The organism is Microcoleus sp. AS-A8 (genome assembly GCA_039962225.1).
Classification (GTDB): domain Bacteria; phylum Cyanobacteriota; class Cyanobacteriia; order Cyanobacteriales; family Coleofasciculaceae; genus Allocoleopsis.
This window is the reverse complement of the sequence record JAMPKV010000041.1, coordinates 1-40,671: the sequence shown is the minus strand read 5'-3', so window position 1 is coordinate 40,671 and position 40,671 is coordinate 1. Positions and strand designations below refer to the sequence as shown.

Genomic DNA, 40,671 nt, shown 5'->3' with positions numbered 1-40,671 from the left:
CTACGTCAACAGATGGCGAACGCTTGATTAAATTGGAGCGCACACGGCAAGAGCACAATTGCCCTGAAGGGTAGGGATGATGGTTGGCGATCGCGCTTAACTAAGTGCCATTCATCCCATAACCGAGCGGTGCTATTCCCAGCAGTTAAGATTTGCCGACCATCCGGGCTAAATAAAGCGCTTCTGAACTCACTCTTATGTCCCCGCAACACAGCCAGGAGATTACCTTTGCTATCCCACAGGCGGGCGTTTTTATCCTCAAAAGTCAGGATCTGCTGACCATCGGGGCTAAATGAAGCACTTCTGACCGCATCCTCATGCCCCCGCAACACAGCCAGAAGATTACCTTTGCTATCCCACAGGCGGGCGATACCATTGAAACTGGCAGTCAGAATTTGCTGACCATCCGGGCTAAATGAAGCACTTCTGACCGCATCTTCATGCCCCCGCAACACAGCCAAGAGATTACCCGATGTATCCCACAGGCGGGCGGTTTTATCATTACTGGCAGTCAGGATTTGCCGACCATCCGGGCTAAATGAAGCACTTCTGACCGCATCTTCATGCCCCCGCAACACAGCCAGGAGATTACCCGATGTATCCCATAACCGAGCGGTGTTAAGCAAACTGGTAGTCAGGATTTGCTGACCATTGGAGCTAAATACTGCACTGATGAACTCACTCTCATCCCCCTCTAACACAGCCAGGAGATTACCTTGGCTATCCCACAGGCGGGCGGTTTTATCATCGCTGGCAGTCAGGATTTGCCGACCATCCGGGCTAAATAAAGCTCTTCTGACCCAACTGTCATGCCCCCGCAAGACAGCCAGGAGATTACCCGATGTATCCCACAGGCGGGCGGTTTTATCATCGCTGGCAGTCAGGATTTGCCGACCATCCGGACTAAATGAAGCACTGTCAACCGAACCCTCGTGCCCCAGAAATACCGCGAGTTGCCCGCCAAATGCCTGTACGGGTTGCTTCGTTCCTGATGCGGCAGGGTTTTCTGTTGTCGGTGACTGGGACGTTGTGGGAGTGCTGGGTTGGGCGTTGATGGGGGTGCTGGTAGCAGTAGCAAATACCACACCCATCAGAAGTGCAAAACAGCGATGAACTTTTCGGCAGTTATCTGGAAACATAACTGTTTTTTGAGAGCGGTTGGTAGAGGGGATTGCCTGAATTCTTCTCTATATGAATTGCTCAAAGCAAAAAGTCATACCCATTTACCCCATCAGACGCAACGGCATCCCTTGGGTTACCGCTTTCTCAATCTTTCCCTGTGCCACCATCCCATCACGAGAAACCACTTTCACCTGCCCTATCCCCTTCATCGCAGTAAATACCGTTCCCGCCTCCACCTTCCTTAAATCAACTCCCCCTAACCACAACTGGGCAGTATCACCTCTCACTCCCGTCACCACCGCCTGTGCTGGCGACTGAGGAGAATTAATAAAAAATGGCGGTTGCTGCTGATACCCACTCCCCACCTTCACCTCATAACGCGGCAATTGCTTAAAGTCTTTAGGAATTTCTGGGAGAATCTTCTGGAAGACCCGCTCAATGTTGCTATCTTCCTGCCACAGATAATGAGTCAGTAAATAACTAAATATTCCTGCCTGAAACCCATTAACATTCACTTCCCGTGCCACTTGGTTCGGTGCCGTCGCCGCTAACACAACACCTTTGGCAACCCCGGCACGGTAGCCTCTCACAAAATCTTCTGACGATATGTTTAACCGAGATAACCACTGTTCTTGGTATGTTTTTTCCTCAAGAGAAACTAACACTTTCTTGCCACCATCACGAGAACGTACCCGTACTTCTCTAGTCGCCCCGCCAGAAAAACAACTATCTAAAACAGCCGTGACATTTTCAGTTTTCAGGGCAGACATTAGCAAAAATAAGGTATGTCCCATAATGTCTTTCACAGTTCCTCCCACCTCCGGATATCCCTCAGGTAACTTACTATCCACCGGCACAAATGTCCCATTCAGTCCTTCTTTCCCTGGCTCAACCACAATCGGGTTAGGGTCAAAAATGCGCGAACCATGTCCGGAATAGTGATAAACCACCACATCTCCCGGTTGGGCTTGTTTGATTAAATGTTCTTCAAACGCCGTTAAAATACCTTGCCTTGTCGCCTGAGCATCAGGCAAAACCAAAATATCTTTCGGATTAAACCCAAAGCGATGAATCAGCAGATTTCGTTGCAAATCTACATCGTTGAGGCATCCTTCCAGGGGTTGTTCGATGTAATTATTGATACCAACGAGTAACGCCAGTTTGCGGGGGGTACCTTGAGCCAGCACTTGACCATAACGTTGGGCAGATTGGAGAAAAGATAGCTGGTTAAACCCAATCGCTGCCAAGGCTGAACCTGTAAATTGCAGGAAATAACGACGAGTCGTGCGGGTCATAGTAGGCTAATTTAAAGATTTACAGGTAGAGCGGGAAAAGCCGTTAAATGACGATTATTACCAGAGTTTTTAGCTTCATTTATTGGTAGCTTTCCTTACTTAGGGCATATAATACCTATCACCTCTAGCTTCAAAATTATGCAAGAAGTCTAATTTTTTTACATTCGGTATTAATACCTTGCTGAGGCAGCCAAATGTGAGATTTGTGTTTCGATTGTTTCAATCGACTCCTATTTACCTGCCTGCGTTCAATCATCAGCCGTTAAGTTCATTCGGCTTAACACCGGGTACAAGTCTGTTCTTGCCCTCGGTTGAGGTGACTCACCAGTAATAACGGCTCTCTTAGCTGGTGATGACTGTCTCATTCAAGGTCTAAAAAATCGAGAGTCTGGAAGGTGGAGTTTCTCGGCGCGTTTTCTAATCCTTTGATTGTCCTACTTGAAGAGATGTTTATCTGGGACACCCAGCCACTCGTGAGCTGCTGCACTCGCAGCTCGCGAGTGTCAAGTCTCAAACTTAAGTTAAGATTACTTCAAATTTAGTCTCAACTTCTCTTTTGGCTTTTTCTAGCCCGTCGAACTGACGTTCGCTTAAGTTGACGAAGATGGATAATATCCTGCCCCTACAAAGTCCTGCATTGCTGTATTCCCTCTGATTGAGAATCACCTTAAAAGCTAAATCCTAAACTACATCGAAATTTCCTTTTTTGACTTTTGATTTTTAATTTTTGAATTTCTTATGACTCCTTCTACTAAAAATTCATCGATAACAGACCGCTACATTCGCGCTGCAAATGTAGCGGATGTTCAAGCAAAGGGTAGTCTGCTGGTGCATTTAGAGAAGCAAGCGATCGCACTTTTTTATTCAGACAATCAGGTGTATGCGCTCGACAACCGCTGTCCTCACATGGGCTTCCCCCTCCACGGCAGTACTTGCAAAGACGGAATCGTCACCTGCCCTTGGCACTACGCCCGATTTGACCTGAATAGTGGCGGAACCTTTGACTCTTGGGCAGACGATGTACGCTCGTTCCCCGTAGAGATTCGGAATGGGGATGTGTGGGTGAATGTAGCCCCCCAGGTTGACCCCTATGCACACCAACGCCAGCGGTTAGTTGATGGTTTAGAACAGGGAATTTCTCTAGTTATCGCCAAGTCGGTGATTGCCCTACTCGATATGGATGCCGAATCTAGCCAACCCTTTCAGACGGGATTGGAGTTTGGCACTCGTTACAACAAGGAAGGATGGAACACAGGTTTAACCATCCACACCTGCATGATGAATCTGCTGCCTTACTTAGAGCCAGAAGACAGAACCCGCGCCCTCTATCAAGGACTTTCGGCTATTGCGCGTGACAGTTCAGATGCGCCACCTCATTTTGTCGTTCACCCATTGCCGAATTCTGCGGTTGACCTGAATACCCTCAAAGGCTGGTTCCGTCAATTTATCGAACTGCGGGATAGTGAAGCGGCGGAGCGATGTTTGGTGACGGCGGTACGGGTAGGAGCCGAGCGCCAGCAGATTGCTGATATGCTTTTTGTTGCTGCCACAGACCACCACTACATTGATGTCGGTCATACAATCGACTTTATCAACAAGGCATTAGAGGCGCTCGATGCCGTGAATTGGCAAGGGGCGGAACAAGTTTTAGCCAGTTTGGTTTCTGGTTTAGCCAATGCGACTCGCATGGAGGAATCCAACTCTTGGCGCTATCCAGTGGATTTGGTGGCTATTCTACACTCAGCGTTTGAGCAGTTGCCGGAGGCTTTAGAGGTGGGACGAACTCGACGCGGCACTTGGTCAGGTCGAGAGCCATTGCTTCCTATCCTATTAGGTGAGGATGCTCAAGCTATAGCGGATGCGCTGTTGGCTGCACTAAGAGACGGTTGTACAGAAGAGGAGTTAGCGGGTACTGTAACCTATGCCGCTGCCCTGCGGGTTGCTCGTTTCCATACTAATAATGACCATAGTGATTGGAATTCGGCACATCACCCCTTCACGTTTGCTAATGCCGTGCATCAGTGCGTGCGGCGAGTGCCTTCACCTGAATTGCTGCGTGCTGTGTTTGATGGGGCAATGAGTGTGTACCTCAATCGGTTTTTAAATGTGCCACCAGCGAGACTGCCAGAGCCAAAAGACCAAGTTGAGAACCCAGATGAACTGCTCAAGCAACTACCCGAATTGCTCGATCGCCAGCAACAGGTGAACCAGGCAGGTCAGTTAGTGGCTCAATATCTATATAGTGGAGGCAAACCAGAGCGATTGATGGCGATGCTGGGTAAGCTGATGCTGCGGGAGAATCGAGATTTCCATGTGATTCAGGAAGTGGAAGCAGCGTTCCGGCAGTACTCGTTGTTGGGACAAACGGCGGCTGGTGTTCACACACTGGTTGCTGCGGCTCGGTATTTAGCGGCTCATGCTCCTACTATGCGGTCTCAAGAGCAAACGTATCAAATGGCTTATCGGTTACATCGAGGCGATCGTTTGTTTGAGGAGTCTTGACTTTCTCTACCTTGCTGTGTCAACTAAGGCAAGGCGGCAGCCCGAAAGTTGACCCATGCTCGGATTTTGATCAAAGCCAACTGCTCTCTCTCTTCAAGGAGGTTGGACAGATCAAGTGATTCATCAAACAATACATGTCAGCCTATCTACCATTGCCCGTGTGCGTCAAACTTTTGTTGAAAAAGGACTCGATGCTGCCCTCCAGCCAAACCCTCCACTCAACTGCGTTTGAGAAAACTGGATGGGGTAGAGTATCAGCTCGCTTAATTGCCTGCTGTTGTAGCCAACCTCCTACAGGGAGAAAGGAATGGACGTTAAGGTTATTGGCGGATGAAATGAATAGGATATCTAGACCTGTTCAACTGATCGAAGCTGACTTGACAGCCCACTAGCCAGAAACAGACACCAGACGATGGTCGAAGAATTTAGTATTTTTCGGCTATGTCCGCTTCAGTCATTGGCACTGACATACCACTGGGTGGGGGCAACGTCTTCCTTAGGAATGGTTGGATCTAGAATGTGGACAATTAGGGGAAAGTCGTAAGCATCGCGGACAAAACCCAGACAGCGTACTACTGGTTCCATAATTGGTGTAGCCAGCACCGCTACCTTAATAAGCGGCTTCTCCCGTTTTGGGATAAGGGCCTCGCAGTGAGCTATGTTAGTCACAGCAATGAGTGTATTGTGCAGCGAATCTCCAGCATCGGCGGCTAGCAGGTCGCAAACCAGCCACTGGCGATCGCCCCTCTGCTGAGAGGCAACCAGACCGACCATATCCCCTTCCCGCTCAACTGCTGTCACGGTATAGTCGCCTCTGCCAATCTTCCAGCGCAAAGCCCGAGAGTTGCGAACAACCTGGCAACCATGCAAGCGCGATGCCTTGTGCCAAAGATCGTCCACTTGCTCATCCCACGCTTTTAGAGGTCTCATTGTATAGCCATCATCCAGTAGCAAAGGCGCGGCGAGTGGCAGTGGCAGACTCCACAGGGGAAATGAGCCGCCGATCAAAAAAGGGAACATGCGGAAGAAGCGCAGCCAACGCGGATCGGGAACCATATATATTAAGCCGCCCCCGCGTGCTTGCAGCACCTTAACGCCGTGCCAATACATCTCTATAATCGGGTGAGCGCCACTGAGAAAACCACGTGCCACCTTGGTTATGATCGGGGCAAATGGTCGAAAAGCCAGCACATCCCGTCCGTTTACGCATACTAGGCAAGGAATAAAAATAAACTGTCCGAGGATCTGCCCGGTATCGGCGTTGGTGGCAAGAGTGATGGACGCTTCACCGTATGGAGTGTCTATGAACTGCTGACGCCAATTTTCCAGAGTCATCTTTCCCCACTTCGTTTCTTCCTCCCAGAATCGCACCAAGGTAAGTAAATCTTCCTCCTGATAGAGGCGGTAAGTCAGCTGTCCAGCCATCGAATGTCTCTCCATCAATCTGAGATGATTAATAATGCCCAACTGCACCAACTGAAAGCCAAAGCAATCAGTCAATCAGTACTGATAAGTTATGAAGTCGTTTTTCCTACCTGTGTTTTAAACTGGGTACGGTATAGTGAAGCAAACGTACCCTGCTGGCGCATCAGCTCTGCAAAGGTTCCTTGCTCGACAATTTCCCCGGCACGCAGCACTACAATCAGGTCAGCTTGGCGCACGGTGGAGAGACGGTGAGCAATGATAAACGTAGTTTTTCCAGCCATTAGTCTCTCTAGCCCCTCCATCAGGAGTGCCTCAGTCTCGGTGTCCATTGCAGAAGTAGGCTCATCCAAAATTAAAATCGAGGCATCGCGTAAAATGGCACGGGCGATGGTGAGGCGCTGTTTCTGCCCTTCTGAGAGAGTGGCTCCCTGTTCCCCGACTACCGTGTCGTATCCCTGCGGCAGCTGGGCGATATAGTCGTGGATGCAAGCCAATTGAGCAGCACATATAATCTCTTCTAGCGTCGCTTCAGGGCGACCATAAGCGATGTTCTCACGCATACTTATGGGAAAGACAAGAGGAGGCTGAAGCACCATCGCGATTTGGCTACGCAGGGATTTAAGTTGAAACTCCCGGATATCAACACCATCAATGGTTACCCGACCCGACTGAGGCTCGTAAAAGCGCGGCAAAAGGCTGACTAAAGTAGATTTACCCGCTCCCGTAGAGCCAACAATCGCTACTTTCTTCCCAGCTGGGACACCTAGGTTAATCTGCGTTAAGACTGGTTGGCTAGGGAGATACTGGAAAGAAACTGCTGTCCAGCTGACATCCCCTTTGGCTCCATTTGGGGGAAAAACCCTCAACCCTTCCTTGATCTCGTGTTCCATCTCTAGGATCTCAAACACTCTGCCGACCCCCACCTTCGCCCCCTGAATCAGTCCCCAAGTTTCGCTAATTTTATTGAGCGACAGGAACAAAAAAGCGAGATAGGAGATAAAGACAATAAGCTCACCCACTGTCAGGCTGCCTTCGAGAACGTGGCTAGCTCCTACCCACATTACCAACGCCCCCCATAAGCCAATCACCACACTACTCACGCCACCGTAAAAGGTCTGGAGAACATAGAACCGCAAATTAGCAGCTAAACTTCCCTGACTAGCAGCCATAAATTTCCTGTACTCTTCCTCCTCTTTAGTAAAGGCTTGGATGACACGCATCGCAGACATGGCTCTCTGCACTAGCGAGTAGACTGCACTCTCCTGTCGGCGGGCATCGGTAGCAGCAGAGGTAATCCGGACATTTAGGGGCGAGAGCAAGATCAATAAAGCCGGACAAACACTTAAAGCCAGGAGGGTAAGGACTGCATCAAGCCGTAGCAGGATGATGAACATTCCCACCACAAGCACTAGCGCCGAGACAATGGGCAGAAAACCACTGGTACTGAGGGTCTGGATAGCATAAGTGTCGGCAGTAATGCGGTAGAGGAGATCCCCAGTTGGCCAGCGACCATGAAAGACAAGGGAGAGGCGCTGTAGGTGGCTGTAGAGATCTCCTCGCAGATCGTTAACTATCTTCTGACCAACCAGGACAGTGGTGTAGCTGTTGAGGAGAGTGAAGCTGGCAGAAAGCAGATAAGTCAACACTATCCCTACACAGGAACACAGGAGGAGAGCTTTTGGTGACATCGAAGCTACAAATTGCCAAGGTAGCGGATTGTTGCTCAGGACGTTGTCGATGATGACCTTAAAAGGCCAGGGTTTCATCAGTTCACAGCCACTGATGAGAAAAACTTGTGTCAGTGCCCAGAGAAATTGCCAACGATAAGGCCAAAGGTAGGCTAGAACCTTGCGTCTAGAAACGACCATGATGGTTTAGGATGCAACCCTCTCACTCATTGAGGGAGCTGGTACTAGCTCTATTTTCTTAGCCACGATCTCTAGTACGTGATACATAGTACGCCCCAAACAGAACTTCTGATAAAAAATAACAGCTGCACTAACTGCACCAAGTATCCCTGTGGCTACGGCTACTTTGGTTAGACCTAGAAGCAGGGACATAATCGTAACCAAAACCCAAAACCATAAGATTGTTGTACCCATCCGCGACATCCTTAGCGTACACCCCACTCTCAAGAGTCTCTTATTCCCTCCGTGGTTTTCGGTGCAAACTTTTATCCTGGCTCTGGGAAAGAATCCTTGATGAACCTTCAGATCCCAGTTACTCCATCCTTGATCGACGGTAATAAAATACTTGCGGGGCAGGAGGAAGTCCATCACTTCCTGAAGCAGGCTCTCTTTCTCCAAACCTACCTCCGTCCAATAGGATAAGAAAAGCGATCGCTCCTTCCAAGAAATCTTAGGTTTTTGCACAAGCTCGTCAAATTTTATCGGCTCCACCTTGGTCAGTCCCTGCCTCCGCCACAAGTAGCGCTCCCAGCTGCGTACAAGAGGACCTAAGTAAATGAGCAAGGCAACTAGAATACGACCCCGCAGCCCCTGAAAACGACTATCTATGGGTGCCCGTAGTGCGCCGGATATACAGTAGCTCCAGGATAAGAGAAACGGTGCTATACCTAACCACGGATTACCACCCGACAACACTAAATAAATTAACAAGAGGGCAGCCCCTACATTCCACTCTAGTGTTAGGGGAAGGTAAGAGAGGAGGGAGGAGGGAGGCTCATACAAGGTTTGAAACAACCCGCGACCAAAACCTCCAGAGTAAATCACTGGTTGGCGGGAGAGGAAGCTAGAGGAAAGGTCGCCATAAATCCTGCCTAGCCACTGGGATTGCCCTAGCAGGTTAAAGCGGTAGGGGTGTTTGAAATATACGAGAGCTTCTGCTTTACCATAGCCACGCTGCTGCTTAAGGTAGTCTTTAACTGTGTTACGCCGAAAGTGCCACACTACTGCTGCGGGACTAAAGCCAATGGTATAACCCTTGTCTTGCAACCGCCAGCAGACATCAACATCGTCACCAGCTGCATGAAAGATTGGGTCAAAGCCCCCTATTTCCTCTAATACCTCACGGCGAAAAGCCATGTTACAACCTGGGATGTGTTCAGCGACTTCATCACTCAAAAGGACGTGAGTTGGCCCACCTGGAGACACCGCAACACAGGAAGGGACAAGAGAGTCCTCTGGCGGAGGGAAGTTGGGTCCACCCACTGCCGAAAGTCCTGAAGACAGAAACTTGGCAACCATATAAATAAGCCAGTCTGGATCAGCGACACAGTCTGAGTCGGTATAGGCAATAATTTCACCCGTTGCCGCAGCAAGACCAACGTTGCGTGCCACGCTGAGTCCTTTATTTTCCTGGCTGATTAGTTTGATATAGTCATAGGATTTAGCAATTTCCAGAGTCTTATCAGTGGAACCATCATTGACTACAATGACTTCGTAGTTCGGATAGTTGAGTTCTTGAAGGGAAGCTAGGCAACTGTCCATAGTGTGATCGGCATTATAGGCGCATATAACCACCGAGACTTTGGGATACTCAGGTAATGCTGGCGGTAGAGGTGTCGTGTAATAGTGCTCAACTGTATGAAACGCAGGCTTCTTGTTCCGTTCGGTATCCACCAGACCAAAAGCCCAGTCCTGGATAGCAAACCCGCCAGTAAACCACTCGTCCGTCCAGGCAAAGACGATCGTCCCCGCTGCTCCCATATCAAAACTTGTTGACAATTTTTGAGCGAGAATTTCGGATTGGGATTGGGTTCCCTCACGGATTGAGTCAGCCCCAAACTCACTGAGAACCAGAGGTTTATTCTCAGCTAGGTTATGAAGTCGGGAGAGGTAGTGGCGGAAATCCTTTTCTCGATGCAAGTAAACGTTAAAGGATAAGAAATCAGTAAAGTCAATATCGAGGTACTCCGTGCAGGGGTAATTGGCATAACTAACAAGCGCCTCTGGATCGCCGTCTTTTACCAGTGCCATTAACTCTTTGAGAAAAGCACGAACTTGCTTGGGACCATGCCACCGCACAATATCCGAAGGAATTTCGTTACCGACCAAATAGCCAAAGACACCCGGATGCTCTCGACAGGCTTTAACCCCATTGGCAATTGCCTGACGAATCTCTGCTCTAGTAGAAGAGGAGTCAAGGAAGGCAATATGCTCAGCCCAGGGTATGCCAATGAGCATTCTGAGACCGAAGGTTGCCGCTAGATCCAACAGCCAATCGGGTGGAACAGTATAGGTACGTAGACAGTTGGCCCCTAATTCTGCCATCAGCGCAAAGTCTTTCTCTACCATTGATTTTTCTGGAAAAGGTGCACCATGAGTACCGGACGAGAAGGTACCGTAAGTCACCCCCTTGAGGAAGAATTTTTCCTCTCCCAAAAAGAAAAATTTTCCCTTCACGGTAACTTTCCCGCGACTGGGCACAGCCGTGGGGCAGAAATCCGAATCTGGCAAAGAGATAGTTTTCACGCTTTTGATGTTTAATTTTTTTTAGAGCGCCTGTGCTTTATCTTTCTCAAGATAGATGACTATATTAAAGTTTTGTAGTATAGTAGGTCACAGAATTTTAATAAAATCAACAATATATTTATCCAAAAAGGGGTAAATATAAGGTCAACAGACAAACCTGTCAAATTGCAACTGTCAAGTTAACGGAGCTGTTGCCATAACTTGTGATACCAAATCTGTTTCCATGTCCCCCTTATCACATGGACAATCAAAGCCCCAGGAAGCAGTTAATTTGGGAGAGAGAAACGAAGCGAGGGGGCGTACATGGGGGATGTGGTATTAGGGTTTGATATTAGTTTTCTATATGACAAACGCGGCTATCCAAGAAACTTGGGTCTGGCAAACAACGAGTTCGTTTAAATAGCATCACTGTCAAACGAACATGGTTTTATTTTGTTACAACAGAGCCGCATATATAACATGGGCAGCTTCCGATGTTTGGCAAAATCAAAAAGCCTAATTTCTGGCTTATAGGATTGGTAGCAGCTGGGTTGTTGGGAACTGCTACTACGGCTTACCTAGTATTCAGAAGTACTGCTCCTAAATCGGATATCACCAACCTGATAGTAGAGGTGACATCTAAAGACATAGCGGTTCAGATTAAAGCGAATGGCGTTGTCCAGGCGGTGCAAAATATCAATCTTAGTCCCAAAGAGGCAGGTCGGATCGCAAAATTGTATGTGGACGAAGGTGATCGGGTAGAGCAGAATCAATTGGTAGCCCGCATGGAGGACGAACAATTTCAAGCCCAGGTGAATCAATACAAGGCAGCACTGGCTAAGTCCCAGGCTGACCTTGCCCAAAAGCGGGCTGGCGCACGACCTGAGGAAATTGCCGAAGCGAAAGCTAAATTAGCTGCCGCTGAGGCCAACGTTGCCGAGATCCAGGAAAAGTTAAATCGTGCTGCGGAAGTACTTAAGCGCAACCAATTTCTGGCACAAGAGGGAGCAATTTCTCAAAACGCACTAGGAGACTATTTAAGTCAAGAACGCTCTGCAAGAGCTAATCTTGACGCAGCAGTAGCTCGCATGAAAGAACAAAGGGAGACCTTAGAAAAGATCCGCAATGGTACACGAAAAGAAGAAATCGCTCAAGCGGAAGCTAATGTTGCCCAAGCCACAGCGCTATTGCAGTACTACGAAAGCCAGTTAAAAAATACCTCAATCCGCGCTCCCTTCGCTGGCACCATTACACGACGATTTGCCCAAGAAGGAGACTTTGTGACGCCAACAACTTCCGCCTCTTCCAGCGATGGTGCGACTTCTGCCTCGATTGTTGAACTTTCCAGGGGTTTGGAAGTAGAGGCAAAAGTGCCAGAAGCCAGCATTGCACGAATTAAACAGGGTCAGAGTGTTGAGATTCGCGCCGATGCCTATTCTGACAACATCTTTAAGGGTCGCGTCCGGTTAATTGCACCCAGAGCTGTACAGGAAAATAATGTCACATCCTTTCGAGTCAAAGTAGCCTTACAAACGGGTCAAGACAAGCTCAAGGCGGCCATGAATGTGAAATTGGCATTCATCGGCGACTCTATCTCCAATGCTTTGGTCGTTCCCCTAGCAGCGATTGTGACTAAAAAAGACGGTCAAACCGGTGTCTTAGTGCCTGATAAAAATAACCAGGCCCAATTCCGCCCTGTCACCGTTGGCCCAACAAGCGGCGATCAAATTCAGATTCTCCAGGGGGTTTCTAAGGGTGAACGCATCCTGCTGAGTCCTCCCGAAGGTCAAGTCATCCCAGGCGTGGATACAGTAGGCTTCTAAGTCGATTGACCTGGCTGGAGAAAGGCGATCGCATTCATTGATGACAAAAAATAAGTAGATCCTGACAAAGGCAAGACGATAGAGATGCACATTACAGAAAGCGTCAAGATGGCAGTCATGACCCTAACTGCCAACAAGCTACGTAGCAGCCTCACCATGTTGGGTATGATTATCGGCAACGCCTCTGTAATCGCGATGATTGGGATTGGGCAAGGAGCGCAGAACTATACGCTAGAGAAGCTGGAGTCTTTTGGGCAAAATCGCCTGGTTGTGTTTGTAAGTAGTGAGGAAATTGAGGGCTTCATTGCTGAAAATCCGACGCTAGTGCTCTCGGATGCTGAAGCGATCGCCACCCAAGCACCGTCAGTAAAGGCAGTGGCTCCCCTGATTGGTTCTAGACTATTGATCTCCTACCGCAGCAGAAGGACGCAGACCAGCGTCACGGGGACAACACCAGGGTCTCTCTATGTACGGAATGCACAAGTTGCCAGGGGACGTTTTTTTGACCAATTTGAACAGCAGCAGAATGCCCAGGTTGTTGCTCTCGGTTCAGACGTTGCAAGCAAGCTGTTTGGCAGTGATAACCCTATCGGCAAAGAGGTGCAGATCAACAATCTTACCTTTGAAGTGATTGGGGTGATGCAAGCCAAAGGTGCCTTTCTAGGGCCAAGTCAAGATGATATTGCTTACGTGCCAATTACAACAATGGCTGAAAAGCTAGCTGGACGCAAATCTCCTTACGGCATTCCCGTCGATTACATTGAGGTCTCGGCACAGGATAAAGAGAGCATTCGAGCAGCCGCATTTCAGATCATTAACTTACTGACACAACGGCATGGCAAGAAAGATTTTAGTGTCGTAGCCAATCAGTCTTTCCAGAATCTCGTCAGCCAAATCACAGGTACTCTAAGTCTGACGTTGGCAGCGATCGCAAGTATTTCCCTGTTAGTAGGGGGCGTTGGCATCATGAACATCATGCTCGTCTCAGTAACTGAGCGTACCCAGGAGATTGGGCTGCGGAAGGCTCTTGGTGCAACCCAACAAGCGATTCTTTCTCAGTTTCTGATCGAGGCGGTGATTCTGTCGGTAGCTGGAGGATTGCTCGGCACCGGCATCGGCATCGGCAGTGGTATGCTCGTGGCTGTGCTAACTCCGGTAAAACCCAGTGTTCCACTTGAAGCGATCGCTCTGGCTGTGGCTGTTTCTGGCAGTATAGGTCTAATTTTTGGTGTGATTCCAGCGCGACAAGCAGCTAGGCTGGACCCAATTGTGGCTTTGAGAAGTTCCTAGTGGGCTGTCTATCTAGCTTTGAGTAGTTGACTTTCTCGAATATATGGTAACGATGAAGGCTATTTTAACTTGTCATTTCTGCCTTGACGGCCCACTGGAAACATAGACAATCAAGAAATCCAGACAAACGAAGCAATTAGGAAAAAGCCCTTCGTTCAATACCTGTACCAGATTATAAAAACACTTAAAAACCCTGCTATTGAAAAGCAGGTTTTTTTTATTTAGCTAACATCCTATCCACAGAGCTAATTGCTCGTAAAAAAGCTATAGAAGCATTAAAATCCGCCTTATATCCTAGCTAGGTAGGGTCAATTTCATTAAGATTAAAAGAGCGAGAAAATTCCTCAGCAAACTTCTCATTAAGCTTCAAGGCTGGCTCCAAACTTTTCAACATTTTTTGCTCATTGTAGATTTTTCTCTGTGTTTCTTGAGAATGCTGCTGGCATTTGGCCAACGAGCGACTTTCTTCATCAGTCATGCCTCTTTCATAGGCATAAGTAATCAAAATATGCCGTAACAAATGTGGGTTAACTGGACTTCCAATGAAACGCCGAAAAGCATTACGCACCCTATGGCAGTAAGTAGCGGTTGTCATTTTTTCGCCCTTTTCTGTGCTGTATAAGCAGTTGTGATTGGGATTGAGAAGAGGTCGCCAATTAGTTATCCACTCTTCTAAATACCAGTACAACGTTTTTCCCGTTGAAAATTTTCGATTGGGAATTTCAGCTTTCCATCCATCTTCGTCGATTGTGTCTTTTTTTCCATCCGGAGGACTGAGCGTCAGCCACCAAGTCGCAAAGTTTTTTTTGTTCTCTGGCAGGTTTTCTAAGTTAACCAAAATTCCATCAATTAACATACCTTTAACTAAGGTTTTCCCCACTTCCATTTGATAGTAAACCTTAGACCGACTAGGCGGCAAAGCTGTTGCCATTGCCAAAGTCAGAGCATTTTGAAAATCATGGAGTCGCGCCATCTGTGAGCGTTTAGCTTTGGACACTTGAGGATTTCCATTTTTATATCTAGTTTTAGTATTTACACCATACTTATATTTCTCTTCAAATTTAATGATTGACAATTCTACAGCCAGCAAAATTTTAGGCCAAGGAACCATTTTGGCACGGCGACGTTTCTTCGCTTCAGTTTTTTGCCCACTCGTTTCGCTGCTTTCTGATTTTTCCGATTCAAGCTTCCGCAATTTGCCGATTATTTCAATATCTTTATAGCCTCCTTTTTTATCAAAATCTTGCGTCTGTTTAAAGTAAATAAATTTAGCTAAGTTAACGACCGATTTGAGGTAGTTAATTTGGGTTTCAAAAGTAACATCCAAGCTGTCCAGATAATTAGTGACAGTCTCTTTCATTTGGCTGATAGCTTTGGTCATATTTTCTTCAGCTATCCCCCTAGCTAGCCATAAAGCATCACCCGGATGTGCTTCATTTTTAAACTGGCTAATAGTAATGGAATTAGGAAGTGGTAAATCAGGAATGATTGATGTTAGGTTGAGTTGTTCTGGCTTGTCTTGATATTCTTCTCGATAGAGACATTCTAAAAATCGCAAAATAGCCCTGATGTCTCTGTCGGTGGTGTCAAGAGCTTGCTTCATTTCTTTTTGAAGGAAATTCACAAACTTTGTTAATTGTTCATCTAACGTAGGATTGAGCAAAAATAAGGGATGTGAAATTTGGGCAATTTCTCTCCAAGAAACTGCGATAAAAATGGAGTAGCTGTGAACGAAGGGTACAACTGAATCAACAAATTTTTGCCGCCAATCTTTCGCCTCTTTGGGAGAAAGGGGTTTCCAGTTATCGCCTTTGACAAAATCCTCTTTTTTGCTACCGAGTTGACGAGAATTACTGGTCTTACTTTTTTGAGCAGGAGTTTGAGGCACTCGCGTGTGACGATAAATTACTTTTTCTTTCTTTGAGGCTATAGGGGTTAAAAACCCTTGTTCCCTTGTCCACGCAACCATCTTTTTTGTAATTGAGCGAGGCAAATATCTTTTACCAGAAGGAAGCTTTAATGAATCGAAATACTTTTCCTGCTGTTCCTCAAGTTTATCTAGCAGCCAAACCGACTTCTTGTCTAAAAATTTCAGAGCTGCTTCAATTTCTTCGGATGAGGCTCTGGAGCTTTCTGGCGAGGGACCCTCGAGAGCTGGCACTCCATACCGCGTCATCGTACTTAAAATGGCTGAGAAATCGTTGGCTTTGACTGTGCCTTGGTATAACTCCAACAACTCCTTAATCGTTTTGGGGTTTTCTGTTCTGCCTTCAACGGGGATCAGTTGAATTTCTTGGTCTTGAGAAGAGACGATTTTTCTAAAGCCTGGGAGTTCTGTTTGTTTCATTTTTTTGTTACCATTAAATATGATGTGGTCAAACTTTTTCTGACCTTGAGTCAGAAATGTTGAGTCGGCAGAAAAGAACTGATTGTTCGTCGATTACATATTGCTCCTTCTCAGAATTTATTAAAGAAAACACATCTTCAACGTATATCCCTGCGTTCGACATGACGAGTGAAGATATAAGCCTTTTCTTTTTTAATTCGCTTCAGTTCATCAGAAATCTAACTAGCTGTAAGGATTTGAGCGATTGGCCTTGACGGGCATCTTTAATAAGAACCCGAAAAAAGCTTATTAAAGAGATTTTTGGGCGTTTATGCACAAAAACCAACTCGTTCCCCCATCAAAGCTTCAGGAGTTGACCCAACCTTTAATAAAATTTGATGGCTGAGGTGGCGCAAGCTGGAGGTTCAACCCTGATTGAAATTTGCTTACATCTCAGTAGTCTTGATATTTTTGGTCGAAAGGAGGAAAATTGAATCAGCGCAATTTCAAACGAAAAGGCTCTCATAAAGGCATTGCTTGTCGCAAAGGAGAACCCATTTTTTGGGATGAATTAAAGGAGAGGATTAACCTATCCCTGACTCCTACAGCAATCGCCAAGTTAACCCAAATCGCAGAGTCGGAAAATCTCACTCGCTCAGAAGCCTTAGAAAGAATTTTGAGAGGAATGTTACAGGTTAATCCACCAAATTGAATGCCTGTTCTTGGTGTTTCTGAATTTTCTTGTCGTGTAATTAGCTCCGCCTTCAGCAAGCTCATAGGTATATTCCAGAGTGGACTCTATCTGGAATATCAGTTTTTGAAGGCTTGATGTTAAAAATGCGAAAATGTTAAGAAGAGTTAAGCCCAGTACCAGCGGATATAGCCATCTCTATCAATCTTCGCTTCAGCTCGGCGTTGACTGGTATGCTGGGCTTGGTAAGGTTGGCCATCTATCCACTCGAAATCCGGGATGAATAACTCAGAGCCAGCTCGGAAGGCCGCTAAATAATCTTTAAATAAACTCTTAATAGGCTCTTGATTTTTGTGCTTCAGGAGCGCTAATATCCAGTACCCGTTCCAACCCATTTTCTTGAGTGTTCTGGCATACTGCCGTTTGGCAACTGTATAAGAGGGTCTGAGTTTCTCAGGAGATATTCGTTTTTTTCTCTTAGGAGATGCAGGTATACCTTCTAGCAGATCGAGGTCATCCCACTCTTTGTTACTCAATAACCTCTTCCTCGCATTCAGGTTATACCGCTGTGTCCTTTTGCTTAGGGGTTCATGGTACAAGTTGAGGGGACCTAGTAATAGAAGAATCTGAAACCCGTCTTTCAACGTTTGCACAAATAGTTCCAGAGGACTTTTGAAGGGGTAGCTGATTCCTTCTGCTGCTGCCCAGGTCTTGATATAGGATTCTCCTTCCAGGAGCAAGCGATAACGAGCTAGATCGATGTCAATGTTTAGTCTGAGGTTCTGTAGACTAGTTTCAGGTAAGTAACGGTTAAGAACACCTCCTTCTGCAAGCGGATCGGGTATGACTCCAAAGAGTCTGTGTGCAAATACCAACCCTCGTGCCTGCCAATAGTACTGATTAGTCTTTATCCAGCACGCTTGATTGAAGTTTTCCGATGCCATTGGCGAAATAGGAATTTCTCCTATGGCTAGAGCCAACGAGAAGAAGTCAGAACTCTTCGGGGCTGAAGGGATGTATACAGCGGCGAAGGGAATTCTGTCTCGAATAATCCCCAATTGCTGATCAATTGCCTTGGCTTTTGCCATCCAGCCATCCAAGGTGATATTAGTAGCTGCGGGATTCAGCACAGGAATATCTGCAAGCTGAATCAGAGGTATTTCTAGTAAACACTTGCTAATTTCTCGCTGGACTATGGCTGGAAATAGCCATAGTCTGATAACTTCTTCTCTCACTGTACAAGCCTGCTTTTTTTCAATCTTGGTCTATGAACCGTAGCGAGCGCATCCTCGCTGCATTCCCTCCAGCTATTGCGAAGGCGTGCCTGTTGACTGGCGAATTCACCAACCACTGTGTCGCCTGGATTTAGAATAAGAATTACCCGTTTTTCAAAACGAGGGAATTGATAGAGTCGGCTTGAGGGGTGTTGATACAATACCCAAAAATACTCCCTAATTCGAGAAAGCAACGCGAGCATCCTCAAGAGAACAAAACTGAATCCGTCCATTGGGAAACCTAACCTCTAAACCTCTGAGGGTGCCATAGCCGCGATCGCATTCAACAATCCCCTCTCCCGAAGCGCGGTAGCGTCCCTCCGTGACAAAAACTCGCTTGCCTACCAATGATTCACAGTTGGGGTCTATAGGTTGAGCTGCTGCTATCCTGAGGGCCTTGATGAGTTCTTTCTCATCCATTGTGAGCAGCGCCCAGGCTTCATTTTTGTGTGTCGGGTCAGAGGCAATAGCCGCCTCAATTTCTTCCCAGGTCGTACAAGTCCGCACCCTGTCTGCTAAGTAATGAGCGGCGAGGCGATGGCTAAACTCTTGAAAGATTTGCTGCTGGCTTAATGCTAGCGCTGAAGCTTCGGCATTAAGCACTTCGAGCGGAATGGTCTCGGTCAGCTCCTTAAACGTGTCGAAGTCCTTCAAAGCGTCACGGATTAATGTCTCCATTAAGCTACCTTCCTAGCTGCCTTAGCTTGCTCCAGTGCCAAATTGATTAGCTTGGCTTCGTCGTCGTAGTCGTGGCATCTCTCCATCGCTCTCTTATACTTAGCTTTAATTGTCTCCCAGTCAGATAGAGGTTTGCACCCTAGAACCTCCCACCATTCCAACTCGTTTAGGTCAAGCGCTGGGGGTTTATAATCCTCTCCATTGCTGAGGCGGTAGGATTTGTCGGGAAATCCAAATTCAAGCTTCATGTGGAATTCGAGCCATTGTGGAGTAGCCTTAGGACTAACAGCCTTAAGAAAGATTAAGTAGTACTGCTGCTCGATCTTCGTGCAAGCGCCCTTGAATACTGCGCCCAAATGCCAATCGTTGGGGGGGAAGTGTCCGTAGCGGTTGCGGAACAGAGCAAACACGCGATCGGGGGTTTTCTGGGTGGTATAGCTGCGGGATAGCTGCGCTCGCAGGTAACGAAACTTCTCCAAATCATCGGGACTGAGGACTTCGCCAAACGCCAGAGGCATCTCTGCGGACAAGGAGTCCCCAGCACCAGGGGGGAACTCATACCCGCAATCCGGACATACCATGATAAAGTTGGGAACTGCCGCACCGCAAGAGGGGCATTCTTTGCCTCCGATCACAGGCTTCGGCGGACGGGGACACAAAGTTATCTCTCGCCTTGACGTAATAAAACGTAGGCGCTTGAAGTTCTGGCAGAAATCCAACAGGAAGCAGTCCTGCTTTCCTGGGAACAGCCTCAACCCACGTCCACACATTTGAATCAACAGCGCCTCTGACGCGGTAGGACGGGCCAGGACAATAGCTGATATATTCTTGACGTTGAACCCTTCGGTGAGCGTGCCCACACTGGAAAGTAACTGGGTTTGCCCCGTTCTCAACCGCTCATACATTCCCCGCCTGACCTCGTGTGGAGTATCGGCTTCGATGTGGGAGCACCTCACACCAGCCGCGTTAAACAGGACAGTTAGTTCGCGGGACTGGTTGACCGAGGCACAGAAGACAATCCCGGTGCGCTCGGAACAGACCTCTAAAAACTTCTCCACAACTTTGGGGTTGAAGTCGGGGTGACTCACTGCCGCCTCAATCGACTTCTGCGAGAACTCCCCATCCTGTTTTTCCAGCAGGTCGGCCCGGAAGTAGCCACCCCAGCCAAAGTTACGCGGTGGGACTAAGAACCCTCGTTCAATCAGTCGAACCGTGAGAAATTTCTTTTCATCTTCTGGGGATTCGACACCAGGGACTCTTATAATGGCCTCGAAGTGTTCTCCAAAATGTTCCTTTGGCTTGCTTCGCCAAGGAGAGCCTGTTAACCCGATGTAGATGGTTTTCCCCAACGCTGGCACTCCACAAGGGGAATAGGCTTCTTTGACTTCCTGAAACGCCTGATACCATCCCACGGTGTGGCACTCATCAACAATCACCAAGCCGATATCTTTCGGTAAGTCGCGACGGGCTAGGGACTGGATTGAAGCAATTTGAACGGGCAGTTCACGATTTTCTCGATAACCGGCTTTGATGATTCCCGCCTCGATACCATAGTTTAACAACTCATCTTGAGTCTGGGGCACCAGTGGGTCGCGGTGTACCAGAAACAGCACCCGGCGTCCCCTTGTAACGGCATCGTTAACGATGCGGGACCCGATACAGGTCTTACCCGCTCCGGTTGGTGCAACCAGTAGCAGCGACCGGATGCCAGAACGGATTAGGCGGTAAGTTTGGGCAATAGCCTGTTTTTGGTAGTCCCGTAACTCAAAACCTGCCCTGATTATTGTCGTTGGAGGCTCTATAAGCTCCAGTTGTGTCATGATTGAACCTGCAAAAATTTTTGATTGGTTGCCCCTGTTGGTGCAGGGGTCTTTTTGTGCTGTTGTGTATCGCTATTATCCATCATAGTCTGAATCAAGTTTTCTGGACTATGAGGGATAATGGGAATCGTCAGGAGATCATAAAAACCATGTCCACGAAGCGAGGAACCCACCCCAATAGCCGAGCTAACCTGGAACCCGGTTCCTCTCCCAGGTTTGGGGAACTCAAGAAGGTTCACCAAGTTACTGTCACTCCCACGGGGTGGGAGGGGTTGCAGCAGTTGGCTGAGGCGTCGGGGTACAAGTCGGTGAGTGAGTTATTGGAGAAGTTGGGTAGAGAGGGGGTGACGGCGATCGCTACTAGCACCGCATCAGATACACCGTGAGCCATTTCAATCCATAACCTCCGCTAAAAAGTGCCGGATTGCGTGCATTTCCACGTATTCCAAACACTGCCAACAAGTTTCTTCATCTAATGAAATTCGCCAAGCTTTGCGGTTAGTTGCGTAGAGGTGGTGACGCAACCATTGCCATTCCTCTGGTGAAAATTGCTCGGCTGATACTTCTTCTGCCGAGACAAAGCCAATCCCGGTCATGCCACCCGAGTACACAACGGAAACGAATCCGGGTTCTGGATGCTCAAAACTTGTTGTAATTGCCGCGCTAACATCCCAGATCATTCCTCGATCAAGTCTTGCGACCCAATTCCTAAATTTCTCCTGTTCTTCTTGAGTGAACTCTTGCTGCCATTGCGGATTTGGACGCCTTGTCTCCTTTCGACTCTTCCTGTGCTTTGCTACTCTGCCCATATCCTTCCCTTATTTGTGTATATCGTTGAGGTTCTTCTGATGCTGGGATCACGGTATACCTTCCATTAACGCTATTAGATCATTGATGGAAGCAAGAGGAAGTCCCTGCATCATGATCGCCAGCATCCTGATTTGAATGCGGAGTGGGGCAGCTCCAACAATCCTCAAAAAGCTATCCAAGCCCGAAACACTGATAATGTCTCGCAGCTCATGCCCCACTTCTTCCGGGGGGATATCCAGAAATAGGAATAGGGGCATATATTCGTCTAGGATTGACCGCTCTTTCTCGGTCAATTCGGGCAATTCAGAAATATCGGAAGTGTTATATATACCCCTAAATAACACTTCCGATATTTTGATAAGGGGCTTCCATCCGCCTACCAGTTGGGCAAATTCAGAAATGGTAGATTGCCCCAAGTGGGTCAAATCGCTGACTTGTCGCTGAAGCACTTTGGAAACTTCATTTCTTAATTCCTCAATCGCCTTGAGAATCTTCCAGCCGTTAAGTTGAGTGGAGGTGCCCGCTTCCGGGCAAATCTGGAAAGCATCAATCTGCTCAATCGTCAACCCGTAACGCGAGGTAAGGTCTGATAAATCGCCATCGCCAATGATAAAGGTGGGGATGGTTATTTCTTTTCGCCTGGTAAAACGATTGCGCCCAATTCCCTGAAATACTTTATCTGTGGTCTGGCGGTTGTACCAAGCTTGGAAGTCCGCGTTGTCCGCGCTTACATCAGATTTGTACAGCGTGTGGTATCGGGCTAAAGCTGAGCCGATATTTTCACGAGGGAAGCCTTCCATGATCAGCGCTTGGCAATCAGCAGCGGCATTTGACCCGCGTTCCCCATTCGAGCCACCGAAGTAGTAAAGTTCACCAGCATTTCGATAGCGCAGGTGACGCAAATAGGCTATTTTCTCTGGGTCAACCCCATTCGGGAAGATCTCCTTCCTTTTGCCGATTACAGCCTCTAGGGTGGGGTTATGTGCATCGTCTAGCAACCAATCCTCAATTGCTGTTTCAACGGCATCTATGCGCTTCTGGGCTAAGTTCCTGCGGTCTTTCCCGCACTTACCCAACCCCGTAGTCTGAACAACACGCAAATTTGAGAACACATCCCTGCTGGGGGCTTGCATCACCCACAGAATTTCCCAAGGCTCGTAGCCTAGTTTCTCGGCAAGCTCGTGGCGATCGCCTGTTGCATCCAAAAATACTCTGAAGTCGAACGAACGGATTAGGTCAACTTCGCGATCATTTTTAATTGTAACGATGACTCGGTTGTTCACAACTCTCACCGATCCTGGTCGCGACCCCGACATTACTTGACAGAAAGGTATTAACCAGTTTAGAGTGATGAGTTCCTTAAATTCATCTTCGGTTTGGTGGGCTTTGAGCGCTCGTAATTCTTGCTGAATTTGAGAGCAGGTCAGTTCCTCTAGTTTGCGTAGTGCCCACTCGAATTCAAAGCTATCCAGGTTATGCTCGGCGAACCAAGACTTGATGCTTGCAAAGTCATACCCATAATGAGGCTGGTGCTCTTCCGACAGATAAAGACTCAGTATCCCCTGGATGAAGCTGAAAGCGTCGTAAAGCTCCTTGGAATATTGCCATAACCTGAAGAACTCTTTGTTAACGTCGGCGAGAGACGCCTCTATATCCAAGGTATCCTGGATTGTTGCCCCAGCCTCATCAATGAAGGCCACAATCTCAAAGTTATGCTCACTGGGGAAACCTGTTAATGTGCCTTTGAGTCTCGTTTGCTTCAAGGCTTGTTTCATTTGCCCTTTGAACCCAGAAGGTTGACGCCCTGCACTGCCCGACTTGCAGTTATCGCGCTCGCTGCATAGGTTGCAAATGGGATTTGAATCGCCATCTTTAAGAGCGTGAGAGCCACCGTGCCCAATATTCTTTCCCCCTAGCAGGTGGTGTAAGCTAGTAGCCCAGCAGTTGCCGGGAATCGTAGGGGTTTCTCCCAATTTGGGACGTTCGATAAACGGATTTCCCCCACCCGTGAGTTTGTCGGGTCGCTTGACAAGACCATTGTGCATCCGGGTAACGGGAGTCCAACCCTCCAAACTAGGGGCTGTGGTATTCTCGCCACTTTGGGAGAAATAGGCTAGACGTTGCTTTGAGTCTGTGCCCTGATCAGGCCGAAGGAACCAATTTTCGATGTTCTGGCGACCCGCTATTTCGGATTTCCCTGTGCCCATCAACGAAACGTCGAAAACCGCTTTGTATCCTTGAAATCTGGCTCTTTGCCACACCGCCGCCATTTCACCTGGCGGGTATAACAGCAGAGGAGCGCCCTCATTTCGGTACACTTCTGGATCTCGAATATCGGCAAGGGAAGAAATGTAATTGCCACCCCTAGCCGGATTTGCAGCAGCCGGGACAGGCTTTGGGTTTTTTCCTTGCCCAATCAGACTCTTCGACCAGTTCGCTAAACGCTTAGCTTGTCGCTGAACCTGGCTGCTTACCCAATTTTTGAAGGTGCGTGCTTGATTGGCATCTTCGAGTTCCCGCTGTTGATCTTCGAGTTCCCGCTGACGGAATGAGTATTGTGCTCGCGCTACCCTCTCCTCTTCCTCTACCTCTTGCACGTATTCCGCGTAAAGTTCAGAGTCGGGTTCGTGAACAGTATCGTGAGGGCGATCCGGTAATTGTAAGCCAGCGTCAGCAGCTAATTCCGCCACGATATCCGCGAAATCTTTCCCTCGTGGCGTCCCATAACCACCTCCCAACTTCCACCGATATTGAACAGCCCCACCACCGTCGCCGAGCGCCTTGTCTTGCCACGCCCATTGTTCACCATCCCACCAAACATGAAATGATGTGCCACTGGCTGATGCTCTCCAAGGTGGGGCACCTTTCAAAGTCTTGCCAAGATACTGGAAGTTGTGCCCCTCCCAGTTATAAATTTGTTCGGGCGACAGTTTTGGCAGAACCGAAGATTCAAGAAAATCGACTAGAGTTGTGCGACGCTCAGTTTTCCGATGATTCTGATCTTTAACTCGTCTTTGTTCAAAGCGTTCCTTATCTAATTTCTGCTTTCCCTCGCTCTTCTCTTTTGTCTGAGTCGCGAGGGAGAGCAGCAATTCGCATAACCACTGTGGTGCGATTGCAACGGGTACGTTGATGGGATTGTTAATCCAGTAGTAAGTCCCGGTACTTGGGTGTCGCGATGGTGGAAGGCAACTTTGGGATTTGTTGTAACGGAATTCCAGAAGTTCGGTGGGCTTGCCGTTTTCATCCCTGGCAGTTTGTAAATCTCCCCATTCGGTCAAAACAGCGCGATTGAAATCCTTGAGCTGCTCTCGAATATTGTCGGGTATCTGAAACACCAGTTGATAGCGTCCCTGCTTCCCAGATGTCCAGCTAGGCGTTAAAGGGATGTCCCCGCCGCTTATTGTATCCAGCAGCGGCTGAACACTGGAGCCATCCACGTCGAGCGCGAGTAACCCACCTGACGCCTCCCCAGTCCGGAGTCCAAATCCAGACGAGTAAGCCCGGTATTTTTTCCCTCTCTTGCTGAGTTTCTGCTCTCCATGCAGGATTAAATCTGCAATGGTGCTGTGAGGGATGAATGGTTCGGTCTGCCAGTTATCGCGTCTTGGCGACTTGTCTTGCAGTGGCGTAAGCGACCAATGAGCAGGGATATCCTTGAGACCAGCAGCGAGCGCTTTGGCGTTTGGCACTCGAAAGAAAATTTTCCATTCTTGACACAGGGGGGAATTCATGCTTCAACCCCCTTGTTTGACCGCGCTAGTGCTTTATCGAGTTTGTCTGCAACTTTTTTATGATTCATATGCCGTTTGGCCTTGTGAGAGGGACAATCGGCACGTTGCTTCTGGAGTTTCCTAAGCGGGTCTGTTACCTTGTAAGGATAATTACTTTTTATTGGTCTCTCCGGTTGGAAGCCTTCGAGGGTTGTTGTTGGTGTTAGGGGTGGAACCCTAATTTAGAGCCGCTTCATACCATTCGCATTGTGCCAGCCGGACTTTTTTTTCGACTATCAGTACTTCTTACCTCCTTGAAGATTACGCGGATCAATGGTGTGGATTGTGAGCAACTTTGGATGAATCCACCCCAAGTTTCAGCGCTCGTGGTTGAATCAATCCCTGATGAGAGATTAATTGCCCCCAAGTTTACGCTATTTTTTCCGGAAGATTCATACTAGTTTCGAGTAGATGCTCCTGGGCGCGAACGCCTCTCAGGAGGCCGTAAAGGCTAACCAAATCGCCTCTTCACAAGTTGATATTCGCCATAAATATTTACGTTTCGGCGGGAGGAACTATTTCCTTCTGCCTTCTGTCCTCACTCTCATCTCCGGTCTGCCTTTTTTGCCTCAGGCGACAAGCTGAGTAGCTGGGTTTCTCTTGCTGGGTTTGGGGGGAATTTTGTAAACGCCTGGTGTCTCAGTCACTGCCCTACCTTCATTCCTTCAAGCATCTCGTCCACTGGTTTACCGCGCTTCAGCTCTCGCCATTCGGTTTTAATGGGTGAATATTCACACAAACAAATCACAACCCGCATATCCGTAGTGGGCGAAGCGAATTCGTGAACCTCTGTCACAATCCAATCATCAGATGAAGCATGAGTCGCACCGTTACCTGGGTCTTCCAAGTTTTTAAACCTTTGTACTCTGTCACCGACTTTTGGTAGTTGAAGAGAGTTCGTTCGATGCTCCCAAAGGATATCTGTTAGGCTCCCTCTAGGCATCAATAGTCTCTCTTCCCAACCTGGACCGCTGGCGCTGTCTGTTCTATACACAATCCAGTTTTTGGCTCTAGTCACCATAACGGGTGTCCTCAAATGAAGTTTGTTCGCCCTCGAATATGCAATCCACTTTGAGTATTGGATCTTTCGTTGGCACGACATCTACGAGAGTCCAGCCATACTTAGATTCCATCTCCAAACAATGTTCTTCGTCTACGGCTGAGTGAACGTTGTACTGAGTCGGTTCTTCACTGTAGGTCATTGCGCTCGCTCTTCACTCCTCACCCCCTGCCTTCTTCTCCCTGCCTTAGCTCCTGGTGCCTTTGGCGCTGGTGCCAGAGGTGGGAGGTTGTTCATTTTTTGCTCTGGCTGCGATCGCCCGTTTCACAATTACTCTTGCTATCTGCGGAACTGTTAGGAATTCTTCTTTAGCCCACTTTTCCAAATATTCCATATCTTCAGGCTCTATTCGCAGTGTTATACGAGGCTTGTCAGAAGGCATGGCAGGTATCTAAGAGTGTCCACAGAGCGCAATATTCTATCAATTATGGCTTCTATTGGCGTACTGAAGGAATTTCTAGACACCTGTTGACAAGGTGACGCACCAGTGGATACTATAGCTCACATAGGCAGGAAAAGGGAAGCAAACAAGGCAGCACACACCTAGCACAAACCCCCAGATAAAACCGCTAAGACGGTTGTCCGGATTAGGTTCTGGGAGAGTGATGGAAAAAGCTGCACACCTAAAAGCAAACCCGCTTGCACAATCAGATTTTTTGCACAACAGGACGCATACGCAACCATGCCTTCCCCTTCAACCATGAGGGTTAGGCGGTGTGGACAATTCCTTGATATCCCCATTCGCAAGGGTGAAGCGGCACGATTCCTCGGAATCCACCGCAACACCCTGACAAAATGGGACAAATGCGCTCGGAATCACATTGACAACTACCGAATGCATTTCGAGCAATCGGGGTCGAAGGAACAAGCACCGCTAAGCCCGTACCGCTTCTGGGTTTTGCTCAGACTCAAAGAGCTAAAGAGAATTTATCGAGACGAATCCCTAATCGAGAAGTACGTCAAAGCTCACCCTTACGATTTCAGCTTCCGCACATTTTTTGAACTCCGCAAACAGGAGAAACAAGCCTCATGAATAAACCCCAAGTCATGGATAAATTCGGTTTCAAAGACAGCGAAGAGTTTGATGCTTTATTGTTAGATTTGGGAATTGACCCAGAAGTGCCAGAATTAACAGAAGAACAAGTTGAATCGGTGAAAAACCACGTCACAGTTTTTGCCAGTTCCCTTGCCGGACTCCCCGCCACCCCACCCCAGAGCGAAAACACCAACACTAACAGCTCCTACCAGGCACCTGATGGAGCGATGACTGTTGTTACAAACCAGGGCTTGCAAATAGCAAAAGAGACCGGATTAGAGATTAGTCGAGGTGCCTTAGAAACCCTCTCCCAAATGACCTTTGATAAAGGCCGCCTTGACGCTGCCTTTCTAGAAAACGCCTACTGGCTTGGACTTCTACGGCAACAAAATCAACTGCGGGCAGCTAATACCGAGAAATTCATCCAGATGATACAGGCGCAACAAAATACCAATGTGGATATTGAAAAGCTGGCAACGGAGGCTGGACTGCTGAGCAACGAAGAACTCGTAAAAAAACTCTCAGCCGCCGCAGTAATGAACCCAACCAACTTGACCAATGCCGTTGCAGCAGCGACAGCTTGGTAGAGCTAATCGAGGTACTTAAAACCGAGCAAGCTCTGCGCCTCCATTACCAGCAGGAACTTCAAAAAATCCACCAATTACCGACCTCGTCAGGAGAACATAAAATGCAGTTAATTGACCGCCTCAACTATTTTCTTGAATGCTCATCGAATTGGGTTTTATTTGGAAAATTTAAGCCCACATCACCTTGGAAATTTTAGGAATGGCGCGACTGGCGATTGCTCATAACTTCACGAGACGAAAAAGAATGACCCAACTATCAGACTGGGCTTCCCAGCTAAAAAACGAACTTGAAAAGCAAACCTCAGCACGAGCAGCTCAAGTAGAGTCCCTGCTTTTTTCGGGAGACTACGAAGCTATCCGTGAGTGGCTGGAGCAGTGGGAATCAGTTGACAAAGTTTCAGATTCTCTGCGTCAACGGTATTGCGTTGCCCGTCGAGAGCTGCGACAAGAACGTTACCGCCAGCATCAACAACAGCTCTACGGAGAGGTAATAGACAAGATTACGGGTAAAGCCAGCACCAAAAGTTTGACCGGCTCCGGTGCTAGCTCTATCCCAACGACCGACACGCTAATCGTAAGGACTTGAACTAATCATGACATTTTCCACATCAGCTCATCCACTCCCGTTCTACGCTTCGGGAGAAACTCCACTTGAAGAACTAGTAGATAAATTTGGCTCCCGACTCGTCATGTTGGAGAATTACGAAAAACTCATCCTGTTAGCGACACTCGCAACGAACCTAGCTTTTCAAGAGACGAACGAAACAGAGGAGGATTGGGGTCATCTCGACACGTACCAGGAACTACCTTGTACCACCGTTAGCGATGAACTGACCGACACTTTACCCTCCCTCGATACCTTATCGCGAGACGCCTTATTGGGACTGTGTGAAGGCTTGATAGCACAACTGCGGTACACACAGGAGGTAGGTTGATGACACACCTTGAAGTTTCAGCCTCAACCCTTCACCGCACCATCGCCGACGTAGCCGATTTTTTGGAGCGATATACCGCCGTTGATAACGCAGCGGCCACTCAATGGGGGTTCTTAGACAACGGAGAGACTCTAGAGATTTGCCACAGACTGCTAGAAGAATTCCGCCAGTGCGAAGCGTGGGCGGCCTTAGAGCAACGTTACGAAGCCGTTGGAGGTTCTATCTACTGCCCCGACGACAACGAATGGGAGGTGGCGTAATGCTCGATTACGATTACCGCATCTCGGATGACTCTAACGAACTCTACCCCCCATACACAGGCCACGAGTTTTTAGCTTCTCACGAAAGCATTGACCAGCACGACTACTCATTAGCCTTTGGACAGTTCCTCGCCCTAGGCTTGGATGCCGATATCGCCAACATCCTCGCCTTCGGAGAGAACCGCTTCGACCTAATAAGCCCCGACATCGATAACCCACTCCGAATGGCCGCCTTCGAAGTCTACGACCGCCTGTGTGAGATGGGGTACTGGTGTACAGAAAGCGAGTAGTTAATACGCCCCTCTGGAGTGCGACCAGGGGCATCCATGAAAGAGGTTGAAATGGGCACCCGACCCAATAAATATCAAAAACAAGCCACACTCGGAATTGTCGGATTATTCCTCATTGCCTCCCCAATCCTTCTCAAACTTCCCTCTCAATTTCACACCTTCAACTCAACCACTCTTCTAGAAACAGAAGCCGCCCAACAAAAGGCAGAAATTGAAGCCAGCGAAGACTTAGAAAGAATCAAAATCGAACAGAAAAAACAAACAGCCGACAAGCTCAAACAAACCGGACTCTTGCCCTCAGGAGACAAGCTCAAAATTAGGGACTACTACGACAATACAAAATGGAATCCCAACCCCAACACCACAGGATTCCTCAAAGACGAAATTGTTTTTGTCTACGACTCAGCCGGCATTTGTATCGGCAAAATCCAAGCCCGGAAATGGTTGTGGAAACACTTCTATCAAAACATCTGCAACAACGTCCCCGTGAAGTAATTAGAGAATACCCATGCAAACGAACACAGGAAAAATCCCCACTGAAAAGACCACACCGATGGGGAAAACGGAGAACCCACAAGAACAAGATTATCAACATCAAACCTGGAGTGACTGGGCAGAAATCCTAGCTCGGTGGGTCGTTGACATCATAGCCATCCCCGCCTCCTTTATAGCCGCCCTTTTCGCTCAATTCTTAGAACGCAACGGTTCAGGACGCAAGATTCTCGGCTTTTTCGGCTTTGCGATTGGCACTCTATTAAGCACCGATGGAATCTGGCAAACCTTCTTCCAAGGGGTGCCAATCTTTCCCTGGTTCGAGACTCAATGGATAGGCTGGACAGGCTGGTTAATCCTGCCCTTTAACCCCCTATTTTGGATCTCTCTGGCTATCAGCGCTCTGATTCAAACCCAGGAAGCCAAAACATTACGTGGCAAGCCACCATCCGAGGCAAAAAAAGAATTTGAAGAAGCCAAACAGTACACCCTACCTGAAAAGCCCAAAAACACCATTGACCTAACACGAGCCTTGTGGGGACAGTACAAGAGAGCCGGCATGAGAAAACGCCAATCCGGCGGACTAATTGCCCTGTTCTTCTGGGTGTTTGATATTACCACAACAACCCTTAGTCGCTGGCCTTTTAAATATACCAACCCCGGCCTGATACTCGCCTGTTTAGTTTATAACCTTGGCACCATGATGGCTGGTGAAATTGGCTAACACATCTGGAAACATTCCGATGAATAAACCCCACACAGGGGAGTTTTAAACACAAAAATTACCCCTGCCAGAACATTCTAGCAGGGGTTTTTAAAGGAGGTTTTCATGGACACAGAAATTCCCAGTTTAACCACAACAGAAACTCAACGCTTACGCCGTGATTATCCATCCATTGAGCATTTGGAAGCCGGTAATGTAGCCGCTTGGTTAGTAGAGAGACAGGAGCAGTTATTAGTCAGGGCAAAAGAAGAAAGGACAGGCATGAATCTCGCCAAGCTGATTACATTAGCAGGTAGTGCCGTTGGAGCCATCTGTTATGCCACAAGTCCCCTAGCTCCAGTCGGTGTCCTAGTAGCAGGTGTGGGGTATGTGTGGGCCGTCGCTCAAGACATAAATGCCTCCCACCAATTCGCCCCTATCCCCTTTGTGCGGGGTAATTTTTTGGAGTTTCTCTCCGCCATGGGGGACTCAATAGCGCGACAAGACTGGTTCGCTAACTCTAACGAACTCGTAGACCTGATGTTTCACTTAGATCCATTTGAGCGCTACGAGTTTTGCATGTTGAAGGAACATGCCCACGTCTTGAGTGAGTACCTCAGCAGGATAGAACCAGGAAAGCGATTTTATGCCTACCGTTGGCTCTATGACTGGTTTTTCAACTTAAAAGGGTCATTCCCCGGTATTGACCAACTGACCAGCCACTTGGCGACAGTCACCGCCGACCCAAGGATTAATTATCACCAAGTGCAAGCGATTCAGGAACACCAGGTGCGTGTAGTTACACCACCGGCGGGGATTCCACCCACTCCAATTGAAAAACTACCAGAAACCTCTGTAGCTGAGCTACCCTCCACTATTGGAACAATTGACACTCCTTCCTCTAGTGTCACTTTAGACCAGGTGGCTGAAGAACCTATAAGAAAGGTTTACCCCCAAGAATTACCCACCCCTCAACAAACGACGCCCATTGTTCAAGGGTCATCACCAGCCCCTGTAGACATTGCGCTAGAGATGGCCTCTGTTCCCAAGTCCACCATCATCGCCGCCTCTCCTCGTGTAGGCAAAGGGATAGTGGTGTCAATGGCAATAGCACATCTGAGGCAACTGCACCCCGACTTAGAAATCTGGCTGATTGACCCCAAAGATGAGCCAACGGAACGAGATTACTGGAAGAGAATCGACATCGATAAACGATGTCACTTTGATTTACGTCCTTTTGACGTAGATGTAGAGGAAGCGATTGAAGTCTTCACCGAACACCTGACCCGATTTAACAGCTCTTTAAGCTATCGCAAACTTCTCATCATTGACGAATTTGTCACACTCAATCAAAAATGTGCAGGGACATTTATGACCCGGCTCAAAGACTTCATTGTGGGAATTTGTTCATCCGGAGAAGTCAATCCCGATTTAGGATTAGGTCGCTTTGCTTGGGTCATCACTCAATCCCCTTACGTCTCGGACATAGGCTTCAAAACCAAAGCCGCCCTGGTCACTTTTCAACGAGTGTTTCTGCTGAACAAAGCCTCAATTCATCTATATCCTCTTGCCGTATCCGCCTCATTTGTTCCCGCTGGACTTGAAGATAAAATTGCCCGATTGATGAAAGCCACAGGACGAGTGTTTTACTACTCTCGCACCGATTCCTGGCATCCCGTGCCTAACTACCAACTGCCGAATTCAACAAACGATACTCAGCTACGTGCCCAATTAGAAGGACTCGTCAAAGGCATTTCAGATACTCCGGAAACCCATAAGGAATCCCCCGAAACAGCCGAAAGAACTGAAACGACGGCTGAAACGCTGAAACCTCCAACAGATAATCATTTCAGCGAACAGGATGAGATTTCAGCGAAACGTTTCACTCCTCTGAAACTGCCATGGATGGAGGCAAGAGTTCTAGTATTGCGCCTGCGTTCTGAAATGAGCCAGACCAAAATGATTGAGGTGTTGTGGTCAGCCAAACCCGGAGAAAGTAAAGCCTACAAAGAGGCTGTAGCTGAGTATAAAGAGCTAACAGGAGATGAGGAAAAATAAAATGAATCAACTTAATTCCCAAGCGGTTCACTCATCAACCGCTTATCAGCGGGGATACCAACAAGCTCTTAGTGATTTTGGAATTAAAGAATTGTTGGCTAAACTAAGGGACTTGAATCCGGGGAAATATGTGGAAGAACAAGACCAAGAGAACTTGATTGCTTTCCTGATTCAGCAGCTAACAAATAACCTCAACTCAAAGCTCCTCGATAATTATTATCAAGCGCTGGAATCTGACTTCTTTGAGGTACTCCTCCAAGAAATCCAACCGTCCTCAAAAGAGCTGCCCATTCACTTCAAAGAAAACGCCATACCCTGCTACAAAGATGGGGAAAGCCTACGTTGGAATCCAGCGCAAGGAGGTATTGATTGGGGTATTGCCATTGGGCGCTTTTATGCCTACGCCCCCCATTTGTGCCGTTGGAGCTGGAAATACATTATCCTCCTCGACTCACACTCGCCCAGTGCTGCTTGGGTAAAAGTAGATAGCGCTTGGCAAGAGGATGTGGAACCTCTTGAAGAGACGCGGAGAGGGGGAGACGCTATTACGCGGGGACAGAAATTGGACAGGGATTGTGACCCCGCCCAACTTCAAGCCTCTTCATCGAAGATTCAGACGGGGCAAGAGCTACTTCAAACGCTCCGCGTCCCCGTGTCTCCGTGTCCCCGTGTCCTCACATATGAAGAGGTGGCTTGATGACCAACCCCCGTCCTCTGAATCAAAGGGAACTCAATCTGATGGAATTCTACAGTCGCTGCCAGCTAGGCATGTCCCCCCAACGATTCCACAGCAAGTGGTCTTTAACTTACGAGCAAATCGCTTTAATATGCAATCGCTCTGTATCTCATGTGCGGTTCTGGTTCTCACGCGGGCGCAATTATCGCCGTCCCACGAGCACCGATTTGCGCCATCTCGCCCTAGTGGATTTTTTGCTAGAACACAACCAAGACATTCCTCCCCGGCTTTGGAGTTTACTGTGTCCTCCTCATCAAGACGAATAGAGCTACACCATTAATTCCTCAAAAAGTCAATATCAGATTGATATTTTTTGAGAAGATTCTTTTCACTATGTTTGAACACAGTCAGTCAACGCCCAATCTTTAAGCATAGGCGGCAAGCTGACTGTGTTGTGGAATGAGCCATTATCAATCAATTAGCTGATGGTACTAGCCCAACACGAATAACCAAAGTGCCAATAAATGAGATGACATCTTCTTTAAAAGAGCCGACCAGGAGAGTGAAAGCATTAGACCTAAGTACAGGGAAAGTAACAATAAAGCAAATTCCTTTGAGTCAGATGGTGCTCCCTAGCCAGCCTGTTAGTGAACTTACCTCTGGTCAAATCTCTCGACTGACTAAACTTTATCAAAAGGTCGGCTATCTCATTGATGAAACCCTAGAAAAATGGGTTAAAGATTTTCGTTATGAATTCCAACCCGACCGGGAAATTCAGATTTGGGAGGAGATGGCTATTGTCTTTGAAAAATATAACAAGACTCATCCATTAAGCTTTGCTCAAAGACGAGATGTCCTGAAGCGATTAATCCAACTTGTAGGAGGAGAAGAACTTCAAGACCCCGTCTCCATAGAATTGGTCAAACTTTTCAAACAGGAACAAGCTTCAAGGTTTTGTATTCGACCCCACAAACCGCAGGCTTCTTGGGGAAACATTGATTCTGCAATGTTTGCTCACATTTACAGGGAATACGTTAAGCGCCATCCAGTAGGAATCCACGATAGTAAAGTTCAAGGACGCGGAGACGCGGAGATGGGGAGACGCGGAGAGATTATTCAGACAGGGATTGAAACCCCGCCTGAACCTGAATACGAGCCATTGAATCTTCGATACAGTGGGGGCGAGAGACCCTTGGGGGCAATAGCCCCGGACTTTGGGAGTAATAGTCTCCGCGTCCCCGCGTCTCCCACTCCCCGCGTCTTCTTCGATGAGCTTTTCGTCACTTTGATGCGCCTGATGGAGGGCAAAACTCCTGCGAGTGAGTTGGGTCAAGAATTACTCAAAATCTGGGAAGATTTACAACAAGCGGGGGAGCAAGATTTCAATCCAGACGATATCAAAGATGAAAGGCAAAAAAGGAAGAGAGCGGTTGTGAATCGTCCGGGTCAAAAAAAGTTTAAGCATCAATTAATGAAAGCTTATGGCGGGTGTTGCTCAATTACGGGCTGCTCTGTAGAAGCTGTCTTACAGGCGGCTCATATCATCCCTTATTTGGGGACTAAAACCGACCATCCCTCCAATGGACTTTTGTTGCGTGTAGATATTCATAAATTATTTGATATTCACTATCTGAGTATTAACCCCAAAACCAATAGGGTTGAGATGGCGGATGTCTTAAAAAATACCGTTTACTGGGAAATCGCTGGGCAAGCGTTAAGGATACCTAAAAGTAAAACCGAAAGACCTAATTCTAATGCGCTCTCCAAGCATTACCAAGTTTTTGAGAGTCGTTGGTTTAAGAATGCTTAACGATTTCAAGTTGTTTTATAAGTCTCAGAACTAGTCATGTTGACCCTGAACCCTAAACAATATCTATCGATGAAATTCTCCGCATCAGGAGCGTTGGCTTCACGTTGTCTATGAGCTATTTTGATGCGTAGCGTTTCAGTACGCGGTCAATGGCCTCATCCACTAAATCCAAATCAGAGGCTGGGTAGATATCGTAATATTTGCCTTTCAATTGTTCTTTGGCAGGGGTTTTCCCGTGGCGTTGTTTATAGGCTTCGACTGCTTCCATGTCAATATGCAGCCGTTGGGAAGAGTTTACTTTCTTTTTCAGAGCTTTGATGCGCTCGCTAATGATCCAAGATGTTGATTCTGATTCTGACAAAACGGGTGATATGGAGTCAAAGGGAGTTGTATCAGAAGCGTCTTCTACTTCCATCCCAACTGACTTTTCTGCCTCGATGGATTCAAAATAATCAATTAACAAGGGGATAACTGACTCCTGCCAGGTCACTTGTGGCCCTGACCAATCATTGGTTTTGGATGTGGCAAGGCGACTGAAGCCATAAATATTCCCTTCCTCCGTTAACTGCCAAATGCGCTTGCCATTTTCAGGACGCACCTGCAATCCCAGTTCAACCAATGCCTGGTTGACTTGTGCCGGTTTAATTTTCTTCCCCAAATCATCACTGAGTCTTGACGCCATTTCTGTGGCAGTCATCCCTACGTCGGGAAGAGGCGCACCCGAACTTATCAGCTTTTTGGCATCCTCAATGATATCTGCCAAGTCAGGAAATTTCCGGGCTAAAGCGTTGAACTTCCAGTGAGCGATAGCACTCTGATCTAGACCCGCGTCTTGCAACCAAACCGCTAAAGTATTGATTGATTCCATGGCGGTGGCTATTGCTTCTGATGAATCGATGCCTGAAGAAGAGGGAGAATGTTGCCCGTTAATTGACATGAGGAAAGTTACTTTTAGCTTACTGGTATGAATAGCACTCAGCGTCAGTGATGTCTAGTTCTTGTTGCACTCAAATATCCGTGCAACAACGTTGTTGTATCTAATTTTCAGTGCAACAATGGTGTTGTATCCATTTTTGGATGTAACGATGTATATCTATTGGCGCAAACGAAACAACAAAAACGCCCCTCCAACGCTTGACGCTTATCTATATGTTGGGAAGCGGGAAGGAGGCCAGGTGAAGACAACAAATATTGGCTATGAAAGGAACCATCAAAGAATTCAAGCCCTCCCTAGCACAACGGGCTTTATTTTGGGAGGAAGCTCTTGCTCGACTGAAAGTTCACAACCTACCGGAGGCAGAACAACAGAAGCTAGAGAATGCAATAGCACTAAAAGTCCAACCGGTAGACACAACATTAGCCGTCCGCTACAGCCCTGAAGATAAAAGGGGTAATCTCAAGCAGAGCATTACAACAACAGGACTACAGCCGATTCCCCAAAAGAACTACAGCCTCATCGTTGCTGACCCGCCTTGGACTTACTTGCTCAGAGAAACCGACCGGACGCACAGAAACCGAACTCCCTACCCGAATATGAGCGACGAGGAGATCTTCAATCTGCCTATAGGAGAAATTGCTGCACAAAACGCCTATCTTTTGCTGTGGGTGACGAATAATCACCTACCTGTGGGGTTTCAATGCCTAGAGACTTGGGGATTTACCTATAAAACTATATTCACTCTTTTCAAGGTGACCAAGAAATCTACATCGAATGAAATCAAACCCAGAATTGGGATGGGTCATTATGGGAGGGGCTGTACGGAGCATTTTCTTGTCGCAACTATTGGGAAACCCAAGAGCTTTCTACATCTGGGGTTAACCAATATTCCCAATATAATTCTCGCCCCCAGAACTGACCACAGTCGGAAACCTGAAGAGTTTTTCGTGATTGCGAATCGGTTGGGTGATGCTTTGGGGGGTTCTAAGATTGAGCTATTTGCTAGAGAATTGAGAGAGGGTTGGGATGCTTGGGGTGCGGAAGTTGAGGAAAACCCAGTTGGCGCACCATAACTATTGCAATAGGTGGAACCCGTATTCGGGTCAACTTTCATGTACGAGTAGATAGGTATTGCTGCATTATAGGTTAGCTCAAGATTGACAAGCGTGTTTAATGCAAGTTGCTCAATACCTGTCGGCTCACCAAGGGAATAGATTGCCAGAGATTTCCTTGACTTTCAGGTCGTAGGTAGCGACAGTCTCACCGACGGTATAAGCTTTCTGATCCTCTTTTGGTAGAGCCGTTTATGGGTAAGTTTAGCGATGTGAACTTAACATAATTTATGTCTTGTTAGATTCTTTACTCCCAGAGGCACTTTTTGCGCGATCGTGCTGCCTGTTTATGAGAGGATCACAGGACGGAATTAACGCGATTTCATGACGCTTCATGTGCAATTGCCTGGGGCCACTACTCCCACAGAGCAGCTAATTAATATGTGGGTTCATGGCAAAAGTGCCCATACAGCAGAACTTTATCGTCGCAGTGCTAAACGATTCTTAGAGTTCGCCGGTAAGCCACTGCATTTGGTCAGTTTGGCAGAAGTGCAGGCGTTTGCTGATTTTCTGGCACAAAAGGGGCTATCGGCATCTAGCCAGCGCTCAATCCTTTCGGCTGTTAAATCCTTGCTTAAGTTTGCTACGCATACGGGGGTGTTGCCCGTTAACGTTGGTGTACCGCTGAGTCTTCCTAAAGCTAAAGACACGTTAAATGAAAAGCTGCTGTCCGAGCTGGAAGTGATGACGATGATTGCTTTAGAGACTGACCTGCGTAACCGAGCTATTTTGCGAGCGCTTTATTTACTCGGTTTGAGGGTTTCCGAGTTATGCGACTTGAAATGGAAGGACTTGCAGCCACGCCCCAACGGTGGGCAGGTTACAGTATTTGGCAAGCGCTCTAAAACTCGTACAGTTTTGATGCCAGCATCTTTATGGGTTGACCTGATGCAGCTACGTGGTGAACTGAATGACAATGACCCAGTGTTTTGTTCCCGCAAGCATAACAATGAGGGGCATTTGTCGCGGATAGCTGTCTACTCTATCGTCAGAGAGGCGGCTAAAAAAACTGGCATCAAACGGAAAGTATCACCGCATTGTTTAAGACATTCTCATGCCTCTCACAGCCTCGATAGAGGCGCTCCGATTCATCTGGTGCAGCAAACGTTGGGCCATAGCTCAGTCAGCTCAACTTCTCGCTATTTACACGCTAGACCTAGCGACAGCAGCAGTTTATATTTGCCGGGGTAACGTGCTTTAAGCATTTCCTGGCTTAGGCATTGAGTTACTGGCACTTACTCGCATTACCTATCTCATAAAAGTGAGTTCAACTTGCCTACTACAATCACCGCCTCTTAATCGTCACTTGAGTTTCATTAAGGTTGTTTCTCACAGTTTTGAGAAAGGTGGGAATTGCTTTAAGTAGAGTCTTCTCTGCCCGTGTAGGTGGCTCAGACTCTGGCAGAGCGGCTAGCTCCTCTAGAGCCGACTCGATTTTGGTCAATAACTTCTGCTTCTGAAAAATAGGATCTGAGTTCCTATTTTTTTCGTCAGCCTGTTCGTGCCGCTGCTAGCTCAAGACTTTTCGCACGTAGCGAGTGGAAACCCCAATTGCTACTGCTAGAGCTGGGCCTAAAGCCTTCTCTCCCTCACGAGGACGCCCTCTCACGTCTCGGTAGTCCAATGCCCGCAGGCGCTCTGCTAATCGCTCAATCTCGTCGCGTGTGTAGTTAACCCGTTTCTCGTTTTCTGCTAGTTCTACTTGAAGTGCCCGCTCCGGTTCCGCTTCAGCATCAAACGGCATCATGTGAACCTGCACTAAGTCATTGGCAAAGTGTTGAGCGTAAGCCTCTGGGTTTGATTCTTTGAGAGTTTGAATTGCCGCCAGCCGATGTCCACCCGCAAGTAAAACTCTTTTACAGTCAACCACAAGGGGTTCAATCAATCCTAATACCGCGAGCGACTCCGCTAATTCAGCAACATGTTTGGGTTGCAGAGGTCTGGTATCAGCTTCTCTAGGGTGAATTTGAGCGAGGGGAATTTTGTTTTTTTGCGATCGCTCCTGTTCGGCTTGAACGGCTACTGCCTGATCCTGCTCATGGATTGCATCAGCTGTAGCCGTAGCTTCTGCGAATAAAGTTTCGCTGTTGGTTCGTCGTCTAGCCATTTAATATCCAGTTGGCGATCGCCTGTAAATCTTTTGCTCCCTTGCAGTTTGGATCGTACTGCATGATGGGAACTCGTTCAGCAGCGGCCCAGGCCAGAGATGAGTCCTGATGCACAACCAGCCGATTCACGGATGGATAAGCATTCTTCAGTTGTTGGTCAAGTGCTTGATCCATTGAGCGCCGCAAGTCAATCCGAGTGAGGGCTAGCGCCCATCGTTTTGCTCCTCTTCGTCCCTTTTGCTGTCTAAGCTTTAGTTCATTGAGGACACGCCCAGCTCCCATAACGGCGAGGGGGTGGGCATCAGTGCAAACTAGCGCCGCCTCGGCAGCAACTAACCCTAGACGCTCTAGATATTCAACTCCTGGAGGACAGTCGAAAATGAAAGCATCGTAGGCCATTGGTGCTACAGTATCCGCCAAATCTTCAGGGTCTAAGGACTGAATATTATGTCCTGCTAGATCGGGTCCACCTGGAAAAACGTAAAGCCCTGGAGCGGCTTCGAGTGGGTCTGGCGAACCCCCAGCAAGAAGTTCAGCAGTTCCAGGTGCGGTTGGATTTGTACCCAGTACATAAGCGGCATTGGACTGTGGATCAAGGTCGATCACTAAAACCTTTTGTCCCTGGCTAGCTAGAACAGAAGCCAGACCGCAGGCAATTGTCGTTTTGCCTACGCCTCCTTTACGAGCTGCAACTGCAATGCGCCTCTGAGTCATGCACAAAATCGTATCATGCTCTAATTGGGGTGAATTAGAAAGTTATTGCGAAAACAAGAAAAAAATTTGGCTGTACCTTAGATAAAAGTGCGCTCGGTGGTACTTCTTCCGAAAAAGTTGGTTTCAATCCCGTTGCCGGGATTCATTAATTGGAGAGTGTCGCGCTCCCCAAAGGAAACCGTTTAGCATTTTCGTTTCAATCCCGTTGCTGGGGACACACTACCGTTTGAGAGAGTACATTTAGGTATGGTTGTCTATCACTGTGCAGATTGGAATGAATAGTTCGAGCAACTGGAACACGATTACTGAGTCAAACTTCCCGTGGGAGCGGGAGGCGCTGGACTTCGTGCGTCAGCAGTTCCCTGCACATGAACCTTATCGAGCTTGGTCTAATTTTGAGTTTATTGCGACGGATGGCAGTATCAATGAGGTTGATCTGCTTGTCTTCACTCCGCAGGGTTTTTTCCTAATTGAGATTAAAAGTCGTCCTGGGCGGCTGTTTGGCGATGCAGGAACCTGGACTTGGGAAACAAACGGCAGAATTAAACTCAGCGAGACTGTCACCAATCTCGCTGGTCTTCAAAACCGTGCATGAAAATTTCTTTTCACACGGCTCCTCAATGGTTTGGTGCTTGTCACGCATACCTCATTA

37 protein-coding genes are annotated in these 40,671 nt (G+C 47.7%); 19 read left to right on the top strand and 18 right to left on the bottom strand.

Annotated features, from left to right (window positions below):
- Window positions 1-5: 5 nt before the first annotated feature.
- Both NDI48_30880 and NDI48_30875 read right to left on the bottom strand, forming a co-directional pair.
- The gene (locus NDI48_30880) at window positions 6-1,139 is read right to left on the bottom strand and encodes a WD40 repeat domain-containing protein (protein ID MEP0835574.1); all 1,134 of its coding nucleotides are present in this window, start codon (window positions 1,137-1,139) and stop codon (window positions 6-8) included.
- A gap of 84 nt (window positions 1,140-1,223) precedes the next feature.
- Window positions 1,224-2,417, bottom strand: coding sequence for a caspase family protein (locus NDI48_30875; GenBank protein ID MEP0835573.1), 1,194 nt, complete (start codon window positions 2,415-2,417; stop codon window positions 1,224-1,226).
- Window positions 2,418-3,155: 738 nt separating this feature from the next.
- Here NDI48_30875 and NDI48_30870 point away from each other — a divergent pair.
- Window positions 3,156-4,919, top strand: coding sequence for a nitrite reductase (NAD(P)H) small subunit (locus NDI48_30870; GenBank protein ID MEP0835572.1), 1,764 nt, complete (start codon window positions 3,156-3,158; stop codon window positions 4,917-4,919).
- A 450-nt stretch (window positions 4,920-5,369) separates the two neighbouring features.
- Here the strand turns inward: NDI48_30870 and NDI48_30865 are convergent, their stop codons facing one another.
- From NDI48_30865 to NDI48_30855, 3 genes are all read right to left on the bottom strand, one after another.
- Window positions 5,370-6,344, bottom strand: coding sequence for a hypothetical protein (locus tag NDI48_30865; protein ID MEP0835571.1), 975 nt, complete (start codon window positions 6,342-6,344; stop codon window positions 5,370-5,372).
- Between the two features lie 89 nt (window positions 6,345-6,433).
- A complete protein-coding gene (locus NDI48_30860) occupies window positions 6,434-8,212 on the bottom strand; it encodes an ABC transporter ATP-binding protein/permease (protein MEP0835570.1) in 1,779 nt (592 codons plus the stop codon).
- Window positions 8,213-8,218: 6 nt separating this feature from the next.
- The gene (locus NDI48_30855) at window positions 8,219-10,777 is read right to left on the bottom strand and encodes a glycosyltransferase (protein ID MEP0835569.1); all 2,559 of its coding nucleotides are present in this window, start codon (window positions 10,775-10,777) and stop codon (window positions 8,219-8,221) included.
- A 533-nt stretch (window positions 10,778-11,310) separates the two neighbouring features.
- On the opposite strand from NDI48_30855, the gene NDI48_30850 reads away from it, so the two are divergent.
- Together NDI48_30850 and NDI48_30845 are read left to right on the top strand one after the other, a co-directional pair.
- Window positions 11,311-12,579 (top strand): efflux RND transporter periplasmic adaptor subunit, encoded by a 1,269-nt coding sequence (locus tag NDI48_30850; GenBank protein MEP0835568.1) that lies wholly within the window; start codon window positions 11,311-11,313, stop codon window positions 12,577-12,579.
- An 84-nt stretch (window positions 12,580-12,663) separates the two neighbouring features.
- Window positions 12,664-13,869: an ABC transporter permease gene (locus NDI48_30845; GenBank protein ID MEP0835567.1), complete on the top strand. Its 1,206-nt coding sequence runs from the start codon at window positions 12,664-12,666 to the stop codon at window positions 13,867-13,869.
- Between the two features lie 298 nt (window positions 13,870-14,167).
- Here NDI48_30845 and NDI48_30840 read toward each other — a convergent pair whose 3' ends face one another.
- From NDI48_30840 to NDI48_30820, 5 genes are all read right to left on the bottom strand, one after another.
- Entirely contained in the window at window positions 14,168-16,216 is a 2,049-nt protein-coding gene (locus tag NDI48_30840) for a site-specific integrase (GenBank protein MEP0835566.1), read from the bottom strand.
- Between the two features lie 501 nt (window positions 16,217-16,717).
- Entirely contained in the window at window positions 16,718-16,972 is a 255-nt protein-coding gene (locus tag NDI48_30835; GenBank protein MEP0835565.1) for a hypothetical protein, read from the bottom strand.
- 81 nt (window positions 16,973-17,053) lie between these two features.
- A complete protein-coding gene (locus NDI48_30830; protein ID MEP0835564.1) occupies window positions 17,054-18,121 on the bottom strand; it encodes a hypothetical protein in 1,068 nt (355 codons plus the stop codon).
- A 216-nt stretch (window positions 18,122-18,337) separates the two neighbouring features.
- Entirely contained in the window at window positions 18,338-18,838 is a 501-nt protein-coding gene (locus NDI48_30825; GenBank protein MEP0835563.1) for a hypothetical protein, read from the bottom strand.
- Complete coding sequence (locus tag NDI48_30820; GenBank protein MEP0835562.1) at window positions 18,838-20,658, bottom strand: DEAD/DEAH box helicase; 1,821 nt, start codon at window positions 20,656-20,658, stop codon at window positions 18,838-18,840. The genes NDI48_30825 and NDI48_30820 overlap by 1 nt, the downstream gene beginning before the upstream one ends.
- Before the next feature lie 149 nt (window positions 20,659-20,807).
- Between NDI48_30820 and NDI48_30815 the strand changes: the two genes are divergently transcribed.
- Window positions 20,808-21,044: a hypothetical protein gene (locus NDI48_30815; protein ID MEP0835561.1), complete on the top strand. Its 237-nt coding sequence runs from the start codon at window positions 20,808-20,810 to the stop codon at window positions 21,042-21,044.
- A 6-nt stretch (window positions 21,045-21,050) separates the two neighbouring features.
- Here the strand turns inward: NDI48_30815 and NDI48_30810 are convergent, their stop codons facing one another.
- The 5 genes from NDI48_30810 to NDI48_30790 form a co-directional block, all read right to left on the bottom strand.
- Window positions 21,051-21,467 (bottom strand): hypothetical protein, encoded by a 417-nt coding sequence (locus NDI48_30810; GenBank protein ID MEP0835560.1) that lies wholly within the window; start codon window positions 21,465-21,467, stop codon window positions 21,051-21,053.
- Between the two features lie 48 nt (window positions 21,468-21,515).
- The gene (locus NDI48_30805; GenBank protein MEP0835559.1) at window positions 21,516-25,202 is read right to left on the bottom strand and encodes a bifunctional DNA primase/polymerase; all 3,687 of its coding nucleotides are present in this window, start codon (window positions 25,200-25,202) and stop codon (window positions 21,516-21,518) included.
- A gap of 682 nt (window positions 25,203-25,884) precedes the next feature.
- Entirely contained in the window at window positions 25,885-26,262 is a 378-nt protein-coding gene (locus NDI48_30800) for a hypothetical protein (GenBank protein ID MEP0835558.1), read from the bottom strand.
- A complete protein-coding gene (locus tag NDI48_30795; protein ID MEP0835557.1) occupies window positions 26,252-26,443 on the bottom strand; it encodes a hypothetical protein in 192 nt (63 codons plus the stop codon). The genes NDI48_30800 and NDI48_30795 overlap by 11 nt, the downstream gene beginning before the upstream one ends.
- Before the next feature lie 45 nt (window positions 26,444-26,488).
- Window positions 26,489-26,683, bottom strand: a complete 195-nt coding sequence (locus tag NDI48_30790; protein MEP0835556.1) for a hypothetical protein — start codon at window positions 26,681-26,683, stop codon at window positions 26,489-26,491.
- Between the two features lie 300 nt (window positions 26,684-26,983).
- On the opposite strand from NDI48_30790, the gene NDI48_30785 reads away from it, so the two are divergent.
- From NDI48_30785 to NDI48_30730, 12 genes are all read left to right on the top strand, one after another.
- Window positions 26,984-27,334, top strand: coding sequence for a hypothetical protein (locus tag NDI48_30785; GenBank protein ID MEP0835555.1), 351 nt, complete (start codon window positions 26,984-26,986; stop codon window positions 27,332-27,334).
- Window positions 27,331-27,924, top strand: a complete 594-nt coding sequence (locus NDI48_30780; protein MEP0835554.1) for a hypothetical protein — start codon at window positions 27,331-27,333, stop codon at window positions 27,922-27,924. The genes NDI48_30785 and NDI48_30780 overlap by 4 nt, the downstream gene beginning before the upstream one ends.
- Before the next feature lie 244 nt (window positions 27,925-28,168).
- A complete protein-coding gene (locus tag NDI48_30775; protein ID MEP0835553.1) occupies window positions 28,169-28,510 on the top strand; it encodes a hypothetical protein in 342 nt (113 codons plus the stop codon).
- Window positions 28,511-28,517: 7 nt separating this feature from the next.
- Window positions 28,518-28,859, top strand: a complete 342-nt coding sequence (locus NDI48_30770; GenBank protein ID MEP0835552.1) for a hypothetical protein — start codon at window positions 28,518-28,520, stop codon at window positions 28,857-28,859.
- A complete protein-coding gene (locus NDI48_30765; GenBank protein ID MEP0835551.1) occupies window positions 28,859-29,119 on the top strand; it encodes a hypothetical protein in 261 nt (86 codons plus the stop codon). Before NDI48_30770 ends, NDI48_30765 begins: the two co-directional genes overlap by 1 nt.
- Complete coding sequence (locus NDI48_30760; protein ID MEP0835550.1) at window positions 29,119-29,409, top strand: hypothetical protein; 291 nt, start codon at window positions 29,119-29,121, stop codon at window positions 29,407-29,409. The genes NDI48_30765 and NDI48_30760 overlap by 1 nt, the downstream gene beginning before the upstream one ends.
- A gap of 36 nt (window positions 29,410-29,445) precedes the next feature.
- Entirely contained in the window at window positions 29,446-29,904 is a 459-nt protein-coding gene (locus tag NDI48_30755; protein MEP0835549.1) for a hypothetical protein, read from the top strand.
- Window positions 29,905-29,917: 13 nt separating this feature from the next.
- Window positions 29,918-30,625: a hypothetical protein gene (locus tag NDI48_30750; GenBank protein ID MEP0835548.1), complete on the top strand. Its 708-nt coding sequence runs from the start codon at window positions 29,918-29,920 to the stop codon at window positions 30,623-30,625.
- A gap of 105 nt (window positions 30,626-30,730) precedes the next feature.
- On the top strand, window positions 30,731-32,662 hold the full coding sequence (locus NDI48_30745; protein MEP0835547.1) for a hypothetical protein: 1,932 nt from the start codon (window positions 30,731-30,733) through the stop codon (window positions 32,660-32,662).
- A 1-nt stretch (window position 32,663) separates the two neighbouring features.
- Window positions 32,664-33,359 carry a hypothetical protein gene (locus NDI48_30740; protein MEP0835546.1) on the top strand — a complete coding sequence of 232 codons (696 nt, stop codon included), beginning with the start codon at window positions 32,664-32,666 and terminating at the stop codon, window positions 33,357-33,359.
- Window positions 33,359-33,664 (top strand): helix-turn-helix domain-containing protein, encoded by a 306-nt coding sequence (locus tag NDI48_30735; protein ID MEP0835545.1) that lies wholly within the window; start codon window positions 33,359-33,361, stop codon window positions 33,662-33,664. Before NDI48_30740 ends, NDI48_30735 begins: the two co-directional genes overlap by 1 nt.
- Window positions 33,665-33,960: 296 nt before the next feature.
- Complete coding sequence (locus NDI48_30730) at window positions 33,961-35,148, top strand: HNH endonuclease (protein ID MEP0835544.1); 1,188 nt, start codon at window positions 33,961-33,963, stop codon at window positions 35,146-35,148.
- A gap of 115 nt (window positions 35,149-35,263) precedes the next feature.
- Here NDI48_30730 and NDI48_30725 read toward each other — a convergent pair whose 3' ends face one another.
- Window positions 35,264-36,085, bottom strand: coding sequence for a hypothetical protein (locus NDI48_30725; protein ID MEP0835543.1), 822 nt, complete (start codon window positions 36,083-36,085; stop codon window positions 35,264-35,266).
- Window positions 36,086-36,345: 260 nt separating this feature from the next.
- On the opposite strand from NDI48_30725, the gene NDI48_30720 reads away from it, so the two are divergent.
- Both NDI48_30720 and NDI48_30715 read left to right on the top strand, forming a co-directional pair.
- Entirely contained in the window at window positions 36,346-37,158 is an 813-nt protein-coding gene (locus NDI48_30720; GenBank protein ID MEP0835542.1) for an MT-A70 family methyltransferase, read from the top strand.
- A gap of 363 nt (window positions 37,159-37,521) precedes the next feature.
- Window positions 37,522-38,388 carry a tyrosine-type recombinase/integrase gene (locus NDI48_30715; GenBank protein MEP0835541.1) on the top strand — a complete coding sequence of 289 codons (867 nt, stop codon included), beginning with the start codon at window positions 37,522-37,524 and terminating at the stop codon, window positions 38,386-38,388.
- A 319-nt stretch (window positions 38,389-38,707) separates the two neighbouring features.
- Here NDI48_30715 and NDI48_30710 read toward each other — a convergent pair whose 3' ends face one another.
- Both NDI48_30710 and NDI48_30705 read right to left on the bottom strand, forming a co-directional pair.
- On the bottom strand, window positions 38,708-39,304 hold the full coding sequence (locus NDI48_30710; GenBank protein ID MEP0835540.1) for a ParB/RepB/Spo0J family partition protein: 597 nt from the start codon (window positions 39,302-39,304) through the stop codon (window positions 38,708-38,710).
- Complete coding sequence (locus NDI48_30705) at window positions 39,297-40,019, bottom strand: ParA family protein (protein ID MEP0835539.1); 723 nt, start codon at window positions 40,017-40,019, stop codon at window positions 39,297-39,299. Before NDI48_30705 ends, NDI48_30710 begins: the two co-directional genes overlap by 8 nt.
- Before the next feature lie 274 nt (window positions 40,020-40,293).
- On the opposite strand from NDI48_30705, the gene NDI48_30700 reads away from it, so the two are divergent.
- Window positions 40,294-40,614 (top strand): NERD domain-containing protein, encoded by a 321-nt coding sequence (locus tag NDI48_30700; GenBank protein MEP0835538.1) that lies wholly within the window; start codon window positions 40,294-40,296, stop codon window positions 40,612-40,614.
- Window positions 40,615-40,671 lie beyond the last annotated feature (57 nt).

Coding starts and splice junctions, on each gene's coding strand:
- NDI48_30710 (MEP0835540.1), bottom strand. CDS start 39,304: ATGGCTAGACGACGAACCAACAGCGAAACTTTATTCGCAGAAGCTACG.
- NDI48_30800 (MEP0835558.1), bottom strand. CDS start 26,262: ATGGTGACTAGAGCCAAAAACTGGATTGTGTATAGAACAGACAGCGCC.
- NDI48_30735 (MEP0835545.1), top strand. CDS start 33,359: ATGACCAACCCCCGTCCTCTGAATCAAAGGGAACTCAATCTGATGGAA.
- NDI48_30870 (MEP0835572.1), top strand. CDS start 3,156: ATGACTCCTTCTACTAAAAATTCATCGATAACAGACCGCTACATTCGC.
- NDI48_30715 (MEP0835541.1), top strand. CDS start 37,522: ATGACGCTTCATGTGCAATTGCCTGGGGCCACTACTCCCACAGAGCAG.
- NDI48_30825 (MEP0835563.1), bottom strand. CDS start 18,838: ATGGAGACATTAATCCGTGACGCTTTGAAGGACTTCGACACGTTTAAG.
- NDI48_30705 (MEP0835539.1), bottom strand. CDS start 40,019: ATGACTCAGAGGCGCATTGCAGTTGCAGCTCGTAAAGGAGGCGTAGGC.
- NDI48_30720 (MEP0835542.1), top strand. CDS start 36,346: ATGAAAGGAACCATCAAAGAATTCAAGCCCTCCCTAGCACAACGGGCT.
- NDI48_30740 (MEP0835546.1), top strand. CDS start 32,664: ATGAATCAACTTAATTCCCAAGCGGTTCACTCATCAACCGCTTATCAG.
- NDI48_30845 (MEP0835567.1), top strand. CDS start 12,664: ATGCACATTACAGAAAGCGTCAAGATGGCAGTCATGACCCTAACTGCC.
- NDI48_30880 (MEP0835574.1), bottom strand. CDS start 1,139: ATGTTTCCAGATAACTGCCGAAAAGTTCATCGCTGTTTTGCACTTCTG.
- NDI48_30750 (MEP0835548.1), top strand. CDS start 29,918: ATGCAAACGAACACAGGAAAAATCCCCACTGAAAAGACCACACCGATG.
- NDI48_30725 (MEP0835543.1), bottom strand. CDS start 36,085: ATGTCAATTAACGGGCAACATTCTCCCTCTTCTTCAGGCATCGATTCA.
- NDI48_30835 (MEP0835565.1), bottom strand. CDS start 16,972: ATGAGCTTGCTGAAGGCGGAGCTAATTACACGACAAGAAAATTCAGAA.
- NDI48_30810 (MEP0835560.1), bottom strand. CDS start 21,467: ATGGGCAGAGTAGCAAAGCACAGGAAGAGTCGAAAGGAGACAAGGCGT.
- NDI48_30865 (MEP0835571.1), bottom strand. CDS start 6,344: ATGGCTGGACAGCTGACTTACCGCCTCTATCAGGAGGAAGATTTACTT.
- NDI48_30780 (MEP0835554.1), top strand. CDS start 27,331: ATGAATAAACCCCAAGTCATGGATAAATTCGGTTTCAAAGACAGCGAA.
- NDI48_30700 (MEP0835538.1), top strand. CDS start 40,294: ATGAATAGTTCGAGCAACTGGAACACGATTACTGAGTCAAACTTCCCG.
- NDI48_30805 (MEP0835559.1), bottom strand. CDS start 25,202: ATGAATTCCCCCCTGTGTCAAGAATGGAAAATTTTCTTTCGAGTGCCA.
- NDI48_30875 (MEP0835573.1), bottom strand. CDS start 2,417: ATGACCCGCACGACTCGTCGTTATTTCCTGCAATTTACAGGTTCAGCC.
- NDI48_30820 (MEP0835562.1), bottom strand. CDS start 20,658: ATGACACAACTGGAGCTTATAGAGCCTCCAACGACAATAATCAGGGCA.
- NDI48_30860 (MEP0835570.1), bottom strand. CDS start 8,212: ATGGTCGTTTCTAGACGCAAGGTTCTAGCCTACCTTTGGCCTTATCGT.
- NDI48_30785 (MEP0835555.1), top strand. CDS start 26,984: ATGCCTTCCCCTTCAACCATGAGGGTTAGGCGGTGTGGACAATTCCTT.
- NDI48_30775 (MEP0835553.1), top strand. CDS start 28,169: ATGACCCAACTATCAGACTGGGCTTCCCAGCTAAAAAACGAACTTGAA.
- NDI48_30790 (MEP0835556.1), bottom strand. CDS start 26,683: ATGCCTTCTGACAAGCCTCGTATAACACTGCGAATAGAGCCTGAAGAT.
- NDI48_30760 (MEP0835550.1), top strand. CDS start 29,119: ATGCTCGATTACGATTACCGCATCTCGGATGACTCTAACGAACTCTAC.
- NDI48_30765 (MEP0835551.1), top strand. CDS start 28,859: ATGACACACCTTGAAGTTTCAGCCTCAACCCTTCACCGCACCATCGCC.
- NDI48_30730 (MEP0835544.1), top strand. CDS start 33,961: ATGGTGCTCCCTAGCCAGCCTGTTAGTGAACTTACCTCTGGTCAAATC.
- NDI48_30815 (MEP0835561.1), top strand. CDS start 20,808: ATGTCCACGAAGCGAGGAACCCACCCCAATAGCCGAGCTAACCTGGAA.
- NDI48_30795 (MEP0835557.1), bottom strand. CDS start 26,443: ATGACCTACAGTGAAGAACCGACTCAGTACAACGTTCACTCAGCCGTA.
- NDI48_30755 (MEP0835549.1), top strand. CDS start 29,446: ATGAAAGAGGTTGAAATGGGCACCCGACCCAATAAATATCAAAAACAA.
- NDI48_30745 (MEP0835547.1), top strand. CDS start 30,731: ATGGACACAGAAATTCCCAGTTTAACCACAACAGAAACTCAACGCTTA.
- NDI48_30770 (MEP0835552.1), top strand. CDS start 28,518: ATGACATTTTCCACATCAGCTCATCCACTCCCGTTCTACGCTTCGGGA.
- NDI48_30840 (MEP0835566.1), bottom strand. CDS start 16,216: ATGAAACAAACAGAACTCCCAGGCTTTAGAAAAATCGTCTCTTCTCAA.